Genomic DNA, 57,671 nt, shown 5'->3' with positions numbered 1-57,671 from the left:
TGGGATCTTAACTGCCTATATTATTTATATAAAAATAAAAAAGACCGGCAAATACCGATCTTTCTTTAATTCAATTCTTATTCAATTATTCAAAATTTTTCAATAATATCCAACCTGTTTTCACGGTATTCTGCTTACTGGCAGGATCCTGGAAACTTACCTGATACCAATAAGAGGAAGTCGGTAATTTTTTTCCCTGGAAAAGACCATCCCAATACGGTCTTATTTTCTCAGCCTTATAGATTTCTCTTCCGTAACGGTCTGAAATCGTAGCTTTAAAATCTTTATAATCGCTCACTCCTCTGAAATCAATAATATCGTTTACATTATCCCCATTTGGAGTAATGACATTCTTCATGACAAAGGTGAAGAATTCAAGGAAACCAACACAGCTTGTATTTTTAACTCTCACCCGAATAGAGATGATCGTGTTTTTCGGCACGTTTGAGAATACATTTGAAGCCTGCCATGTAATTCCGTTATCTACAGAATATTCTAATATTCCATTACTTGGATTGCTTGCTGAGATAATCATGGTTCCGTTTTCATTATAATCTACATTCACTATTTCAGGAATGATCGCTTTAATAACCTGTGTTGTAAATACTTTACTGCAAACCCCGTTACTGATTTCCACGGTATATGTTCCCGGAGTATTGACGGTAATGGTTCTGGTGGTTGCATTATTGCTCCAAGAATACACATAATTAGGACCTGCACCTGCATCTAAAGTTATCTGATCTCCTGTGCATATAAGACCGCCGGTAAGATTGGATGTGATTGCAGGAACCACCTCAACCGTTACAGTAGCCGGAACTAAAGATTTACATCCCTGTACACCGATTGCGTATACTGTGTAAGTCGTCGTTTGCGTAGGTGATACTGTACGGATAGGTCCAGTTCCTGTAAAATTGCTCCACTGATAAGTATTCCCACCCGAAGCTGTTAATGTAACTGATTCACCTGCACATATTTTTAATTTTGATGAAGCTAATTGCGCAATAGGCGTTGCTTCTTTTTTAAGTGTCAGTGTAACCAGTTTACTACAAAAACCGCCGTTAGAAACCACAACATATAAAACCTGGCCGTCTGTACCGTTATAACTCGTTGGTGTTGTTATAAAATTAGCATTCTGAGCCACTGCATCTGCCTGTACGGCGTAATAGCGGAATACAGCACCTGTTGTTGTGCTTATTGAAGGTTGTGCGGAAGTAAGATTAAAATTTGTATTTCCCGGAGTGGTACATAACTGCAAAGTAGCATTCTGTGCTACAGGAGATGTACCTCCCACAATTGTAATCGTTGCTGAGCCCGGACAATTATTTCCGGGAACCGAAACCTTCACTTCATACACTCCCGGCTGTGTAGCCGTGTAGGTAATATTGGTCGCTCCCGGAATCGCAACTCCATCCTTATACCATTGAAACGTCATTCCCGTAACCACGGATACCTGAGCTTTTAATATTTGCGGAGTATTATCACACACATTAAGCGTTGCAGGCAATGCAACACCATTTCCATCAACGATTTTGATTCCTATATCAAAAGATCCTCCCTCAATAAAAACCGCACTGTCATATGATGAATCGGTAGCATCTGCCAAAACCATTTTAAAGTGATAAGACGTACCCGGAACTACTGTAGCAATAGCAGTTAAAGGGACTGTTCTTCCTTCATAATTGGTTACAATATTCGTTGAGTTATTATAGCCTGCAAAAAAACTTTCATTAATGGCCGGACAACCTCCAATACCGGGAATCAGCGGATGAATGTTTGTCATACTTACAGGTCCTGCTCCGGCTGGAAGAATAGCTACATTTACATAAGGTCCTCCTGCGGTAGGTCTGATTAATAATGCAAAAGCATCTGAATAACTACAAGGAAAAGAACCGGTATATTCTTCAGAAGCAAAGATATAGTTAAATTTAACCTGAGTAGAATTTGGAACAAAATCAAATTCCAGCATGGCAGCATCGTTCAGTGTTGTGGTAGGAGATGTCGCAGCGACAAGATCCGGATCACTTCCGGTAGAGATGGTAGAACTTGCAAAAGTAGCTGTATTTCCGCCTGCTTTTGCCATCCCTGTAGATAAGATAATCCCGTCATTGAACGGAAAAGCAGTAGTCCCTTTATTAAAATATCCCCAAAACCTGTTGTCATTTGTAACCAGATGATTCGGAGTCACTGTTACATTGCTTACGTTCGGAACCGAACAGGTAGATCCTCCATTAATCAAAATATCTTTTACCAATTGTTCCGGAGTGTAAGTAGAAGCCGGATACGGTGCAACATTAATGTCTATAAACGCGCCCGCTTTGCTGTTTTCAGCAGAAATCTTATTTTTCGGAGGCTTTCTTTCTTTAATCTGAGAGAAAGCAGATCCTGAAATCAAAAGCAATACCAAAAAGAAAAAGTAATTTTTCAATCTATAACTTAACATTTTATTCTTTGTTTTTCCAAAAATAACAAAAATAAATTTAAAGTCTTGTTTTTTTAATAATTGTTTTCGACGTTTAATGATCAAATTTTAGTCTTTTCGTAGCTGATCAATCATATACTGCAATTCTGAAATCTTATCTTTAAGGGCTTTGATCTCGTTTTTATTAGAATTCACATTGCTCTTGAGAATTACATTCTTTGCTCTTTCATTATGATCTTCGTCATCTTCATCATCGTTAATCTCTTCAATATCTTCCTGAATATCTTCAATATCTTCTGTAATTTCTTCAATATCTTCGGTGATCTCTTCAATATCTTCCTGAATATCTTCAATATCCTCACTAATCTCCTCAATATCTTCCTGAATATCTTCAATTTTTTCATGGCTTTTATTGACTGACATCTGGATAAATATTGCCAGATAAATCGCTTCCAGAGAAACTACCGTGGTTAATATGAGAAGCATCTTATCAAATTCTACGATGTTAAGAGCCGGTAAAAGAAAAGAAATGGCAAAAAATAAGGTATGGGCAATGAGTGAAGGGATAGAACCAATCCACCAAGTAATTCCGTTTGCGATTTTCTCCAAAAATTCTGTTTTTTCGTCTGGTGTTTTCATTTCTTTTTTTACAATAGTTCTTTTGTTACGCCTAATCCAAATAATGCGAAATCATATTTAGCAGGATCATTTTTATCAAATTTTCTGACGGCTTCATCTAATTCTACAACCGCTTTCCAATCATTTTGTGTTCGGGAGATCAATCCTAATGTACGTGAAATATTTCCGGTATGCACGTCCAGAGGAATCGACAGATGTTTCTGATCAATCGTTTCCCATATCCCAAAATCTACCCCACGTTGATCATTCCTCACCATCCAGCGGAGAAACATAATGATTCTTTTGGAGGAAGAATTTTTATAGGGTGAGCTTACATGTTTGTGGCTTCGGTGTTTTTCTGCCTGTAAGAAGCTGGTGCGGAATCTTTCAATGGAGTGATAAAAATTGGTTTCAGCATTATTGATTTTAAATAGATTTTCAAGGCTCTCATTGTCTTTATAAATCCTGTTGAACTGTCTGATAAAATACGCAAAATCTTCACCGTTAAAAGTTCTGTGAATACTTTTGCTTTCAATTGATTTTAAATCGTTATCAGTATGGTTTAGCACAAAATCATAAGGTGAATTTCCCATCATATCGAGCATTTTATCTGCCGATTTGATGATGGCCTTCCGGTTTCCCCACGAAATAGTCGCTGCCAAAAAACCTGCAATTTCGATATCCTGCTTTACAGAGAATCGGTGCGGAATCTGTATGGGATCATCCTGAATAAATTCAGCATTATTGTATACATCAGCTTTTTCATTCAGAAAATCTCTTAATTCTTCAAAATTCAGCATACCTTTAAATTTTCACTACTTCTAAAGCTTTGGGTAAAAATGTGTTCGGAAAAACCGTTCTGGCTTCATCGGTAAATACCGTCAAATCACTATATCTATTAGAAAAATGCCCTAAAATAAGTTTTCCGGCCTCTGCTTTTTTTGCGATCACAGCTGCCTCCATTGCGGTGGTATGACCGGTATAATCTGCCATTTCTTTCAGATCATGCAAAAAGGTAGACTCATGATACAGAACCGTTACATTCTTAATAATGGGAATCACACTTTCCAAATACCGTGTATCGCTACAGAATGCATAGGAGACTGCAGGAGCAGGATCTGTCGTAAGAATTTCATTTTTAAGAACATAGCCATCTTTCAGCTCAAAATCCCTTCCTGCTTTCAGGTGGTGATAATCACAGGTTTCAATCTCATCATATTTGGAAATTTCTTTCATATTGAGATGCCTTTCCTTTGGTTTTTCTTTAAAAAGATACCCGTTACAGTAAATTCTGTGATCTAAAGGTATGGTATATACTTCTACCCTGTTGTCTTCATAGATTTTTTCAGACTCATTTTTATCAAGCTCATGATATACCACTTCAAAACCCCGATGTGTTTCGGTAATGGTAAAGATAGTTTCCAGCATTTTTTTGATTCCTTTCGGGCCGTATACATGCAGTGGCATTTCTCTCCCTAAAAGCCTGAAAGAGGCGATCAGTCCCGGTAAACCGAAACAGTGGTCACCATGAAGATGAGAGATAAAAATATGATTGATTTTTGAAAATCTCGCTTTTGCTTTTCTGAGCTGTACCTGCGTTCCTTCTCCGCAATCGATCAGGAAAGAGCGTTCCTCCATTTCAAGAAGCTGAGATGTGGGAGATGTATTGACGGTAGGTATCGCTGAATTAAAGCCTAATATCGTTAAATAAGTACTCAAATCTAAAATTTATTGTGGTAAATGTACGACAGAAAATCGAAACACGGATTCTATTAAAAAAGTCAGATACATTAAGAACTGGCTCTTTACAAAAACTTTAAAATATTGGAGCGTAAATTATTATTTTGATTTAAAAAGAAACTTCAAAAACAGATCTATAGCCTGTTTCCGGTGGCTGATTTTATTTTTATTCTCCGGATCCATCTCGGCAAATGTATAATCATAACCTTGCGGAACAAAGATAGGATCATACCCGAAACCTTTAAAGCCTTTATTTTCTGTCAGCAAATTACCATGAACCTTACCTTCAAAATATTGGGGACCGTTTTCATCATAATAGCACAAAACGGTAATGAAATAAGCTTTCCTGTTTTCAATACCGGTCATTTCTTCAAGAACTTTTGCGATATTTTTGGCAAAGTCATGATCTCCCGCGTAACGGGCAGAAAAAATTCCGGGTCTTCCGTCTAAAGATTCAACCGCCAATCCGCTGTCGTCACCCAGACTAGGAATTCCCGTTTTTTCAAAACAGTATTTGGCTTTAATTAAAGCATTGGCATTGAAAGAGTCTCCATCTTCAATGATTTCTTCGTGTATGTTGTAATCAGTCAGGCTTTTAACAGTAAATTCGTTTCCTAAAATCTGCTGAATTTCTTCTTTTTTATGTAGATTATGAGTGGCTACTAATAATTCCATTATGTGTAGATTATTATAATTAATGATTAGAATAAAAAACTATACTTATATTTTATTTAAAGCTCTGAATAATGCACTTTATATTTTTTCATAAAAAGGAAATAAAATAAAGAGAAAAGCAAAATCCCGATTCCTAACATAACCCATTCTGTTACCTTAAAAGCTTCTGAAAAGCTTTCGTTTTTGGTATATAAAATAAGCACTGAAGAGCATAAATTATTAAAACCATGCAAAAGCATCGGCAAAAGAAGAGATTTTGTTTTGTAATAGACCAAACCCAGAACGGTCCCTAATAAGACGGCACCTACAAACTGCCACGGATTTCCGTGTACCAATCCGAAAACAACAGATGCAAATAAGATTGCCTTCCATGGTGCAACTCCTTTATTGATCAAACCCTGCTGAATAATGCCCCTGAAAATAATTTCCTCAAAAATGGGAGCCATGATCACCGCCGTAATAATCATCACTAAAGGATTATCGGTAAGCTGATCCATCAGTTTGGTGAAAAAATCGTAATATTTCCCGAAGAATGGCCCGGTTACAGGTATCTGTGATGTGAAAAATTCCCCGATAAACATCATTCCCAACATCATCGGAAAAATTAAAAGATAAGTATAAAAATTGGTGGGTGAAAAATTAAAATTCAGTTTCTTTTTTGTGGAGGGCCTTACAATAAAAAAATCGAAAAAGGCAATAGCCGTAAGGAATCCCGCAGCATTGGAAAGCATAAAAAACCAGTCTCTATATTGCAGATTTTCTTTACATACAAGCATCCAGAAAACATTGAATAAAGAAACGGCAATGGTTCCCAAAAACAAACCACCCAATAAAACCAATCCTCCGAGCCATGTAAAGGTAAACTTTGGATATCTGCTATGTTCCATTATTTTTAAATTTCGGCAAATATAAATGATTAACCCTAAATATCTTATTCATTTTCTAATAAAGAAACGATTTTCTCCATAGATTCGGCGTATTCTTCATCGGAAGAATTGTAAAATTTGAGGAAATCCAGATCGTCGTTTTGATCATCAATGGTATAAGGAATGGTAAAATCTACCTCTGAAATATATTTTTCCCAGTTTTCAAGCTTCCAGGTATCACGGTCAGAATTCCGGTCTATCATCCTTTTATGGATCATTTCAGGTTCTGTGATGACCCAGATCACGGTCAGTTTTGCATTGCACGCTTTCAGTTTAGCTTTAAGATTCTGAATATATTCTAAGGAACGGATCTCTCTGGTAAAAGGTGCGTTGATTAAAGCTTTATCGTCATACTGCAAAGCTTCCAGGGCAAGATCGACAATGGTAGTATATTCAAAATCCCGGATGTACTTTTCAAAGAAATCTGAACTACGGTTATATTCTTCTCCCGCAGCCAAAAAAATCTGTTTGCTTAAAGGAATTAGGGTGTCTTTATCCAGATAAACAATATGCTTTAGTTTCTCTGATATTTTCTTTGATATATAGGTTTTCCCCGAAGCAGGCGGTGAAGTAACAAGAATGAGCCTTTTGGTTTTCATAATCTGATTTTTACAAATATAAAAGTAAAAAACAGCTTTTTCAATATAATTGAACACTTCATCAATCCCATTTTCATAAAGTTTTCATTTTCCATAAAAAATCACGATTTTTGCAGCTTCAAAATATACTATGTCAGATTTAATCAAAGAAATACAAAGAAGAAAAACTTTCGGGATCATTTCTCACCCCGATGCCGGAAAAACCACCCTTACGGAAAAATTACTTCTTTTCGGGGGTGCTATTCAGGAAGCAGGTGCGGTAAAATCGAACAAAATAAAAAAAGGAGCCACCTCCGACTTTATGGAGATTGAAAGACAGAGAGGGATCTCAGTTGCCACTTCTGTACTGGCTTTTGAATATAAAAACCATAAAATCAATATCCTGGATACTCCGGGTCACAAAGATTTTGCAGAAGACACCTACAGAACGTTGACCGCAGTAGATTCTGTAATCGTTGTCATAGATGTTGCAAAAGGCGTTGAGGAACAGACAGAAAAACTGGTGAAAGTTTGCCGCATGAGAAACATTCCCATGCTGGTTTTCATCAATAAACTGGATCGTGAAGGGAAAGATGCTTTTGATCTTCTGGATGAGGTAGAGCAAAAATTAGGATTAAGAGTGGTTCCGCTTTCTCTGCCGATTGGGATGGGTGCTGATTTTCAGGGCATTTATAACATCTGGGAAAATAACATCCAGTTATTCTTGGAAGAGAAAAAACAGAAAGTAGGTGAAGCCATTACCTTTGATGACATCAATGATCCTACCATCGATGAAATTATCGGAAAAAAACCTGCACAGAATTTAAGAGATGAACTGGAGCTTATACAATCGGTCTATCCTGAATTCAGCCGTGATGAGTATCTGAACGGAGATCTGCAGCCGGTATTTTTCGGTTCGGCCCTAAATAATTTCGGAGTTCGTGAATTGCTGGATGCATTTATTGAAATCGCTCCCAAACCACAGCCTAAAGAAAGCGACACCCGTCTTGTAAAGCCGGAAGAAGATGCATTTACGGGATTCGTGTTTAAAATTCACGCAAACATGGATCCTAAACACAGAGACAGGCTGGCTTTCATTAAAATTGTTTCCGGAACGTTTAAGAGAAATGAAAATTATCTGTTGGTACGGGAAGGTAAAAAGATGAAATTTTCTTCCCCGAATGCTTTTTTTGCGGATAAAAAAGAAGTTGTAGATGAGAGTTTCCCAGGAGATATTGTCGGTCTTCATGATACAGGAAGTTTCAGAATCGGAGATACGTTGACCGGCGGTGAAAAAATAAGTTTCAAAGGAATTCCAAGCTTTTCACCGGAGCATTTCAGATACATCAATAACAATGATCCTTTGAAGGCTAAACAGCTTGCAAAAGGGATTGACCAGCTTATGGATGAAGGTGTTGCGCAGTTATTTACCCTTGAGATGAACAACAGAAAGATTATCGGGACTGTAGGAGCGCTTCAGTATGAAGTAATCCAATATCGTCTTGAACATGAATATGGCGCAAAATGCACGTATGAACCGCTGTCGATGCACAAAGCTTGTTGGGTGGAAGCCGATGAAAAGTCTGAAGAGTTTAAAGAATTTGCAAGATTAAAGCAAAGATTTTTAGCGAGAGATAAATATAATCAACTGGTATTTTTGGCAGATTCGTCATTTACCATTCACATGACGCAGGAAAAATTCCCGAATGTGAAGCTGCACTTTATCAGTGAATTTAAACAGAATTAATTTTTTTTTGAAAATAAGCATTAAAATACGCCGCTCAATATGATATTGAGCGGCGTATTTTTGTGTAAATCACAGATTTAAAATTGTAAAACATACCGATTAATATTTACAAAACACTGATTTTTAATGAAATAAAAATTTACGGGATTCCTACACCGCTTTTACAACAGCTTTCTGAAATCAAGCTCTAATTTTACTTCAACAAAAAAATAAGGTTATGAAAAAACTCATCATGTTAGTCGCTGTATCAAGCACTTTTATCATGTGCAAAAAAGGAGAATTGACTACTTCTCAGGTTGACGAAGCTATTCATGCTGCAGATAGTACTGTTGCAGATGCTGCTGAAAAAGTCAATTCTGTAAATCATACTGCAGAAGCGGTTTTTGATTCTGCCAATATCAAAATAAAAGAATTTGAAGACACGAAAAATTCGGTACAGGAGAAGATAGAATCTGCTTCGAAAAGTGTAGATTCTTTATCAAGCAAAATTGCCTCTACCCGATTGGAATCAATACCTGTAAAAAAGGACTCTGCAGAAAAAACTTCTGAAAGAATAGTTATAAACGTTCCTGCTCCGAAAATTATCAAACAGACGAAAATCGTTTATAAAGATGCGCCGAAAAAACAATTCACCAATAACAACAGCGTGAAAGAAAAAATGCTGAAAACCGGAATTCTGGAACTGAATGTAAATGATGCTGAAACGGCAAAACAGATTGTACACGAAGAGGTAAAAAAATATGACGGCTATATACGCAGTGAAAATATCTCCCTTAACAATAGCGACAACAAGACGGCTTTTTTAAAAGTAAAGGTGCCTATTCAGAAATTTGAATATTTGATGGATGACTTAAGCTACAACATCGGGGAAGTTGAGAATAAAAGCATTGAAATTTCAGGAGTGAATTTTACAGAAAACACCCTGTGCGATCTGGAAATAACTTTATACGGAAAAGCCAATGCGACAGTAAATGAACAACCGAAAAACTTTGGAGACCGTTCTTTTGCAGCAGTATCTTCCGGTTGGAATGTGATTGAATCTGTATTTCTTTTTATCCTTCCGCTTTGGCCGTTATTTTTAATAGCAGGGATTGGATATTACTTTTACAAAAAGAAAAAAGCAGATCATCCCAACACTAATAATTAAAACAAAAGCCTTTCAGATTCCTGAAAGGCTTTTGTTTTATTTCATATTGACTACTTTATCTACAATAAACTTTGTGTTGCCTCTCCAAGGCAGAACTCCTTTATATTCTTTGTAATGAAGGTCGAAATTTTTTCCGCTGTTCGATTCCAGCTGTTTGAAAACTTCAGGATCTTTCACAGAAAATTCAAACTCATAACTGGTAATGCTTCCGGTTTTTCCTCTTCCGAAACCTTCCTGAATGAGCTTGCCTTCATACGTTTTGAATACATATCCTTTATGGATGGCATAATTCAGATATCCGGATTTTACCCCTTCCCCGAAAACGAAGAAAAACTTGTACCAGACAAATACTCCGATCAGCAGTAAAGCTACGCCGATTGTGATCCACAAAGATTTTTTCATAAGTAGTTTTTAACTATTATTTTGCGATGCTTCTTGAGATTACAATTCTCTGGATCTCCGAAGTACCTTCATAGATCTGAGTAATCTTTGCATCACGCATCATTCTTTCTACATGATATTCTCTTACGTAACCATATCCACCGTGAATCTGTACGGCTTCAATAGTCGTATCCATTGCTACCTGAGAAGAATATAATTTTGCCATTGCTCCGCTTTCAGAAATATCTTTTCCTGCATCTTTTTCAACCGCCGCTTTGTAGCAAAGCATTCTTGCTGCCGTAATCTGAGTAGCCATATCTGCCAGTTTGAAAGCAATCGCCTGGTGATTGATAATTTCAGTTTTAAATGCTTTTCTTGTTTTAGCATATTTAAGAGCCAATTCATAAGCTCCTGAAGCAATTCCCAAAGCCTGTGAAGCAATCCCGATTCTACCGCCATTCAAAACCGCCATCGCAAAATTGAATCCGAAACCGTCTTCCCCGATTCTGTTTTCTTTCGGTACTTTTACGTTATTGAACATTAAAGAATGCGTATCGCTTCCTCTGATTCCCAATTTGTCTTCTTTCGGGCCAATTTCAAAACCTTCCCAACCTCTTTCTACGATAAATGCATTGATGCCTTTATGCTTTTTTTCAGGGTCAGTCTGAGCAATAACGATATAATAAGAAGCGGTTCCTCCATTGGTAATCCAGTTTTTGATCCCGTTTAACAGGTAATAATCACCTTTATCTTCCGCCGTTGTTTTCTGAGAAGTGGCGTCAGAACCAGCTTCAGGCTCAGATAATGCGAATGCACCTAAAACCTGACCGCTTGCCAATGGGGTAAGATATTTTATTTTCTGCTCTTCAGAAGCAAATTTTTCAAGACCGGCACACACCAAAGAATTGTTTACAGACATTACAACAGCTGCAGAGGCATCAACTTTTGCGATCTCTTCCATCGCCAGAACGTAAGAAACACTGTCCATTCCCGCTCCGCCGTATTTTGGATCTACCATCATTCCCAAAAGTCCCATTTCTCCCATTTTCTTTACCTGCTCGGTAGGAAATTTCTGATCACGGTCTCTTTCGATTACTTCAGGTAAAAGTTCATTCTGGGCAAAATCTCTTGCTGCCTGCTGAATCATCAGCTGTTCTTCTGATAAATTAAAATCCATAAAAATTAATAATTAGATGGTCGTAAATTTACACTTTTTACTCATATCTGGAAATATAATTGGCACTGAAAATTCTTTGGAGTTTTGCATTAATTTCACAAAAATGCTTATATTTAAGATTCTTTATAAAATTGACCGAAAAATGATGACTATCAAAAGATTATTCGATATACCGCACTACGCTTTAGAACAATATCCTAAAAACGATATGTTTGTGACAAAACATCAGGGTGAATGGCAAAAAACCTCTACCCAGGAATTTATTAATCAGGGAAACAAAATATCAAGAGGACTTCTAAAATTAGGAATCAAGCCCGGTGACAAAATCGCACTGATCACGACCAATACGCGAACGGAATGGGCCATTATGGATCTGGGGCTTTCACAGATCGGGGTGGTTTCTGTACCGGTGTATCCTACGATTTCTCATGAAGATTACGAATTTATCTTTAACAATGCCGAAATCAAATATTGCTTTGTTTCTGATAAGGCATTACTGGATAAAGTTGTCACCATAAAACACCGCGTTGCTTCCTTACAGGGCGTATTCACCTTCGATAATGTGAGTGGCTCGGCCAACTGGAAAGAAGTTCTGGACCTTGGAGAGGACGATTCAACCCAGATTGAGGTGGAAGATCTTTCAAACGCCATTAATGCTGAAGATCTGGCCACCATTATTTATACTTCCGGTACCACGGGTAAACCTAAAGGGGTCATGCTTACCCATACCAATATCGTATCTAATGTCCTGGGTTCTATACCGAGAATCCCGAGAAAGAAAAGCCTGGATTATAAAGATACGCGGGTTTTGAGCTTTTTGCCGATCTGCCATATTTTTGAGAGGATGCTTTTTTACCTTTTCCAATATAATGGTTTCTCCATTTATTTCGCGGAAAGTATTGAAAAAATGGGCGAAAATGTAAAAGAGGTAAAACCTCATTATATGAGTGTAGTACCGCGACTGGTAGAAAAAGTATATGACAAAATTTATAATACAGGATCTTCTGCGGGAGGCCTTAAATCTAAAATATTCTTCTGGGCGCTGAATCTGATTACCCAGAAAAAAGAAGTCAAAAAACCGTCCGGTTTACAGGAAATCATTGCCGACAAGCTTGTATTTAAAAAATGGAGAGAGGGTCTCGGTGGGGAAATTATCACCCTGGTTTCAGGATCTGCAGCTTTATCAACCAGGCTTAATCTCATGTTTCAGAATGCCGGAATTCCTGTTTTGGAAGGCTATGGTTTGACAGAGACCTCCCCGGTAATTTCGGTGAACTCGTTTGATAAGATGAAAGTGGGAACGGTAGGCCATCCTTTGGATAATCTAACCGTGAAAATTCAGGAAGACGGTGAGATTACCGTAAAAGGTTCTTCAGTTTTCAAAGGATACTTTAAAAATGATGAAATGACGAAGGAGGCTTTCACGGAAGACGGATATTTCAAAACTGGAGACATCGGCCATCTCGACAGCGACGGATTCTTACAGATTACAGACCGTAAGAAGGAAATGTTTAAAACTTCCGGCGGTAAATATATTGCTCCGCAGACGATCGAAAACCTGGCCAAAGCGTCTAAATTTATTGAGCAGATCATGGTCGTGGGCGATGGCGAAAAAATGGCCTGTGCTTTTGTACAGCCGGATTTTGAGTTTGCCAAAAACTGGGCGATGCGAAATAACCTCAATATCGGTTCTACTCCGGAAGAAATTGCCAAAAGCCCGGAATTGAAGCAAAGAATCGAAAAAGAAATTGAGGGCATCAATGAACATCTCGGAAACTGGGAAAGAATAAAGAAGATTGAGCTCACTCCTGAAGTCTGGAGCATTGAAACCGGTCTTCTAACGCCAACCATGAAACTGAAAAGAAAAGCGGTTAAAGAGAAGTTTATGGATCTTTATGACAGGATGTATGAACATCATGAATAAATATATGTCTAATTTCAGACATTAAAAAAGCTGCTCCGAATTGGAGCAGCTTTTTTAATATTATAAGATGATGTAATTAAAACTTAATTACATTTTTCATTCTTTCCGTTTCTTCGATTACCAATTCATCATCTACCAGGATTTTTCCTGAATGCTCATCAATGATAATTTTCTTTCTCTGAGCGATTTCCATCTGCTTCTGAGGCGGAATGGTAAAGAAAGATCCTTTCGGAGCACCTCTTTCAAGGCCTACAACCGCTAAACCTGTTGTAGAGTTGGCTCTGATTCTGTTATAAGATGCCAATAATCTTTCGTCGATTTTTGCAGCAAATTCTTTAGACTTTTCAATAAGGTAATCTTCTTCTTTCTGTGTTTCAGAAACCAGATCTTCAAGCTCTTCTTTCTTGAATTTAAGATGGTTTTTTAAATCCTCAATTTTAGTATTAAGCTCGTTTAACGTTTCGTTTTTATGAGCGATTTTAACACCGTATTCTTTAATTCTTTTGTCTGAAAGCTGAATCTCAAGATCCTGATATTCAATTTCTTTTCCTAAAGCTTCAAATTCTTTATTATTTCTTACGTTATCCTGCTGGGATTTGTATTTTTCGATTAAAGCTTTTGCATGGTTGATCACCTCATTTTTGGTATTGATCTGATCGTTCTGTTCTTTAATATCTGCATGAAATTTTTCAGCTCTTTTTTCTAAACCTTCAATCTCAATTTCAAGATCTTCCACTTCGATTGGCAATTCTCCTCTTGTATTCCGGATCTCGTCCAATCTTGAATCAATGATCTGCAAATCGTATAAAGCTCTTAATTTTTCTTCAACTGATATTTCGGTGGTTTTTGCCATATCTATAGGAAATAATTTACTGGGTTTGTTTTTTCACTCGATTTTAAGACTGCAAATGTACTAAATTTTTGTGACAAAATTTCAAATATTTGCTGACTCACCAATTGCTCAGATTCAAAATGCCCGATGTCGCAGATGAGCATTTTAGATTCTGCAAGGAAATAATCATGGTATTTGAGATCGCCTGTAAGATAGGCATCACATTTTTTGGAAACCGCTGCGGGTATTCCGCTGGCTCCGGAACCGCCTAAAACGCCTACTGTTTTAATTTTTTTATGAGTAAGGTCTGAATGTTTGATAATATTTAAATTAAATTTTTCTTTTACAAACTTCAAAAACGCTTTTTCTTCCATTTCCGTTTCCAGTTCGCCATACATGCCCAATCCTGAATATTGATTTTCATTCTCCAGCTGATAAACCTGATATGCAACTTCTTCATACGGATGAGCATCTTTCATTGCAGCAATGATCTGATGTTGTTTATACGATTCGAAAATTACAGATATCATATCTTCATCAGCGTTTTCACGAATATTTTTTTGCCCTGAAAAAGGATCTGAACCTTCTATCGGCCTAAAAGTTCCTTTTCCGTCAATTGTAAAACTGCATTCATCGTAAAAACCAATATTTCCGGCTCCCGCAGAAAAAAGTGCTTCTCTAACTCGTTCAGAATATTCTTTTGGAACAAAAACCGTCAGTTGTTTCAGATTACTCTTCTTTGGCTGAAGAATTTTTAGATTTTTCAACTCTAAAAGAGTACAAATTCCAGCATTAACTCCGAAATAATCATTGTCAAAAGCAGTATGAATCGCATAAATGGCTATTTTGTTCTCAATGGCTTTCAAAACTGCTCTTTCTACATAGTTTTTTCCGGTTAAAGATTTTAAACCCGAAAAAATAATGGGATGAAAGCATACGATCAGGTTACAGTTTTTTTCTATTGCTTCATTTATAACATTTTCGAGAGCATCGTGACACACCAGAATGCCGCTTACATTGCGGTCAGGAATTCCGCACAACAGCCCTACATTATCAAAATCTTCCGCCTGCTGCAAAGGGATACGCTTTTCTATTTCTGAAATTACCTGATGTATTGTCATTTTATTCTGTATGTTTGTTACGAAAATAGTGATAATTTGCTACATTTAAAAAAAATGCCCATTTATGGAAAAAGAGCATAATCTGGTTTCGGGAGACTCTTTGTGGGAAAGGTTTATTTTCCGCATCATTTACCGTTCAGACACCAAACTCGGAAAACTTTTTGATGTTATTTTGCTTTCCCTGATCCTGCTCAGCACAATTATCATTATGCTGGAAAGCGTCCCAGCTCTGGGCAAAAAATTCTATATCTATTTTATTATTTCCGAATGGATCATTTCGCTGTTTTTCTCTGCCGAATATGTAATGCGGATTGCAGTGGTAAAGAATAAAAAGAATTACATTTTCAGTTTTTTCGGAATTATTGATTTTTTGGCTTTAATTCCGTTTTACCTGAGCTTCTTTTTCCCGATCACAAAGTATTTTCTGATTTTCAGAATGCTGAGAATGCTTAGGATTTTCAGAATTTTCAATCTTCTGGATTTTATGAACGACGGCTTTCTGATCGTAAGAGCCTTAAAAAACAGCTCTAGAAAAATCTATATTTTCTTATTATTTCTGATTATTTTTTCTGTGATTGTAGGATCTCTCATGTTTATGGTAGAAGGCGGGAGACCCGGCTTTGAAACCATTCCCCAATCTATTTACTGGGCAGTAGTAACAGTAACCACAGTGGGTTACGGAGATGTATCACCTATTACTCCTACCGGAAAATTTTTTGCGGTTATTCTAATGCTTGCAGGATATTCTATCATCGCGGTTCCTACAGGAATCGTAACGGCGGAAATGAGAAACAAACGCCAGAATAAAGAACTCATCTGTGAAAGGTGCGGAAATGAAGATATTGATGATGACGCGCGATATTGTAAGCAGTGTGGCAAGAAATTAGCTTAGTATTTTTTATCAAATTAATCGTATTAATCAAATAACAAAGAAATCATGGAACCACAAAAGAAAAACACACCCAATATCTGGATCATTATTCTGTTCAGTTTAATCCCATTAATGGTAATCATTTATTTTATATTAGTCACGTTTTTCCCTGGTATATTCTCCGGTATGACTACAGGAGATATTCAGACGGTGTCACCAAATAAGTAAGTTTATGTTTATATAGATATGCATAAAAAAATGGGCAACCTTAAGAAGGCTGCCCATTTTTTAGGGTTATTTTTTAATTATTTTAATCGTTTGCCGTGTATTATCTTTCTGCCATAATGATAAAAGATATACTCCAGCTTTGAGATCCTGCAAATGAATCACCGAGGAAGGATTCTCAATCGTTTTTACCAGCTTTCCGGACATATCGGTAATCGTTGCCGACTGAATATTTTCTGCTTCTGAAATATTCAGGACATCCGTAAATGGGTTTGGATATGCCTTAACATTGGTTTTATACATTCCATTTTCAGATGTTCCCAATGTTCCTGTAGAAATCGTAATGGTAAAGTTATCTTCCAATTCATCAGAAGAGCCGCTGTACTGTCCTACATTCACATAATAAACTGTACCTGAAACCGTCGGCAAAGACAATGCTTCCGCTTCACCGTCTCCTCCGTCATCAATTGTAGATACGCAGGAAAGTGCGCCGCAAGTACCATTGTAAACCCCGACTTGAGGGTCAAAATTACTTCCTGAAGGCATAGAGACATTAATATTGAACACACTTCCGTTTCCGGTAAATTTAAACCAGGTTCCGTCATTCATATCATTCGAACATCCTGTGATAAATCCTGCATTATTTGTTGACCCACCTGCATCGGACTGCGTATAGGTATAAGGAAAAACGGTTGCCGCTAAAGCTCCGGAACAGGCATCATTCGCCGGTGGAGGAGGAATTTTACCGATGCAAATAGTAAAACTCTGATTGCTTCCCGTCCCATCATAACTATACACTCTTACATAATAAGTAGTTCCTATTGTAAGTCCTGAAATGACTGCTGATGAAGGATCGGAACATAAAACATTTACCAAACTTCCACATGTACCGCTGAAAACCTGAAAATACATGTCTTCATTCTCATCACTCCCTACAGAAACTATTGAATTTAAAGAAATTTTATGAGAAGTGGCTGTTGCAATAAATTTATACCAAACATCATCATCAGGATTTCCATAACATGGATTTGGAGAAATCCCTGAATCTGTTGCATCCAAAGTATATCCGGCCGTAACCATACCACAATTTAAGTCCGGATTTACCGTTAAAGTGACTGCATTGGCACATTCATTATTAAGTGGTGGTGCAGGTTTCGTTTTAAACATTGTATTCGAGCAGCCCTGTGATTCTCCACTTGTTCCTACGGCAGTTACTTTCAGATAATACATGGTATTTAATCCTAATGCCTGAGAAAGTGTAAAACTGGTTGTTGCCACAGATTGCTGATTCAGAATATCTGTTCCGCCCGGCGTTGTTCCTATGGAAACTTTATATCCTGTTGCACCAGGAACAGCAAGCCAAGAGATGTTTGGCGTTGTAGAAACAAAGTCGGAATTGTTTGCTGGAGATATTACACCTGGACAAGCAATAGTGGCACTCGGAGCTAATCCCAGAAAGGTTACTTCAGATTTTTCGTTGCTTAATACTCCATTCGGTGGTGAAGCAGGGTTAGGATTGGTATTGTCACTTTTATAGTAGATAACAGAGTTGGGTGTTGAATTATAAACATAAAATATATCTTCAAAACTGTTCTCATCATATCCCGAAGAATTTTCCTCAGCTGCTAAAACCAGATTCCCAACATTATTATAAGGAAAAGGTGTTGGAAAGGTAATCTGTACTACCCCATTATTATTGGTCACATTTCCAGAGAAGACCTGAGTCATCTGTGAAAGCGGAACCCAGTCTGCTGTTGAAGTAAAACTTGTTTTAGAAGTAGTTCCCAGATATACTACCCAATTTGCAGAATTGGTAATGTCTGATGAAGGGGGAAGATAAAATTTAAGCCCGGTAATATTTCCTGCAGCGTTGGCATTTATTTCCTGCTTTGTAAAAATCTGCTGAACGTAAGAATATCCGTAATAAGTACTGATGGGCGCTGTACCTGTATCAGTACTTCCTGCCCCCAAAGTAATCTGTGCATGGAGCGTCATGCAAAATATCATTAAACATGAGAGTAGAATTTTTTTCATATGGAAGTTTTGAATATTAATACTAAATTAAAACAATATTTCGATTATGGTGTACATTTTTTAATAACAATTGTTTTAGAATCAATTATTTGAAAACAGGGCATCTTTATTTGAATATAATCTGAAGCCAGCGAATAATTTATTAAAATTATTACTCCAAAAATAATAGAGACTAAAATACATTAGTCTCTATTAATAATTATAGGTCGGAATATTATTTTTTTATTGCTTTGATCGTTTGTTTAGAACCGTTTTTCATAGATAATGTTACAAAATATAATCCCGATTTCAAATCTTCTAAATGAAGAGATACAGTAGGGTTTTCAATCGTTTTCACTAATCTTCCGGCCACATCACTCACAGAAACTGATTTTACCTCGGCAATATCTGAAACATACAGTACATCATTAAAAGGATTTGGATATACTTTTACATTATTTTTAGTGACACCTGCTTCAGAAGTTGAAAGTGCAATCTGCTCAACGGTAAAATTGTCGATAAAGAAGTCATAATCTTCCGTATCATCCACTGTTCCATCAGATCCGTAAAAGGCAAATATTGTATTTGCGCCTGTATACGAAGTCAGGTCTAAAGAAAACTGAGCAGACACATTAGATGGAGCGTTGGCCGCAGTCCATGATTGTAATACCGTCCAAGTATTTCCTCCGTCATTAGAAACTACAAACTGCAAAATATCGTCTGATCCCATTGCAGAAGATGCTGTACCCGCATATTCAGTAAGTCCGTAATCAAATTTTACACGATATCCTCCTCCGGACAAGTTAAACGGAACTGTCTTTAACCATCCTTCTCTATCGGTATTATAAAGATTAATTTTTACAGCACCTTCAAAGCCCGAATTTAAGAATCCTGCTCCATACCAATATTCAGTAGTTCCTGTCGGAGCGGTAGTAGTAGGAGATCCTCCAGATTCCTGCGACCAGCATGCCGGTGGAAATGTTGTAAAATCATTCGTATAAGAAGGAACTATCACCGCACATAGAGTAGTAAAATTTGCGGAAAGAGACCATTGACTTTTTTCAGTAGCTGTACATGCAGATCTCATCCATACAAAATATTCTGTTGCCGGCTGCAGATTCGGAATAACCTTTGAAACTACAGTAGACAATGCAGTTCCTGTAGCTACTGTGGTAGAAGATGGAGCGGTATTGGATGTGGAAATATAATATTCATATCCTACACCGATAGTACTTGGAGGTGCAGTCCAGGAAATATTTGCTGACGATGAAGTCACTGCGCTTACCGTTAAACCGCTTGGTGCTAAGCAGCTCGGTGCGGCACCAATATTTACCGTATAATCATGAGCTTCTCCGTATCCAAAAATATTGCATGGTTCGGGCTGGCTGGAATAGCGGTCTCCTACTCTCATCCTATAGGTTGCAGGTACAACATTAGCAGGAATCGATATAGTTGCTAGAGTCGTATTTACTCCGTTCACATAATCGCTGCTTCCCTCTGCCACCAACTCCGGAGCGGCATCATCGAAAGTTCCGTCATTGTTAAAATCAATCCAGATCCTGATATTTTGGCTTCCAAAATTGTGTGTCACAGAAAACGGATAATTGAGTCCCGCATTAAGGCTGATTATCTGCGTCGTGTAATCTCCGTAAGAAGCTGTTGAACATCCCGTATTCAAATGACTGAATGTAGCACTTGGGATTTCAAAACTGTCAATCTGATCACCGTCGTTACATCCCTGTTCAAATTCTGGCACACAATACGTTTGTGAAAAGCCTGCAAAACCAAAGGCTAAAAAGCCTACTAATAGAATTTTTTTCATGTAATAATTTTTGATTTGATAATGTAGGTGCTAATTTAACAATAATATGGTATCTAATGAAGTTTATATTTAATTTATTGAAAAAAAATAGAGGCTAATAAATTAGCCTCTATTAAAATAGTTTGTATTAAAAAATATTACTTTTTAATTGCTTTTATAGTTTGTTTTGCACCATCTTTTAGGTTTAATGTTACAAAATATAATCCCGATTTTAAATCTTCAAGATGAAGAACCGAACTAGGATTATCAATTGATTTCACTAATCTTCCTGAAACATCGCTTACAGAAACAGATTTTACATTTGCAATATCTGAAATATTCAACACATTTGTAAACGGATTAGGATATGCTTTAACATTGTTTTTAATGGTTGCAGCTTCAGAAGTAGCTAACGTTACCGCATCATAAGCAGAAACTTTAAATGATCCATCTGTTCCCGTTCCTGAAGAATATCTCCAAACGCTCACCAATAACGTAGCTCCTGGAGTCTGCCCGGTTAATGAAACCAATGAGAAATTTCCATCCGCCGAACTATCATCATCACATGCTATTGAAGTTAAAGATCCGCAAGTTCCGCCAAATACATTGATAACAGAATCTGTATAAGTAGAAGATGCTACTGAATTGGTTTCAATTTTTACATTTCCTGAAGCCGGTACTACTACAGAGAACCAAACATTGTTTGTTGCACTTGTTTGACATGACTGAGCTGTTCCGTCTGCTGATGAACCTGCATTGGTAACCGTCATTGCGCCAGAAGCAAAATCTGTCCCTACTGTTAATGCCATAGGTGCTGAACAGTTATCATTCGCTGGTGGAGCTACCGAAGAGGTCGTGAATGATCTTACTGTACATCCTGTACCAGAATTTGTAGTAGTATTATATGCAGTAATGGTATAATAATACATTGTATTCAACATTAATGGAGTACCAGTATATGAATATGTAGTAACATTCCCCATATCTACATTGTTCAGAACATTTGTTCCACCGGAAGTAGTTCCTAAAGAGATTTTATATCCAGTTGCACCTGTAACGGCTGACCAAGAAAATACCGGCATAGTAGAAACTCCTGTTGCCGATGCTGCCGGAGCAGTGACACTAGGACATGGCATTGCGGCCGTAGTAAATGATGTCTCAGTACAGCCCGTAGCATTACCAATGGCATTTTTAGGAATGATTTTAATATAATACTGGGTAGAATAGTTCAAAGGTGTTGCTGTAGGTATCGTATAGGTTGTTACGTTTCCGACATCAACTCCATTCATTACATTGGTTCCTCCCGGCGTTGTTCCTATGTTGATCAAATAACTGCTTGCACCACCTGTGGCAACAGCCCATGAAATTGCAGGGGTAATAGAAACTCCCGTTGCCGCATTCGCAGGGCTAGAAATAGTAGTACAGCTTGGCGGAGTCGTTGCCGTTTGCGCTAATTGTACATCATCAAATCCCATATAATAATCTCCTGGACTTGTGTAAAGAGATTTAAATCTTAACTTAAAATTCGCTCCTGTTGCAATAGTTCCTGCAGGAATGGTCCCGGAAACGGTAGTACATGCAATACTTCCATTAACTGCAGTTGTAAGTGTAACCGGAGCAAGGATGTCTGTCCAGGTTGTGCCGCCATCTACAGAATAATCAGCTGCCACAGAACCTTTTACTGTTACAGTAGCATCGTATGATTTTGCAAGATACTTAAAAGAATAAGTCATTGCAGTACCATTAGATGCTGTAGAACTATAAACAAGATACCATGCAGGAACTGACGAATATAGATTTTTGTACACTCCTTTTGTACCTGCACATGGCGTACCCGCAGACGAGCCAAATGACACACCTGTCGTTGTTGTTAAGGTAGCATTCGAGAAGCTTGTCCAACCTGTTGGAAGAGCACTTCCTTCAAAGCTCTCGCTTACTACAATTTGCGCTGATGCTCCCACTCCGAAAGCCATCATACACAGTAATAAAAGTTTTTTCATATTTGTAAAATTTAAATTAGGTCACAAAATTAAAAAAATTTAAATTAAAAATAACACTTTAAATAAATTTATTACCATTAATAAGTTTTAATGCATTTTTTTTACATAAAAATAAAACAATTATTTAATTTTTTATTTAACATAATATATAAATAAAAAATACTGTACAGTGATTGCCAGATATTTACAAAAATTTTAAAAAAATCACTTGTGAATGAAAAAACTACTTAACATAAAAAAATTTCATAATAATTTATTATTTCAAAAAAAATAGCGGCCGTTACAGCCGCTATCCATTTAAATATAAAATTGTTTACTTACTTTTTGATTGCCTTGATCGTTTGTTGAGAACCATCTTTCATATTCAATGTCACTAAATACAGTCCTGATTTTAATTCTTCTAAATGAAGTGCTGAAGATGGGCTGTCAATCGTTTTTACCAATCTTCCTGAGACATCGCTTACAGATACCGATTTTACTTTGGCCACATCTGAAATATTCAATACATCAGAAAATGGGTTTGGATATGCTTTAATGTTATTTTTAGCAACAGCAGATTCAGAAGTTGCCAACACAGACGCATCATATGCGGAAAGCTGGAACTGACCATCTAAGTTTGAACTGTTGTTCGTATATCTCCAAACGCTCACATACAAGGTTGCTCCCGGTGTTTGACCTGTTAAAGAAATTTTTGAGAAATTATCGTCTCCGGTATCATCATCACATGCAATATCTGTAAATGTTCCTCCACAAGTTCCTCCATGTACTGAAAGCACGGTGTCGGTAAGTGGAGATCCTGTTACTCCTTTTGTTTCAATGGTAAGTGTTCCGCTTGCAGGTACAACTACTGAATACCATACGTTATTCCCTCTAAATGACTGACACGTGGTCGTACCATCTGTAAATGCGCTTACGGTAGTACCGGTAATAGGTGTAAATACTGGCGCTACTGTCAACGCAACGGCTCCTGAACATACATCGTTTGCTGGCGGCGGCGGAGGAGTTCCTACACAAATATTAAAGCTGTTGCTGTATCCTGCTCCATTGCTGTTGTATGCTCTTACATAGTAAGTCTGGCCCACTGTTAAGCCTGTTACTGATGTTACATTAGTTGTTCCACAGGCAACGCTTGTAAGCGTACCACATGTTCCGCTTAGCACCTGTGTATATAAACTTGTTGATGAACTAGTTCCCGTTGAAACAACATTTGATAAAGTTATCGTCTGATTGGCATTGGTAGCTACAAATTTGTACCAAACATCATCATCAGCTGTTCCTGTACAAGTTGTAACCGCTACACCTGAATCGGTTGCTCCCACGGTAGTACCTGCAGTGGATGCGGCACATGAAAGATCCGGATTTACAGTAAGCGCAACAGCAGCTGCACAGTCATCATTTAATGGCTTGGTGGCAAATGTATACGCAGTCCATGCGCTTTGGTCGACAGTCGTACAATGAGATCTTACCCAAACATAATAAGGGGTACCGGCAGAAAGTCCGGATAGTGCCTGAGAAGTTCCGGCAATGCTCACATAATTTGGTGTTGTCGTAGAAGTAGGCGCAGTGCTGCTGGTGCTGTAATACAGGTCATATCCACCTGCAGGAACGCTTGTTGAAGCTGTCCATGTAATATTTGCCCCAGAACTTGTAATACCCGTTGCTGCTAAAGCAGTTGGGCCTACGCATGACGGAGCTGCTCCCTGACTGATCGTGATATCATCAAAGTACACATAATTATCTGATGTACTTAATCCTGATTTTGCTTCAAATCTTATGAAAACATTTCCAGCAGCAGGCAATCCTGAAATCGTAGCCGTTTTTGCAGCACAAGCAGCAGAAACAACGTGCGTAGTATTATCAATAGTATACGCCGTTGTCCATGGGCCGCTTGCAGATGTTGCCCAATCTAGTTTTATAACCCCAAAATCTGCTGCTGTTGCAGCAGTAGTATTACTAGAATATTGAGTTACCTTATAAGAGAAATTCACAGTAAGATTCCCCCCATTTGTACCTGTTAAAGCAGGTGAAACTAAGAAAGATGAAGCATTATAATAATTATTCGCTCTAACGCTTCCGGTTCCGGTACATGGTGTTGTCGTAGATCTGCTGAACGATCCCGATCCGCTCGTGGTCCAGGATCCTAATCCTGTAGGCTCCCAACCATAGGTGTAGGAGATTTGCGCCGATGACATCACACCCAATGTCATCATACACGCTAATAAAATTTTCTTCATAAAACTTAAATTAAAATTATGTACTAATTTATAAAATATTAACTATATAATTACACAATATTAATTTAATATCAAATTATTTTAAAATGATTATAGATATAATTTAATTATTAAATGGAAAGTAAAAAAATAAGAGAATATAATTGAGTTTTAAACAAAAAATAGCGGCCAGTTACGGCCGCTATAGTTTCAATATAAAAGTTAATTACTTTTTGATTGCTTTGATCATTTGTTTAGAACCATCGTTCATATTAAGAATAACTATATACAGACCAGATTTTAATTCTCCTAATTGAAGAGCAGAACTTGGTTTTTCTATAGTTTTAACTAATCTTCCGACAATATCAACAACTGATACCGATTTTACATTCTTCACATCTGAGATATTCAACACATCAGCAAATGGATTTGGGTATGCTTTTATACCTTTTACATTAGATACCCCTTCGCTCGTACCAAGTACAGCAGCTATTTCTGCATATGCTAAGTAACCTGTATAACTCGCAGTTGCCAGTGCAGTGGTAGACTGTGTGGTATTTGGTGTACCGGCAGTATATGTACCTGTAGTACCAAATAAGCTGTCATATACTCCACTTGCAGTTGGTGCAATTACTGGGAAATTAATATTTGTAATTGCATTATCTCCTAATCTCACATTAATTGTTGAGAAAGTACCCGATACCAAAGGAGCTTCCCATCTTCTTGCAGATAAATTTTGGATGGTAGAAGATCCTGTTCCTGAGTTGGTATCAAATGCTTCTGCTGTCATATTAGTTACCGCAGTAGTTGCCGGTGCTAATGAAATTGGCGCATACGCTGCTTTACCTACAGGATATACTACATAATTTGTATTCGCATTACCAGAAGCAATTGTTCTTGCAAAAGGCCCTACAATATAAGCAGTAGCACTACCTCCTGACAATGTACCTGCTGATGCTGCTGTACCTAAAGTCAACAAATTAGTTGAAGTCGTATTCACTTTTCCTGCTGTAAGTGTTAAAGTTCCACTTACGGATAGCGGCACGCTAAGTGTTACCCCTCCCGAACTTGTATTATTTACAGTAAAACTAGTTAAGCTAGCTGTAGAAGAAGTTGTTGAATTTCTAAATAACCCAGTTCCTGAAATTGTCTGGGGAGTAGTTGCTGCCGAAGCAGAGGCATTTGTCCAAGTAGCAAGATTCAGTGTACTAGTACTTGATAGCGTACCATTATTAGTGATATTGCCCGCTAAATAGGTAGTTGAAGCTAATCTATATTCTCCTTGATTAATCACCAAATTACCTAAAATACCGATACTGCTCGTAGTACTCACAAAACGGTTGGTTCCAGTGGCTGCATCTACCGTTACATTTCCTAAGCTGTAATATCCAGAACCTGGAAATAAATACACACCAAAACCGCTTGTGTTACCACCTGCTGTGGTAGAAATGCCATCACCAAACTTAACGGTGTGAGTAGTACTTGCTACTGCTCCACCAGAAGGTACACTTACACTTAGTGCATAGTCGCTTGTGCTAGTACCTGCATGAGGGTCTACTATTGTTAGTACACCACCTGTAAGGTTAATATTAGATGCAGCTGTAGCTGTAACTCTAACTAATGGCGTTCCTGTAGCAACACTGTTAGCTGTTGTTCCATCGCTACCATCCACATTAATACTACCGCCACTCTGGTTGAAAGTAGAGCCTGAATTGTTCATTAAATTTCCATTAATATTCAATACTCCACCGGATACAGTTAATGTTCCGTTGTTCGTAAGGAAATTGTTATTTAATGTACAACCTACTGTTAAATCTCCTGAAGCATTTACTAATGTTCCTCCAGCATTGATCGTAAGGTTTTTAGAAATATTGTTTGCTGAGTTTACTGTTACCGTAGTACCTGATGCAATTTGTACTAAATCTGTACATGATGGTACAGCACCTTTATTCCAAGTTGCAGTACTATTCCAGTTTCCGCTTACTACAGATACATAAGGAATATCCGCAGCTGCAATACCCAAATAATAGGTATCAGACAAATTAGCCAATGGAACAACTGTTCTCTGCGCATTCACATAAGTTGTTCCTGTTTGATGTGTTCCCAAAGCAGGAGCTGAAGCTAAAGTTATTCTGCTGTTTCCAGTATTGGCAGGATAGATATTCTGACCGTTTATCGCCATGCTATAAGTAGGCGTTCCTGTAATTCCTGATTGAGAAACAACCCAATTGGATTTTGCTTGCGTATCTACGGCATACGTTCCGTCTACAATACTTACAGCATTTGTTCCCGCAACATCATTGTATTTCACTGCAATCTTTCCACCAGTAGCAGCAGCAGCTGTCTGGTTTAGGTAAAGATTTCTTGCAGCAAAAGCCGTTGATGTTCCTGTAGCAAAAGGATAAACTCCGTTTCCTGTTCCAGAAGGAGTCGTACTTGCTGTAATGGTTGCTCCTCCTGTTGTTGTAGGCCACCATCTTGCAAAAGTGCTACCTGTACTGAACCCACCTGCAGAATAAGATAAAGTTCCGTTAGTAGTCGCTGAAGTTCCTAAAACAAAAGTATTTGCACCTGTGTTTACAAATCCTGTTGTCAAAGTTAATGTTCCTGATACAGTACCTGTATTTGCTCCGTTCAACAAAGAATTTGCGTCTGCAAATGTTACCCCTGTTGAAGAACTATTATTAATCGTTACTGAAGTAAAATTAGCAGTAGAACTTGCTGTAACAATATTATTTCTAAATACACCAGTTCCTGAAACAGTCTGAGGTGTAGTAGAAGCTGAAGAAGTTCCATTTTTGAAGTTTTGGAAACTCAAAGTGGAAGCAGTATGCGTAAATGTACCATTATTGATAAAATTACCTGCAATGCTTATTCCAGATGTTGGCATTCTAAATTCTCCATTTGCATTAATAGTTAACGTATTAATACCAATCGTTGTTGCAGAATTTGATACATATCTATTTGTACCTGAAGCTCCGTCTATTATTACATTGTCAAAATATATTTTGCTTCCTGCATTGTTCCAGATAAATCCTCCTGCTGCTGAAGCGGTTGCAGTCGTTCCTCCTGCATCCGTAGAAGATCCGTTACCAAACTTCAAAGTCCAGCCTGTTGTAGTATCAATAGCAGTTCCACCAGTGTAGGAGAATGCGTATGAAGTCGTACTATTCGCTGCGTGAGGATCTACTACCGTCATGGTTCCACCAGTAAGTGTCACGTTTCCAGTAGCTATATTCACTATATTTGTACCTGAAGCCACACTTGTCGCTATTGCTCCTGCATCGTTTCCGTCCACATTTATATTTCCACCCGTTTGAGCAAAAGTAGAACCCGATGTATTATTAATGTTACCATTAACTACTAAAGTTCCTCCGGACATTGATAAAGTACCGTTGTTATTAACAAAATTATTTTTATTAATACAACCTACTGTCATTGATCCTCCTGTTTGAGATAAAGTACCGCCTGCGTTAATAATTACATTACTTGGTGTCGCTGTTGTAGAAGCACCTACAGTTACGGTATGACCTGATAAAATAGCTGCATTTGAGCAACTTGGCACTATACCTCCTACCCATGTACTTGTACTTTCCCAAGGACCTGATTGCGCAGACTCTATAGGAGCTTCTGCTGCAATAGTTCCCAAAGTATATGTTGCTGCTACATTCGCTGCAGGAACACTTATTCTTTCTCCCATAGGTTGACTGGTACCTGCCTGTGCTGTACCAATTAAAGCACCATTATTCAAAACAATAACATTAGCAGAAGTTGCAGTATATGTTCCTTGTCCTTGAATAGCAAAAGTGTGTGTAGCAGAAGAAGCATACCCCGCCAAAGCAGTAACTACCCAATTGGCATTAGTTTGTCTGTCATAAGTTAAAGAACTTTCAGTTACCGGAGTAATGGCAGAAGTTCCTGTTCCACCGTTAAATTTAACTGCCAACTGACCTGCTGTAGTTAGTGCTGCAGTAGCTCTGTGAAAGTGATCAGCTAAAAATCCAATTGTAGGATTTCCCATCACGAAAGGATAGGTACCTGCACCTGCTGTAGGTATAGTTGCTGCGGCTATTGTCGTTCCTGAGCCTGTTGTACCATACCATCTGCTAAATGTAGAACCTGAACCGAAACCTCCCCCTGTATAACTTAATGTACCAACGGATGATCCACTAATTCCTAATACAAATGTATTAGAACCTGTATTTACTACACCGTTTGTAAAAGTTAAGGTACTGGAAACTGTTCCTGTATTTGATCCGCTCAATAACGAATTCGCATTAGAGAAATTGACTCCTCCAACACTTGAGTTATTAATTACTAAATTTGTAAAATTAGCAGTAGGCGAAGCGGTTAAATTTCTGAAAACACCGTTCCCTGAAACAGTTTGAGCATTCGTTGGTGCAGTAACCGTTAAGGTTGTAGATGTAGCAGAAGTAGCATCTGCAAAAAATACCGTCCCTAAACTTGTAAAGGTACCATTATTAATAATGTTTCCCGTAAAATAGCTTGCTCCAGTTGTAGCGCTTGTACCGGAGTTTCTGAATTCCGCACCAGAGTTGATCGTTAAATCTCCATTAATAACAGAGTTATAATACGTTCCACTCATAGAAAGAAATCTATTTGTTCCTCCGGTAACAGTCTCTAAAACGACATTCTTAAATTTAAAAATACCTGTTCCATTCCAACTGTAGAAGGTAAAACCATTCGCTCCTCCGTTATCTGTTGAAACTCCATCTCCAAATTTAAACGTATGCGTTCCAGTAGCTGAAATTGATCCTGCTGTAGGAGCTGTTACCTGAAATGTATTTGTCGTCGTATAATGTGGATCGACAATAGTAAAGGTCCCTCCTGTAAGGTTAACATCCGTGTTAGCTGTAGGAGCAAAATTTACTATAATCGTACCTGAAGGCACACTCCCAGTTGCAGATCCGGCATTGTTTCCGTCTACGGAAATTGTTCCTCCGCTTTGGTTTAGTTTACCTCCTGTTCCTAGGTTAAAATTACCGTTTACGACAACACTTCCCCCCGAAACGTTCAGAGTTCCGCCAACAGCACTCAAAGTTGAATCAAATGTTCCCGCCTTACTTACTGTAAGCGTATTTGCAGCAACCGTTAAACTTCCGGAATTAAGGGTAAGCTGTCCGACAGAAGCATTCCCGGGGAGGGTCATTGCAGCATTATTTTGTATAATAAAATAGTCTGCATTGCTAATGCTGGTTGGCGAGGTTCCCGTACCGTCTGTAGCAGTTCCCCAACTGCTGACAGCCGTAAAATCCGTAGCCGAGGCTTTGGAATAATACGTGGTTTGTGCTTTCATTGTAGCAAAACTGCCAATCAACAAAAGCCAAAGATAAGCTTTTTTCATACTTAGTTAAAATTAAAATTAGGGGGTAAAATTAACAAATTATTCCGTAAAGTGTCAAAATAATTCTATTTTTTTTAATTAAATGATAATAAAATAAGAAATACGTTGAATTATGAGTAAACAACCGTGTAGAATTTTTAGAATCGATATTACAGAATAATTAATAGATATGAATTTAAAATAAATAATAGTTAACATAAATTAATTATTGCTACAATAATTAATAATATATTAATATTATATTAACTATAAAATATCATATAAGAAAAATAAAAAACAGCCTTTCGAGCTGCTTTTTATTTGTAAAAAAAATCAATTCAAATAAAATTCATATTTATTGAGAAGCTGTATTTCTTTGATTAAATCTCCGTTCAGATCTACCGAATATTTCATGGATTGCAATTCGATATGAGAATCTTCTTCCGGATTTTTAATAAAGAGTTTAAATTTCTGATCCCCTTTATTTTGATCAAGAACATTTTTGAAAAAGTCTAAATCTTCTTTTCGGAAATCCATAATGTCCATCACGAGAGAAATACTTTTGGCAAATTTTTCAAAGGCTTCCTGAAGCTCAATGACCTCTACAACATTTACGAAAACTCGGCCATCTTTTACCTGCGCAAATTTGATCTTTAAAATCACAAAACGCTGTACTTCCAGCTTTTCTTTCAAACGCATATAATCGCGGTCACCCAGCCGGAAGGAATACGATCCCGAATAATCTTCAAGAGTTAAAAACGCTACTTTTTCGCCACTTTTAAAACCATCCTGCACACGATATTCGGTGATTAAACCCGCTACCGTAAATTCTTTTCCTGCCCCGCCGTTTTCTCTTTCTTTCTGAAGGGTTTTCCAGTCTTTCTTTTTTTCTTCAAAAAGTTCCGGTGGTTTATTTGCAAAAGCCTGCTCTTTGTAAGCATCCACTTCATCCAGATTCAGAAATCCGAAAGTTCCTTTTGGCTCTGCCTTTTTGGTGGTTTCTTCGATGATTTCTTCTTCTCCTGCGATCACGTCATCAGAAATAATTTCGGCAATATCTGCGGTTTCATCCTGGGCATCAACTTCTAAAATAGGAGCTTCATCAATGGTAATTTTTACTTCGTCTTCTTTTTCGAGAACGGCTTTTTTCGAAAGCTGGCCCTGCATAAACTGGAAATGATATTTAAATTCATCCAGCGGGTGTGCGGAGAGGTAAAACCCGATGATTTCTTTTTCTTTATTCAGCTTATGCATATTCGGCCATTCCGGGCAAGGCGCCAGTTTTGGCTGTTCTATCTGAACTTCATCTGCAAAATCTGCAAAGAGGGAATTTTCCATTTCATTTTTGCTTTCCTGGAAACTCTGTCCGTACCGTATCAGTCTTTCCAGATTGGTTCTTCCTGCCATATCAATATCAAAATACTGGCCTCTATGATACATGCTGAATTCATCAAAAGCTCCTGCCAATACCAAACTTTCAGCCACTCTTTTATTCATTTGAGAAGGTAAAATCCTTTCAAAAAAATCATAGATGTTCTTAAACCTTCCGTTGGCTCTTTCTTTGGTAATCGCTTCACTCGGACCTTCACCAATTCCTTTAATCGCACCCAGACCAAAACGGATCTGGCCTTTCTCGTTCACCGAGAATTTGTACTGGGATTCATTTACATCCGGACCCAAAACATCAACCCCAATACTTTTACAGTCTTCCATAAACATTGTGATAGAATCGGTATTATTAATGTTGTTGCTCATGACACTGGCCATATATTCCGCAGGGTAATTGGCTTTTAAATAAGCAGTCTGATACGCAATTAACGCATAACAGGTAGAGTGCGATTTGTTGAATGCATATTCTGCAAAGGCTTTCCAGTCGTTCCAGATTTTTTCGAGTTTTTCTTCGTTCAGATTATTTTTTCTTCCTCCTTCAATGAATTTAGGATACATTTTGTTCAGAACATCAATCTGTTTTTTACCCATCGCTTTTCTCAAGGTATCGGCTTCACCTTTGGTGAAATTCGCCAGTTTTTGGGACAATAGCATTACCTGCTCCTGATAAACGGTAATTCCGTAGGTTTCCTTTAAATATTCTTCGGTTTCATCGAGGTCGTAGATGATTTCTTCAATCCCGTGTTTTCTGTTGATAAAATTAGGGATATATTTAATCGGGCCCGGTCTGTAAAGGGCATTCATGGCAATAAGATCCGCAAAAACCGTTGGCTTAAGTTCTCGCATGTATTTCTGCATTCCCGGACTTTCATACTGGAAAATCCCCACTGTTCTCCCTTCTTTAAATAACTGATAGGTTTTCGTATCATCCAGCGGAATCTGATCCGGGTCAATATCTACGTTATGTCTTTGCTTGATTAATTTTAAAGCATCTTTAATAATCGTTAAGGTTCTCAGTCCCAGAAAATCCATCTTCAGAAGCCCTGCGCTTTCCGCAACAGAATTGTCAAACTGGGACACCAAAATATCGGCATCTTTCGCCGCAATTGTCACGGGAACCAGATTACTCACATCTTCCGGAGTAATAATCACTCCACAGGCATGAATACCGGTATTTCTAATGCATCCTTCCATCTTTTTTGCACTTCCCAGAACATCATGCCGCGGATCTTCAGCATTTCCTAAAACCAACCTCATTTCGTCTACCAGCATTTGATCTTCCGGTCTCAGTTTATCATATTTAGCCAGCGCTTTCGCAATATTCATTCCGGGGGTGGAAGGAATCAGTTTCGCAATATTATTGGTTTCAGGAATGGAAAGATCTAAAACTCTCCCTGCATCTTTAATTGCTGATTTCCCTCCCAGAACTGAGTACGTAATAATCTGCGCGACCTGATTTTGCCCATATTTATCAATCACCCATTTTATTACACGGTCTCTTCCTTCATCATCAAAATCTATATCAATATCGGGCATTGAAACCCTTTCCGGATTCAGGAATCTCTCAAAAAGGAGGTCATATTTAATAGGATCTACATTGGTGATCCCGATACAGTAAGCGACTGCAGAACCGGCTGCAGAACCTCTTCCCGGACCGACCCAGACTCCCATGTTTCGGGCTTCATTACAAAAATCCTGTACAATCAGGAAGTAACCGGGATATCCTGTATTGGCAATAACATCCAATTCGAAATCAAGACGTTCCTTAATTTCGTCGGTAATTATTTCATATCTTTTTTTGGCGCCTTCATAGGTTAAATGTTTCAGATAAGCCATTTCGCCCCGTTTTCCGCCATCTGCATGGTCTTCAGCATGAATAAATTCTTCAGGAATATCAAATTTCGGCAGCAAAACATCTCTTTTTAAAGTATAGGGACTGAATTTGGCAAAAAACTCATCATACGCTTCAAAAGCATCGGGATACGCCAGAAAAGCTTCTTTAATCTCATCAGAATTTTTAATATAATATTCTCCTGTTGCCAAACCTCTTCTCTTTCCAAACCCTTTTCCTACAGGGGTCGACAATTTTTCCCCATCTTTGATACAGCTTACGATATCCTGAATATTAGAATCTTCTTTTTCAGTATAATAGGTTTCGTTCTGAGCTAAAATTTTAACCTGATATTTATCTGCAAAATGAAGTAAAACATCATTTAAATGTTCTTCTTCAGGAAGCTGGTGATTTTGGATCTGAACATAAAAATCATCTTCAAAAGTATCTTTCCACCATTTGAAAAGCTCTTCCCCTTTCTGTTCCCCCGTATTCAAAATTGCATCAGGAATATCTCCGGTAATTCCTGAAGTCAAAGCAATTAACCCGTCTTTATATTCGGCAATCAATTCCCGGCTGATCCTTGGAACGCCAAAATAAAAACCTTTTAAAAAGCCGATACTTGAAAGTTTAGCTAAATTTTTATAACCGTTAAAATCCTTCGCCAATAAAACGACCTGCGTTCTTCTGTCGGGATCATCTTTGGTAAACTGTTTCTGCTCATACCGGTCTGAAATGTAAAACTCACAACCCACAACCGGAATTAAAGGTTCTGATACAGGTTCTGTTTCATTAAACTCTGTTCCATTTTCTTCGGCTTCCTGTTTTTTCGCTAAAAAATCTTTATGTTTTTTTAAACGGTCCGCATTGGCCGATTCTACTGCAGAAACAAACTTAAAAGCACCCATCATATTGCCCAGATCCACCATCCCGACTGCCGGAAACTGATCGTCTGTAGCTTTTTTAATTAAATCTGAGATGCTGGAAGTCGCGGTAAGTGTTGAAAATACACTGTGATTGTCAAAATTGAAATACTTTCCAAGATCGATTTCCTCAATACTGCCAAAATCCTGCTGTTTTTTCTTGTTGTTAAAATCTGCAACCTGTCTCCTGATTACAATACCAAAAGGCTGTATCGGATCGGGATGCAAAGCTTTAAAATAGGCCAGCTGATCTTCAGAAATTTTTAAAACCTCAGCCGGGATAATCCCGATTCTCATCATCTCAAAGAAAACCTGAGCCGTTGCATTTACGTCGGCAGCTGCATTGTGTGCCTCATCAAATTTGTTTCCGTAGAGTTTTTCATAAAGTTCTTCCAGTTTAGGGGATTTAAACTTGCCTCCCCTTCCACCGCCGAGCTGGCAAAAATCGGTACCCAGGATCATGGTATCGGCTTTTGGTTTTTCCTGAAGATGGTCCTTTATATTTTTCCTGAAAAATTCTGCACCAACGATATTGTAATCAAACTCTACATTATGCCCGGAAACTACGCTTACCTTTTCCAAAACTTTAGAAAATTCTTCCAGAACTTCCTGCAGATCACGGCCTTCTTCATGCGCAATTTTTGTAGTAATCCCATGGATTCTTGCCGCGTTAAAGGGAATGTCATACCCTTCCGGTTTTATGATATAATCCTGATTTTCAATCAAATTACCTGCATTATCATGCAATTGCCATGCGATCTGAACCATTCTTGGCCAGTTGTCTGAATCGGAAAGCGGAGCATTGAAATTTTTCGGTAAACCGGTGGTTTCTGTGTCAAAAACTAAATACATGAATTTTTCTAACTTTAATGAGAAAATAGTACGTAAAGTTACGGCAATTTTATCATTTTCCGATCATTTTACCTGCCGAAATAATGTTTAAATGACGATAAAACTCTCCTATCAATTGTTCGCATTTATTTTTACAAATACAAAATATGCTTATCTTTGTACTCTATGGAAAATACACTTCACGAAAAAGTTTCTCAGGATATTTTACTAAAGGCCTACAACCATATGATGCTTGCAAAAGCAATGGCAGACATCTATGAGGAAAACAGGAATGTCTGTAAATATGTACACAGTACTTCGAGAGGCCATGAAGCCATTCAGCTGGCTACAGCCTATCAGCTTACAAAAGAAGACTGGGTTTCTCCGTATTACAGAGATGAAAGTATTTTGTTGGGAATTGGTTTTGAACCGTATCAGTTGATGCTGCAGTTGCTGGCAAAAGCTGATGATCCTTTTTCGGGAGGAAGATCGTATTATTCTCACCCTTCGAGCAGAAATCCGGCCATGCCGAAGATTATTCATCAGAGCTCAGCGACAGGTATGCAGACGATTCCTACGACGGGTGTTGCTCAAGGAATTAAATATATTCAGGATTTTAATTTAGAGCAATTTGAAAATAATCCTGTTGTAGTTTGCAGCTTGGGAGATAATTCTGTAACAGAAGGTGAAGTGAGTGAAGCATTGCAATTTGCGGCTTTACATCAGTTGCCGATTATTTTTCTGGTTCAGGATAATGAATGGGGTATTTCTGTAACTAAAGATGAAGCCAGAACGTGCGATGCTTACGATTTTGTAGGAGGATTTACTGGTCTAGGCAGAATGAGAGTAGACGGAACCGATTTTGTTCAAAGCTTTGAAGTGATGAAAAAAGCGGTGGATTTTGTCAGAGAAGAAAGAAAACCACTTGTCGTTTGCGCGAAAACTGTTTTAATAGGACATCACACTTCAGGAGTGCGAAGAGAATTTTACAGAGATGAAGATGATTTAACGAAACACCGGGCAAAAGATCCGGGGGAAATCCTTAGAAACCAATTGCTGGAATCCGGTACGGATGAAGAATTGCTGAAACAAATTACCAAAAAAGCGAGATTACAAGCCGAAGAAGCTTTTGACAGAGCTCAAAAAGCGGAAGATCCGAAGCCGGAAACAGTAATGCAGCATATTTTCGCACCAACCCCAATAACAGAAGAAGTGGGAACCCGCGAACCGGAAGGCGGTGAAAAAATCGTGATGGTAGATGCAGCCATTCACGCGATTCAGGAGATTATGTGGAAGCATCCGGAAGCTTTGCTTTACGGACAGGATGTGGGAGAAAGAATCGGCGGGGTTTTCCGTGAGACCGTGACTTTAGGAAAAAAGTTCGGGAGCAAAAGAGTTTTTAATACAGCCATTCAGGAAGCTTATATAATTGGTTCTACCACAGGAATGAGTGCGGTAGGTTTGAAACCGATTGTGGAGGTTCAGTTTGCCGATTATATTTATCCCGGAATCAATCAGCTGATTACTGAAATTTCGAAATCAAACTATTTAAGCAACGGGAAATTCCCTGTAAGCAATATCATCAGAGTTCCGATCGGCGCTTACGGCGGCGGCGGACCATACCACAGCGGAAGTGTGGAAAGTATTTTGGCGAATATTAAAGGGATTAAAATCGCGTATCCAAGTAATGCGGCCGATTTTAAAGGTCTTTTAAAAGCAGCCTATTATGATCCGAATCCGGTGGTGATGCTTGAACATAAAGGGTTATACTGGAGTAAGGTTCCCGGAACAGAAGATGCCAAAACGATTGAACCCGCGGAAGATTATATCTTACCGTTCGGAAAAGGAAAAATCATCATTGAAGCGGATCAGAATGAAGTGGAAAAAGGCAGAAGCCTGGTTGTTATAACCTACGGAATGGGGGTTTACTGGGCAAAAGAAGCGGTAAAAAGCTTTAATGGTAAAGTGGAAGTGATTGATTTGAGAACCCTTATTCCTCTGGATGAAGAATTGGTTTTTGAACGAGTAAAAGCACACGGAAAATGTATTGTTTTAACGGAAGAACAGCTCAATAATTCTTTCGCTGAAGCATTTGCGCACCGTATTTCTAAAAACTGCTTCAGATATCTTGATGCTCCTGTAGAAACAATGGGATCATTGGATACTCCGGCTGTTCCGATTAATCTGGTTCTGGAAAAAGAGATGCTTCCGAATGCTGAGAAATTGGCGGCCAAGATTGAAGAAATGTTGAAATATTAATGTAATTCAGATAAAATTAAAAACCTCTATATTTCTAGAGGTTTTTTTTATAATACTGTTTTTAATTAATTTTTATGAAAATGCTTCGGGAAAGCATCTTGCGGTTTCATTCTGAAAACATTGAGCAAGACCCAGGATTTTAGAAAACCGTAACCATAGGAAAACATCTGAATATAAGTTGAAATTACCGCCATTCCTGCAATCGCTATATTTTTTGTAACTATCGCCGCGTGAATCAAAACCATGAAAGTATATAATCCGTAAAAGGCTAAAATAATTCCCCTGTTTAAAACAAAATATTCGATAAAGCCCAAAACATATCCCAGAAAAAATAAGGTGGGAAAGGCAAAAGAAATTTTTACATATTTTGGATGTCTCTGATTCAGAATAGGTCTTGCGCAGCCGAACTGATACACCTGTTTTGAAAATTTGCCAAAATCGACACGGCGTTTATGATACACTGCAGTCGTATCGAAAAATGCAGTCGTAAAACCGTTTTCCCAGAGTGTCATCGAAAGATCCGGATCTTCCCCGATTCTCATTTCAGAAAAACCACCTACTTTTTCAAAAACCTCTTTTTTTACCCCCATATTAAAGCTTCTGGGCTGAAATTTTGAAACCGCTTTTTTATTTCCCCTTATTCCACCGGTAGTAAAAACGGAGGTCATCGAATAAGAAATCGCTTTCTGCATCAGATTAAACCCTTTATGCGCTTTATCTGCGCCTCCAAAAGCATCGCACGGAATGGTGAGAATGCCTTGTTTAACATTTTCAATATAGTCTTTCTCGACAATCACGTCGCTGTCTACAAAAACAAGCCAGTCATTCGCCGCTCTTTTTGCCCCGTAATTTCTCGACAAACCAGGCCCAGAATTATTTTTCCTGAAGTATTTTATATTGAAAATCCCGTCAAAGTTTTTGATTGTCGGTTTCAGATCAATCAATGAGCCATCATCAACAATAATGATTTCAAAATCCTTATCAGTCTGAAAAGCCAATGAGTTTAAAAGCTCAAAAAGCTCGTCTCTTCGGTTAAATATGGCAACAACGATGGAAATGGATGGGTTCAAGTTGAAATTTTTTCAAAATTAAAGATTCATAAAACAACCTGCAAACAGTTTGCTATAAATTAAGAATGAAGATTTCTTTTGATAAAAAAAATAAGTTTGTACATAACAACCCTTCCAGCGTTTTAAACGCTGGAAGGGTTTATAAGAGAAAAATAAGAGTTCAGATAAAACCAGAACAAAATAATCTGGTTTGTATGAATATTATATGATATTCTTAATCAAGATAATTATTAAAACTTCTGACATTACTATTTATCCTTGAGATATTTGAAGGTTTAAGACTTATTCCTGTCTGATTGGATAGTGCACCCGCCGGATTGTCTAAAAAGTTTTCTTGCCTGATAAAAAATTGAATATTTTGTAGCCGCTGAATCTTTCATTACTACCATTGGCTTTTCTACTTTCTTCAAACTTACCATTGAAAAGTGAACCGTATCTGATTGATCATATACTTCCAAAATCAATCCCGGCAAGCCTTTAAAAATATAAGGACCGTCAGGAATAGGAACAGATTCTGCAAACCACGCTGCATAATTTCTGTTTTTGTATTTTATTGTGGCTTTTTTGCATAGATAAGATCCTATCATTTTGGTCTCCTCTTCTATCTTCCAGTGAAGTACATCTTCTAAAGGATAAGAAAAACGGTTTTTTACCAATTCTTTATAAACAGTCTGCTTACCATTGTCAAAAAAAACTTCAGACTTAAAGTTCACTATTGGGACATTTCTCATATCCAGAATCACCTTTCCGTCAATAGAGTTTGCAAGGCTCTTCTCTCCTATTTCCATTGCAATAGAATCGCTGTACGCTTTTTTAGTACTCTTAAACAAAGACTTATTTCCATTAATGAGTAATGATAAATCTTCTTCAATAGTATTTTTTTTAGATAGAGTATCCGGAAAACTTTTAATTCTGTAGATCACCTCATATTGTGATTTTAAATCATTTGTTTGAGAGTATAAAATACTGCCAAATATTATCAAGAATAATGTACAAAGTTTCATGTAAATATTTAATTATTTTTAGGAACTGCAATATATTTAATTAACAATCCCTACCTAATACATTCAAAACGAAAATTATTCAAAATTATTCGCATCAATTAGAATAATTTGAATTTTTTTTTTGAAATATTTAATTGAAAACAAGCAGGATTATATCTTAATCTTAAAAAAAGAAATAGCTGAGCTAAAAGCAAAACTTGCCGGGTTAGAAAAAAAATAGAACTTCAATGAAGTTCTATTTTTTTTTGAATATTATTTTATATCCATTTAAAACCTAACAGGTTTTTGAAACCTGTTAGGTTTATATGCAATGAAATATCGAGTACTAAATATTTTCAATCTTATGCAGCTTCTTCGTTCCCTCATACATTTCATACTGCAAAAATCTGGTTTCCAGTTTGCCGTTGAAAAGTTTGATTTTTCTTGAAGGGCGCAACCCGATTTTCTTCACCGCTTCCAGATCCGAAGAAATCAGCCAGGCCAAAGTGTTCGGATAATTTGTTTTAAAAGTATCTCCTATTTTCTTGTAAAAATCATCGTCATTGATCGAAATCCGCTCGTCATAAGGCGGGTTAAATACCATCAGTAATGGGAACAGATCTTTTTTGGTCTCGAAGAAATCTTCTCTCCGTACTTCGATGATATCTTCCATTTCTGCAGATTCTACATTGGTTCTTGCAGCATCCAGCATTCTGCCGTCGATGTCATAGCCTACAATTTTACCATGAAATTCTCTGATTCTTTCGATTCTGAATTCTTTGATTTTATTGAATAATGCCTCATCATAATTTTTCCAGTTCTGGAAGGCAAATCTTCTCCTGAAAATCTGCGCCGGAAGATCCATTGCAATCATCGCGGCTTCAATAAGAATGGTTCCCGAACCGCACATCGGGTCAAGGAAATTTCCTTTTCCGTCCCAACCGGCTAACTGGAGCATTCCGCTTGCCAACACTTCATTAATGGGAGCTTCACCCTGCTCTTTTCGGTACCCTCTTTTAAATAAGGCATCTCCTGAAGAATCCAGGGAAATGGTCACCAATTCCCGGTCAATATGAAGGTGAAATTTGATATCCGGAGATTTTGTTTCAATGTTGGGCCTTTTGCCATATCGGTTTTGAAAAAAATCGACAATGGCGTCTTTCATTTTAAAAGTCATGAACTGAGAATGGCTGAATCTCTCAGAATTTACCGTAGAATCTATGGCAAATGTCTGATCCACACTCATAAAATCATCCCATTCAAACTTAAAAAGCCTTTCGTAGAATTTTGTTTCGTTGTATGCTTTAAATTCATCAATCGGAACCAGAATTTTTAAAGCCGTTCTTGCAGAATAGTTGATTTTATAAAGAAAACCCAAATCTCCTTCACAATTCACGGCACGGTTTTTAACTTCTACGTTTTTTCCGCCCAGCTTCTTGATTTCTTCTGCTAAAACAGGCTCTAATCCGAAGAATGTTTTTATCTGAATTTTAATATTTTCTGTATCCATTTTGCAAAGATAGCAGATTAAAAGATTATAGATAATAGACATGTAAAAAAGCTTATAAAATCTATAGTCTATAATCTCGTCGGCTCTCTTCTTTTTTCTTATTTTTGCATTATGGAATGGTTTGAATCTTGGTTTGATACCCCTTATTATCATTTGCTCTACAATAACAGAGATTATACGGAGGCAGAAAATTTTATTACAAAGCTTACACAAGTGCTTGAGCTTCCGCAGTCTTCAAAGATTATTGACCTTGCCTGCGGAAAAGGAAGACATTCGGTTTTTCTCAATACATTAGGCTATAAAGTTCTGGGCCTGGATCTTTCTCACCAAAGCATTGATTTTGACAAACAGTTTGAGAATGAAAACCTGCAGTTTAAAGTTCATGATATGAGAAACCCGATCGATTCTGAGCCTGTAGATGCGGTTTTTAACCTTTTCACAAGCTTTGGGTATTTTGATAATGAGCAAGATGATCAGAATGTTTTCAAATCGGTTTATGATGTACTGAAAACGGATGGTTATTTTGTGCTGGATTATCTGAACGAAGAATATGTACGAAGAGTAATTGTACCCGAAAGCACCATTCACAGAGAAGGTATTGATTTTCAGATTGCCAAAAAAATTGAAGGAAGACACATCATTAAAGATATCCGGTTTGAAGATCAGGGAAAGTCCTATCATTTTTTTGAAAAAGTAAAGCTTCATACGTTGGAAACCATAAAAAGCTACGCTGAAGATTGTGGTTTTGAAAGGATAAAAATATGGGGAGATTATCAGCTGAATGATTTTGAAAAAGATACTTCGCCACGTTGCATCAATTTATTTAAGAAAAAATAATGATTGTTATTTTACTGATTTTAAGCGTAATAGCCGGAGTTTTTCTCGGAAAATATTTTGGCAAAAAAGAAGCGTTCGCAAAAAATCTGCTGATTTTAAGTGCCGGTTTTTTGATTACCATCTGTTTAAATGAAGTTTTTCCGCAGGTATATGCTTCTGAAACAAGCAGCAACCTTGGAATTTTTGTGATTGGCGGTGTACTTCTGCAGATGATCCTCGAAGCACTTACCAAAGGTTTTGAGCACGGCCATTTTCATCACCATAACGAAAGCAGCAATATTTTGCCGATGGCTTTAATGGTAGGGCTTTTTATTCATGCTTTTATTGAGGGGATTCCTTTGGCAAATGAAAAAGAAGTTTTGTCACCTTATCTTTTAGGAATTTTATTCCACAACCTTCCGATTTCTTTTATTTTAGGAGCATTTTTATTTAACAGAAGCGGGGCAAAAACCTCCTATCCTTCTTTACTGATTATTGCTTTATTTGCTTTGGCTTCTCCGATGGGCATGATGCTCGGAAATTATTTCAATCCGAATTTACAGCCTTATTTCTTAGCGGTTGTCGGCGGAATTTTCTTACACATCTCATCGGTGATTATTTTTGAAAGCAATAAAAATCATAATATCAATTGGTCAAAAATCGGTTTGGTCATTATAGGGGTTTCATTAGCTTTGGTGATGCATCTTTTTCATACGCATCCCGGAAGTCATCATTAAATAATTTATCATCTATAAAAAAAAATGCTCCGAATAATTTCGGAGCATTTTTATATATGCAAATTTATATATGTAAAAGTTTAAAAATTAGAATTTCCAGCCAAATGTAAGGAAGAAATTGTTTCTGATATTTTTAACTTCTGAAACTGCATAAGAATCACTTTCAATAATCCTTGTTGGAGAATAGTATGCGGAATCAACATTATTAGCAGAATCAATATACCCTCTCAAAAATGGATTGGCATACTTTGAAGTCATATTCTGATAAGCCGCATCAATATAGAATGATTTGAAATCATAGCCGATCCCGAATGACACTAAGTTTTTATCGCTTAAAATAAGATTGTCATATGACTGATCAGAAGCATTTCCGTCATTGGTAAACCTGCTCACCGTTAATGCATCAAAAGGATTTGAAGTATAAGAGTATCCTCCTCTGAATCTCAGTTGTTTTACTCTGTATTCTGCACCTAATCTTACTTCAGATAAATTTTTATAATCATCTCTGAAAAAATCATTCAGTTCTGATTCTGCTGCGCCATATACTTTATATTTCGGTTTGGTAAGTCCTAAACTGTAATCTACATTTAAAGAAAAGTTTTTACTGGCCACAAAAGCAGCACTTACCATTGCTTTAAGCGGAGAGCTGAATTTTCTGTTTTCTACAGCAAGATCGTCACCATATACAGGATCGTTATAAAAATTATAACTTCTGTCGATATCCCAGAACGTTGGTGTTTCTAAAGCCGCACCCAATCTGAAATTACGGTTAACTTTTCCGATAACCCCTAATGAAGCCGAAAAACCAGATGATCTTTCGTAAAAAGGAGTATTTTGTTTACTGAAAAGTTCAGCAGATCCGTTTTGAAGTGAATTAAATTGTGCTGTATCTGACTGATCCATAGACACATTAAACAAATTGATCCCTGCACCAATATAAAAATTATGGTTGTAGTTTGCTCCTACACCGATACTTGTTTTGGATAATGTTCCATATCGGTCATAGGCATGCCTTGCAAGAGAAGAGCTGTTGTTTGCATCAAAATCATAAATCAGATTACTGTTTCCCGGAGATTCTACATAATTATCAAGAGACTGGTTAGAAAAATTAATCCCTACATTGATAAACTTCCATGCAGATTCTGTCATCAGCTGAAAAGTCATTACGCCCCCTACATTTCCAAGATCGCCCTGATTGTTTCTGTATGCAACAGATGATCCTGCAAAAGCACTGGTATTTTTATTATTCGTCAAATTTAGAGTTCCTGAAGCTTCACCGGAAATAGCCACTCCCAATCCTGCAGGATTGGTAAGAAGTGAATTGGCATCACCTCCTAAAGCACCGTTTGATCCGGCCATTGAATTAAATTTAGCCGAACCTCCAAATTGTGAGTTCGAATAAACATCAATGGTATTTCTAATAACCGAAACATCCTGAGCCTGCGCAAAGAAAGCCGCAGAAATACTCATTATTACTAAAGATTTTTTTAACATTATTATTAAATAGTTATTGAGTTTAAAAAATTATCTTCCGCCAGATCTGAAACCACCGCCACCGCCGGATCTCATACCGCCTCCACCTCCGGAAGAGCCACCGGATCTGAAGCCTCCTCCTCCGCTGCCAGAGTTAAAACCGCCGGATCTGAAACCACCGTTATCACTTGGTCTTGGTTGAGATTGCTGTTGGTTATAATTAGGTCTTGGTTGTTGATAATTAGGATTTCTCGTTCCTCCCGGTTGATTTCTAAAACCACCGTTCATACTTCCTTGTCCTTGTCTGAATCCTCCATTGACAGTTCCTTGTCTGAAGCCGCCATTTGAAACGGAGTTTCTAAATCCTCCATTGCTGTTTCTGGTACCAGCTCCGTTACTGTTTCTGAAACCGGAACCGTTTCCGTATTTATTAATGCCTACCGTATTGTTTGTAAATCCTCTGCCGTTTGCACCGCTTCTTCTGTATACGGGTCTGTAGTAATTACCCCAATATCCGCCACCATATCCCCAGTAAGGATTGTATCCTCCCCAATATGGATAGTAACCTCCCCAATAATAAGGTGAATTCCAGCCGTAATTCCATCCATAGCTCCAGTACGGACTGAATCCGCCCCATCCCCAGGAATTCCCCCAGCCGAATGACATGCTCATTCCCCAGCCGGAACCCATTCCCCAATATGGGCTGTAGCCTCCGTACCAACCCCAAGGTGATCCCCAGGAATTGTCGTAATAATTGGTTTGGTTCCCTGCAAAATTCCCCCAGTCGGAATCTGTTGCATTGTTTAAATTAACATCGTTCCAGGAGTTGTATCTGTTATTTTGTTCAGCAGAGTTGGCTTGTGCATTTTCTATAACGTTAGAGTCATCATAGTAATCATAATATTCTCCTACTCTGTTTCCCTGATCATTATTAATAATAACGCCTTCTGGAAGGGTATCTTTGTTAGGATCATAATAAACCCCGTCTGTCTCACTGTAACCCCCTACCTGTGCGCCGCAAGACATTAGCAATAAGCCGCTTGAGATCGCCAGAATCCCTTTGGATCTGAGCACGCCAAGTAAATTTTTATGTATATTTTTTTTCATGATAATGTAAAAATTTTTAATTTAAATTATATTTGCAGTCTGTACCAAAAATATACCAAGTTCATTGGTATAAAATCTATCAAAAATAGATTTTTATTTTTAGATAACAATAGTTTAGAAAAGTTAAAAAAATTAGAAAAAATAATGGCAAAATTAACCTCAAGAAGTGAAGATTACAGCAAATGGTATAACGAGCTCGTTGTAAAAGCTGATTTAGCTGAAAATTCCGGAGTACGAGGATCGATGGTTATTAAACCTTACGGATATGCAATTTGGGAAAAAATGCGTGATGAGATGGATAGAAGATTCAAGGAAACCGGTCATGTGAATGCTTATTTCCCATTATTCGTTCCCAAGAGTTTATTTGAAGCTGAAGAAAAAAATGCTGAAGGCTTTGCCAAAGAATGTGCTATTGTAACGCATTACCGTTTAAAAAACGATCCTGATAACCCCGGGAAACTGATGGTTGATCCCGATGCGAAACTGGAAGAAGAATTAATTGTACGCCCTACCTCTGAAGCCATTATCTGGAATACCTACAAAGGCTGGATCCAATCATATAGAGATTTACCTATTCTGATTAATCAATGGGCAAACGTTGTCCGTTGGGAGATGAGAACCCGTTTATTTTTAAGAACGTCAGAATTTTTGTGGCAGGAAGGCCATACTGCCCACGCTACAAAAGATGAAGCCGTGGAAGAGGCTGAAAAAATGAACAATGTCTATTCAGATTTTGCAGAAACATTCATGGCGATGCCTGTTGTGATGGGATTAAAAAGTCCGTCAGAAAGATTTGCCGGTGCTGATGAAACCTATTGTATTGAAGCCTTGATGCAGGACGGTAAAGCTTTACAGGCAGGAACATCCCACTTTTTGGGGCAAAATTTCGCAAAGGCATTTGATGTAAAATTCACCAATAAAGAAGGAAAGATAGAATATGCATGGGCAACTTCATGGGGAACTTCTACCCGATTGATGGGAGCTTTGATTATGACACATTCTGATGATTTCGGATTGGTACTGCCTCCGACATTAGCTCCGATTCAGGTCGTTATTGTTCCTATTTTTAAAGGAGAAGAACAGTTGAGCCAAATCAGTGAGGTCGCTTTAGAAATTCAAGCGAAATTAAAAGCCAAGGGAATTTCGGTAAAATTTGATGACGATACCCAAAATAAACCGGGATGGAAATTTGCGGAATACGAATTAAAAGGAGTTCCTTTGAGAATTGCGATGGGACCAAGAGATTTAGAAAATAAGTCTGTAGAGATCGCAAGAAGAGACAATCTTACCAAAGAAATACGGCCTTTGGAAGGGCTTGATTCTTATATCGAAGAGCTATTGCAGACCATCCAGAAAGATATGTATACGAAAGCATTTAACTTTAGAAAAGAAAATATCACAAAAGTGGATTCTTACGAAGAGTTTAAAAAGGTTCTGGAAGAAAAAGGCGGTTTTATCTATGCGCACTGGGATGGAACGGCAGAAGAAGAAGAGCAGATTAAAAACGAGACCAAAGCAACAATACGATGCATCCCTCTGGATGATGATTTTGAGGACGGCATTTCAATGATTTCAGGTCAACCTTCAAAAAGAAGAGTCTTATTCGCTAAAGCATACTAAAAAATATAATACATTAATTTTAAACCTTTGTCGTAGCAGGCAGAGGTTTTTTTATGATCATAAATAATTTCTGAATTCTTGAATTTTAGAAAAATTTTGACAAAATACCAATGAATAACAAATAAAAATAATATTTGGACTGTTTTTTGTTTAAATTAAATAACATTAATCTCAAAATATAATTATTATGTCACTAAACGTTATCGATTTAATTAAAGGACAGCTAGGTCCTGCTTTAACAACGCAGGCTGCATCACAGCTTGGAGAAAGCGAAACGGGAATTTCAAAAGCAATCAGCGGAATTTTGCCCGCCGTTGTGGGAGGCTTAGCCAATAATGCTGATAACCCTGTTGTTATAGATGCCATTTCAAACGCATCATCAAACGGTATGTTGGGAAACCTCATGGGAATTGATTCTAACAATTCTTTAGTTTCAGGACTTCTGTATTCAATATTCGGAGATAAAATAGGAGGTTTAGTCAATTCTATAGCTACTTATGCCGGGATCAGCAACAACTCGTCTTCTTCACTTTTAAATATGGTTACAGGAGCCACAGTCGGCTCGATCGGAAAATATGCAGCTGATAATAATTTAGACAGATCGGGAATTTCTGGTTTATTAAATGAGCAGAAAGGTGTAGTATCTACATTGCTTCCCGCAGGCCTTTCTTTAGCTTCATTAAATATGGGAGACTGGGACAAGGGATACAAATTTGATAATGATAATGACACCATCAAACCTGTAACACATGAGGAACCAAAAATTGAAGTAACGAGAAGTACCGCCGCAGGAGGAACTTTCCCGGAAAGAACCACAGAAAGCGGATCGATCTGGAAATGGCTATTGCCACTTTTACTGTTAATTGCAGCAGCATATTTTATCTGGAAGCAGTTTGAGAAAAAAGAAACGACTACGACCACCACTGTTGCAAATGATTCTACCAATACGGCCAATGATACCGCTACAATCTTAAAAGAAATGCCTGCAGCCACTACTGCAAAAACAGATGAGGATATTGATCTGAATGGTACAACTTTAAAAGGATACAAAGGAGGAATGGAAGATCAGATGATCACTTTCCTGAAATCCGGAAATTATAAAAATGCTGCAGATGACGCCGCTTTGAAAGACGGGTGGTATAATTTTGACCACGTCAATTTCAAAATGGGAAGTTCTTCAGAATTAGAAGCAGGTTCTCAAGGACAGTTAGAAAATTTAGTTGCTATTTTAAAAGCGTATCCCGATACTAAAATTAAAATCGGAGGATATACCGATAAAGTAGGAAATGAAGCAGATAATGTGAAACTTTCTACAGAAAGAGCAACTTATATTAAAGACTGGCTTGCTAAACAAGGTGTAGAAAACCAAATTTTAGGGGCAGAAGGATATGGAAGCAAATTTGCTGAAGTAGATGCATCAGCTTCTGATGCCGAAAGAGCAGCAGACAGAAAAATGGCAGTACGATTTGCAAAATAATCTGAATACATATATACCTGATCCCGAAATTATTTTTCGGGATTTTTTTGTAAACTTCTTTTCTTTTTCATTTATTTAATTAAATTTGTTAGCCATTTCTAACATTTATGAATCTTAATACAAAACCAGCCTGGCGAAAAGATAAAACTTCAAACTCATTGTCTGAAGTATATTCGTCTATTAAAATTCCTAAAAACGGCAGTTTCTGGAGAAAATACCTGGCTTTTGCAGGACCAGGATTAATGATCGCCGTAGGATATATGGATCCCGGAAACTGGGCCACCGATATTGCAGGGGGTGCACAATTCGGATATACGCTTCTTTCCGTGATTTTAATTTCCAATATTTTTGCCATGGTTTTACAGCATTTATCTGTAAAACTAGGGGTTGTCACCGAAAGAGATCTTGCACAGGCTTGCCGGGATCATTTTAAACCTGCAACCAATTTTATGCTGTGGATTTTTTGCGAAATTGCCATTGCAGCCTGTGATCTGGCAGAAGTCATCGGATCTGCTATTGCCTTAAATTTGCTTTTCCATATCCCGCTTACCTGGGGAATAGTGATTACAACTGCAGATGTACTGTTTATTCTTTTGTTGCAGGCAAAAGGTTTCCGGTGGATTGAAAGTATTGTCGGCGGACTAATATTAATCATTCTTGCCTGTTTCGGATACGAAATTATTATTTCAAAACCTGAGATTAATGCCCTTTTGGGAGGATTGGTTCCTCAAAAAGAAATCATTACCAATAAAGCCATGCTTTATATCGGGATCGGGATTTTAGGAGCTACCGTGATGCCCCACAATTTATATCTGCACAGCAGTATTGTACAGACCAGGGATTATAACCGTGATACACAAGGAAAAAAAGAAGCTATAAAATTTGCTACCTTAGACAGTACCGTTTCTTTATTACTGGCATTTTTTATCAATGCAGCCATTTTGATCTTAGCCGCAGCGACCTTTCATACCACAGGAAATAAACATGTTGCAGACATCAATGATGCTTATAAAATGTTGACCCCGATTCTGGGTGCGTCAATGGCAAGTATTGCTTTTGCTATTGCATTACTGGCTTCCGGACAGAATTCTACCCTTACGGGAACGCTTGCCGGACAGATTGTAATGGAAGGCTTCTTAAATATTAAATTAAAACCATGGCTGAGAAGACTAATTACAAGGTTAATTGCTGTAATTCCCGCATTGATCGTCGCGATCCTGTATGGCGAAGAAGGAACGACAGATTTATTGGTATTAAGTCAGGTCATTTTATCTATGCAGCTGAGTTTTGCAGTAGTACCATTGGTTATTTTCACTAACGATAAGGCTAAGATGGGAGAATTTGCGAACAAAACATTTTTAAAAATCTCGGTTTGGGCCATTTCATTGGTTATCATTGTTCTGAACCTCTATTTATTATACCAGACTTTTTTCGGAAAATAAATTAGCTGATTATTACTAAATTAAATATATCCACAATAAATATTTTGGATATATTTTTATTTCTGACTAAATGTCCTGATTTTTTCTTTGGCAGAATCTTTGACAAACAACAATGTAAAAGTTATTGAAATTATGGAAAATCAGGATATCAACGAAGAAAATATCAATATACAGGAAGAAGGAAATACACAAAGCGAGCCGTTAACTCAGGAAAATGTGACAGAAACTCCTACTGCGGAAGAACTTTTGGCAGTAGAAAAAGACCGTTACATCAGATTATACGCAGAGTTCGAAAACTATAAAAAAAGAACTTCAAAAGAGAAGATGGAGTTTTTCACGTATGCCAATCAGGATATGATGGTTTCTATGTTAGGCGTTTTGGATGATTTTGAAAGAGCGATTAAAGAGATTGCTAAAAACGGAAATGCCGCTGATCTTCAAGGTGTAGAGTTAATTTACAACAAATTTAAAAATAAATTGACCGAAAAAGGCTTAAAACCTATGGAAGTAAAAGCCGGGGACAGTTTCAACGTAGATTTCCATGAGGCCATTACTCAAATCCCTTCGCCTTCGGAAGATCTGAAAGGAAAAATCGTAGATGTTGTAGAAACAGGATATACTTTAGGGGATAAAGTAATTCGTTTTGCAAAAGTAGTAACGGGAAACTAAATTCATTAATGATCAATGATGAGTGATTAGCGATGGCCAATTTCACTGGTGATATTAAAAACATCAATAACCACTTATCAATCATCAAGTATAATATATCATGTCAAAAAGAGATTATTACGACGTTCTTGAGATCAGCAAATCTGCATCTGCCGACGAAATAAAGAAAGCATACCGAAAAATGGCGATCAAATATCACCCGGATAAAAACCCAGGAGATAAAGAAGCCGAAGATAAGTTTAAAGAAGCTGCGGAAGCATACGAAGTTCTGAGCGATGACCAGAAGCGTGCAAGATACGATCAGTACGGTCACGCAGGAGTTGGCGGAAACGGAGGCTTCGGAGGAGGCGGTTTCGGCGGCGGGATGAACATGGAAGACATTTTCAGCCAGTTCGGAGATATTTTCGGTGGCGGCGGTTTCGGAGGATTTGGCGGCGGTGGCGGTCAGCAACAGGTGAAAGGTTCAAATTTAAGAATCAGAATCAAGCTGAATCTTGAAGAAATGGTGAATGGAACTCAAAAAACCCTTAAAGTAAAAAAAATGAAGATGGCAGAAGGTGCCACTTCGAAAACCTGCCCTACCTGTAACGGATCGGGAGTTCAGCTGAAAGTGATGAACACGATGTTTGGGCAAATGCAGACGCAAACTACATGCGGTACCTGTCAGGGAATCGGGAAAGTTGCCGATAAAATTCCGGCAGGCGCCAATGCTCAGGGTTTAATAAAAGATGAAGAAGAAATTACCATTAACATTCCGGCAGGCGCAAGAGACGGTATTCAGCTAAATGTGAGAGGAAAAGGAAATGATGCACCTTTTGGTGGTATTCCGGGAGATTTATTGGTGATTGTAGAGGAAGAAATTGATACAACCATCAAGAGAGAAGGCGATAACCTTCACCAGGAACTGTACGTTTCTTTTGCTGAAGCTGCTCTGGGAACTAAAAAAGAAATTCCTACCGTAGGCGGAAAGGTAAAAATAACGGTAGATGCAGGAACGCAATCCGGAAAAATCCTGAGATTAGCAGGGAAAGGCCTTCCAAGTATTGACAGCTATGGAAAAGGCGATATGTTTATCCATATCAATGTCTGGACACCTCAGACGCTTAATAAAGAACAAAAAGATTTCTTCGAAAAACAGATGGCAAGCGGCGATATGGTTGCCGAACCATCCGGAAAAGAGAAGACGTTCTTCGACAAGGTGAAAGATTTATTCAATTAATATTTGAGAGGCTTTTTTAAGTCTCTTTTTTTACCTAAATTTATTTTCGTTTTTTTACTTTTGCATTTATTAAAGTAAAGAGTCTTTGAAAGCATTCCAAAGGCAACGACGTATAAGAAAAAAAATTATTTCACATGAACTATAAGCTTCAACTGCGTATGCAAGAGTCTAATCCGAATCTTGTATATAACACCATCATTTTTGATACTTTTAAAGTAAATATTGTTGAAAGATACTATGGCTCTGTTCCAAAATTATGTGATGTTTCATTTAGGGTAAGAACCCTGGATGATGTAATTATAAAAAAGAAAGACGGAAACGTGAGAATACGAATCACGGGTGAAGATCTGGACATTTATGTAAGGTTATTAAAGGTTTTAGGATCTTATAATTATAGAAATCACCTGATAAAAAGAGATGAGGCAGATCAGGATTTTGTACATTTTATTTTGAGAATGGTCATTATGAATTATCAGTTCAATTAGAACTAGATAGTTATATCCAGAAAAATAGAATACCTGTTACAGCAGGTATTTTATTTTTTTACTGATATAAACCAACGCAAAACTTACCGGCAGCAAAATCCCTAAAAAAATCAAGACTTTGAAAGATGTAATGTTTTCATAAAAATCAGATTTCATAATCAGCGGATGAACTACATAGATCGCTGTGGAAAGGTTTGCCAGGAATTTTGAACTGGTTTTAATGTATTTATTTTTAAAGTATAAAAACAATAACGGACAGGCAAATAATAATGAGATCAGGATATCTGTACTTTCAGAGCCTATATTTTTATAATTAAAATATGCTTCTGCTATAACACACAAAACAGCCAGTACAGTCAATAAAGGGCCATATTTCAATGATGCTATTTCTGCTTTTTGACGGTTGATCAAAAAACCAACGGTTAAAAAAGGAAAGCACACAAAAAGAAAATTCCGGTAAAGAAAATAGATATTCAAAACTGAATCTGTTTCATCTTTGAAATAATGCAGATTTCCCAAAATCTGTATCGCATATCCCGTTAAAAATAACAATACCGCTAAACAAATAAGTTTGATAGTGCTCTGATTTCTCAGGAAATAAAGAACAATGCCTGAAAAAAAAGTTCCGATGAGATACCATAAATGATGATATCCAAAAAGAATAGTCAGTAAAATATGATCTTCATCTTTCCAGTAATAAATATAAATGATCATCCAGATCGCATACAGTACCAATGTTCTTAAAAGCCATTTTCTGAGTTTGGAAATCTGATCAACATAAAAAAAATAATACCCCGTAATAATTAAAAAAATGGGAACAGCCAATCTGAAAAGCCCGTTAACCGAAAGGTAATTGACAAGAGGGTAAGAATTTTTCAAAAGCTGCATGTGTAGAAAAACTACAAAAAAAGCCAGAACGATTTTTAATACATCTATTGATAAATTCCTCATTATCTACCATTATAATTCCGGCAAAAATAGTTATTTTGCAGAATTAATTAATTAAATAATTTACATAAAAAATCCTGCTCAAGAAGAAACAGGATTTTCAGTACATAATTGCAGTAATGAAATTATTTTTTTGTCACCAAAGAATATATTTTTTTACTTCCTGTAAAAAGTATAACTCCCAATAAACCTCCTGTTAATCCGAATAATATCTGTTTTAGAAGTCCCGGCCAAGACGGCAATATATGGTGAAGGTAATCAATCCGGTGTGCAAAAATCTCACCTGCGACCATGATAAGCGCAACCGTTCCGATTACTCCTAAAGCTTTGATGATCCACGGTAATGCATCTACCAGAAACTGGCCCAATTTGGAGAAGAAACCTTTACCGTTGCTTTTTTTGATTAATTTAAAACCTGCGTCATCCATTCTTACAATAAGGGCAACAATTCCGTAAACCCCGACCGTTGCAATAAATGCTACTAAACTCGTTACAAGAATCTGGGTAATAAAAGGATGGCTTTCTTCTAAAACCGTTCCTAAAGCGATGATTACAATTTCAATGGAAAGGATAAAATCTGTAGTGATTGCCGCTCTGATCTTAGATTTTTCAGATTCTTCCGAATCTTCATCTTCTGTGGTTTCAATAACCTCACTTTCTTCTTTTTTTCGATGAAATAAAAATTCAATTATTTTTTCTACTCCTTCAAAAGCAAGGTACAGCCCTCCTAAAATAAGAATATAATTGATAGCAGGCTGATAAAGCCAGTTCAGCAGAAAAACAATCGGAAGAATAATCAGTTTATTAATGAACGAACCTTTGGTAATCGCCCAAAGAACAGGAATCTCGCGGGAAGAAACAAAACCGGTAGCTTTTTCTGCATTTACCGCCAAATCGTCTCCCAAAATCCCTGCTGTTTTTTGGGTCGCGATTTTACTTGTAACTGCCACATCATCCATCAAAGATGCAATATCATCTAAAATTGCAAAAAAACCAGAAGCCATACTCTTACATTTTACCCTGTAAAAATAATGTTTTAATTTGGTTTATAAAATTCGATTGACCATATTGAGGTATAAATACGTGATACCATTCCTGATTAAGAACTAAAAATCTAATTATTGCTGAGAAAATTTTTTCTCAAACAGAAAATTTTTTATTGAAAACAGCATGATGTCATTTACTTACAAGATTCAATTTTTATTACCTTTACTGTATGAAAAAACTCATTCTCAGATATCATTTTTTTGCTTTAGGCTGTATGGGTTTTATTTTAAATTCATGTAATTCAAAATTCCGGGTGTGGGTGGGAAATAATGATCAGAAAATATACAACCTGAAATATGGTGAACATAAAAGGCAAAAAATGGATGTCTTTCTTCCGGCAGAGTATGCTCAGAATACACCGGTTGTATTAATGCTCCACGGTGGCGCATGGAAGTACGGGCGAAAAGAGCATATGATCCAGATTCAGAAAATGCTTTTTAAAAATAATATTCCCAGCATTAATATGAATTACAGGCTGGTTTCCAAACACATTACTTACAAAGATCAGCTTGAAGACATCAATTCTGTCATTGAAAAATTTAATACCCTGTCTGAAAAAGCAGAATTGCTTCCCGATAATTATATCATTTTAGGAGAAAGTGCAGGAGGACATTTGGCATTGCTCTATGGCTACAGGAATCCGGATAAGATCAAGAAAATCATTTCTCTGAGCGGCCCTACAGATTTTTATTCTCCGGAATATCTGCATTCGTTTTATTCAAAATATACCTCCGGAACGGTACAGAAAATGGTCGGAACAAAATTTAACCGGAAAAATTTATCACCAGAATTTCAGAAAGCAAGCCCGATTGCAAATATTACTCAGGTTCCTACCTTGTTATTTCAGGGAAATACCGATTTTTTAGTGAATCAGAAACAGGGTCTGGCTCTAGATTCTGCCCTTACAAAAATGAATGTACCGCACAAACTGGTCTTTATGAAAAATACAGGCCATGCTCCACGGTTTTTCAGTAAAAAGAAAAGAGACCGCATCATTTATCCCAATATTCTTGAATGGATAAAAAAATAACCCGCTTAAGAGCAGGCTATTGATATTTTCTTTTTTATTTTTCTTTGTCAATCAGCTCATCAAGCGCATCATCTTCCTGAACAGGATTTTCTTTTGGGGTGCCAAAAATAAATTTAAGGATCACCGGTAATGTAGTAACCAAAACGATCACAATAATGATATATTCCAGTTTTGTTTTCAGGTCGATCCCAAACTGATCCTGAAATAATTTATCTAAATAATGCCCTGCAAAAATAAGAATGAAGGACCATAAAAACGCACCGATGATATTATCGCGTAAAAATTCTTTTTTATTCATCTTTACGATTCCCGCTACAATGGGTGTAAACGTTCGTACGACCGGTAAAAATCTTGCCATAATAACGGCAAGCGCACCATTTCTTTCAAAAAACTCATGAGCCTGATAAAGATATTTCTTTTTAAAAAGCATGGTATCTTTCTTTTTATACAAAGCAGGACCTGCTTTTAGCCCGAAATAATATCCCACCTCATTTCCGATAATTGCCGCCACTGCGACTGCAGTAGATAAAATGGTGGTATCCAGAAAATCACTTCCCGTAGAACCAAAGGTTTCAGCAATGATTTTAACCGCATAAATTCCCGACACAAAAAGCAAAGAATCTCCGGGCAGGAAAAAGCCCACGAACAAACCTGTTTCAGCAAAAATGATGAACAGAATAAGCCAAAAACCACCGTTATCTATATAAAATTCGGGGTTCAGCAAATCTTTCCAGCTATTGAAATCTTCCATACGTTTTGATAAGTAACAAAAATAAGCTTAATAAAATTCAGATGGAAATTTATTATTATATTTTAACTAAAATTCATGAGAATATTTATAAATCCAAATCATCAGAAACTGCCGTTCCGTCTGCCATGAGATAGGCTTTCAGAAACGGGGTAAGGTTTCCGTTCATCACCGCATCCACATCAGATGTTTCGTAGCCGGAACGTACATCTTTTACCAGCTTGTAAGGGTGCATTACATAATTCCTGATCTGGCTTCCCCACTCTATTTTCATTTTGCCGGCTTCGATTTCGTTCCGGGCTTTCAAGCGCTCTTCCAATTCCATCTCATACAATCTGGATTTTAAAAGCTGCATGGCTTTTTCCTTATTTTGAAGCTGTGAACGGGATTCTGAGTTTTCAATGATAATGCCTGTCGGTGCGTGACGGAGACGAACCGCGGTTTCGACCTTATTCACATTCTGGCCTCCTGCTCCGGAGCTTCGCATGGTTTCGAAAGAAATATCTGCAGGGTTGATGTTGATCTCAATCGTATCATCCACCAAAGGATAAACGTACACCGAAACGAAGCTTGTATGACGTTTTGCATTACTGTCGAAAGGCGAAATCCTTACCAACCGGTGAACGCCGTTTTCTCCTTTCAGATATCCGAAAGCGTATTCTCCTTCTATTTCTAAGGTGACCGTTTTTACACCGGCAACCTCACCTTCCTGATAATTGAGCTCTTTAATCTTATACCCCTGCTTTTCTGCCCACATTGTGTACATTCTCATAAGCATTGCAGCCCAGTCACAACTTTCTGTGCCTCCTGCACCTGCTGTAATCTGGATAACCGCCGAAAGCTCATCCCCTTCATTGGAAAGCATATTTTTGAACTCCAGATTCTCGATTTTTTCGATAAGCTTAGGAAAAGTTTCATCCAGTTCCTGTTCAGAATCGGGATCCTCTTTTGCAAATTCTATCAACACCTGAAGATCTTCAAACTGCATATTGATTTCTTCATATTCTTCTACCCACTTTTTTTTGGAACGAAGCTGCTTCAGAAAAACTTCCGCGGTTTTAGGATTATCCCAAAACTCCGGAGCGGCGGTTTTTTCATCGTCATTAGAAATTTCTATCTTCTTTTTATCGATCTGAAGATATTTATGAAGGTCTTCAATTCTGGATTGAGCGTCTTTTATATGGTCGTTGTTGATCACGAAATGTTTCTTTTTACAAAAATACGGATATTTGTTTTAAGATTTATATCTGGGAGAAGACTGGCTTACATTATCTTTTCAATGAGAGTAAAACTTAGTTTTTCTTCATTTCTTCATCATCATCATCATTGTGCTGAAAACCAATTTCTCTTCGGGGTTGCTCTACTGCCTTATAAGATTCAAGCTCAGCTTTCAAACTGTGGATTCTCATCTGGAAATCATCAAAATTATTAATGATAAGGTCATTGAGAAACTGAGCAACCTGATCGAGATATTCTTTGGTGAGTTTTGCCGCCGCATCCCGTAATGCCCCGTTGAGAATTTTCTGATCAATGATTACATGTTCATTTCTGGTTTTGAGGTACAGATTTTTGATTCTTTTTTTCAGGCTTTGTGTAAAATCAATCAGCATGGTATTGCTGAACACTTTCATCTTAGAGGCAGTATCTTTCCAGAAAGGAATTTTATCGGCATTATTATTCTTAAGGATTTTAAAAAGTAAAGAATCATTGTCAAGATTCTTCAGCATAGAATAAAGGATGATTTCCGCACGTTCTGAAGCATTGGGAGGAAAAACGGGAATCATAACATCAAATCTTCCGGGGGCAAGAATCTCTTCATCTATCTCTGAAACCGAATTAGCAGAACCTACCATCAGAACATTTTCTTTTTCAAATCTCCCGATATGGTGCAGAATAATCTCTTGCGTTTCAAGATTACAGGAAGCAATATCGGTTTCTGCTTTTCTTTGTATCATGATTTCATCAAAATCTTCCATAAAAAGAAGTATTTTGTTTTCTTTCATTATCGTGGCGAGAAAATCGTCAAAATTGGTCTTATTTCCGTCAACAAATGAAGTTCCGAGATAATGTTTTTTAATTTCTTTAAACTGATACCCGATAATTTCAGCAATTTTGTGTGCCCAGAAAATTTTTCCGCTTCCGGGAGGGCCGTATAAAATAATTCCTGCCGGTTTGCTGATGCCCCAGTCTTTAATCTGCTGCCCGTTTAAAAAAGGTTCCAATGCTTCGGAAATATAAAAGAAAAGGTCTCTATAGCCTATAAAATCTCTTTGCTGCAAACTGGTTTTCTGATCAAAGTAATTAT

The 57,671-nt window shown here is 37.5% G+C and carries 42 protein-coding genes (1 of these 42 cut by a window edge); 15 read left to right on the top strand and 27 right to left on the bottom strand.

Going from position 1 to position 57,671, the window contains the following annotated elements; translation table 11 throughout:
* Window positions 1–85: 85 nt before the first annotated feature.
* The 7 genes from N0B16_RS02400 to N0B16_RS02370 all read right to left on the bottom strand — a co-directional run bounded on the left by N0B16_RS02400 (window position 86) and on the right by N0B16_RS02370 (window position 6,977).
* Entirely contained in the window at window positions 86–2,425 is a 2,340-nt protein-coding gene (locus N0B16_RS02400) for a choice-of-anchor L domain-containing protein (protein WP_262989121.1), read from the bottom strand.
* Window positions 2,426–2,527: 102 nt separating this feature from the next.
* Complete coding sequence (locus N0B16_RS02395; protein ID WP_262989120.1) at window positions 2,528–3,058, bottom strand: DUF1003 domain-containing protein; 531 nt, start codon at window positions 3,056–3,058, stop codon at window positions 2,528–2,530.
* Window positions 3,059–3,066: 8 nt separating this feature from the next.
* Window positions 3,067–3,837: a TIGR02757 family protein gene (locus N0B16_RS02390; RefSeq protein WP_438265260.1), complete on the bottom strand. Its 771-nt coding sequence runs from the start codon at window positions 3,835–3,837 to the stop codon at window positions 3,067–3,069.
* Window positions 3,838–3,841: 4 nt separating this feature from the next.
* A complete protein-coding gene (locus tag N0B16_RS02385; protein ID WP_262989119.1) occupies window positions 3,842–4,756 on the bottom strand; it encodes a ribonuclease Z in 915 nt (304 codons plus the stop codon).
* 120 nt (window positions 4,757–4,876) lie between these two features.
* Window positions 4,877–5,452 (bottom strand): RdgB/HAM1 family non-canonical purine NTP pyrophosphatase, encoded by a 576-nt coding sequence (gene rdgB, locus N0B16_RS02380; RefSeq protein ID WP_262989118.1) that lies wholly within the window; start codon window positions 5,450–5,452, stop codon window positions 4,877–4,879.
* 56 nt (window positions 5,453–5,508) lie between these two features.
* A complete protein-coding gene (locus N0B16_RS02375) occupies window positions 5,509–6,339 on the bottom strand; it encodes a CPBP family intramembrane glutamic endopeptidase (protein WP_262989117.1) in 831 nt (276 codons plus the stop codon).
* 44 nt (window positions 6,340–6,383) lie between these two features.
* Complete coding sequence (locus tag N0B16_RS02370; RefSeq protein ID WP_262989116.1) at window positions 6,384–6,977, bottom strand: P-loop nucleotide/nucleoside kinase family protein; 594 nt, start codon at window positions 6,975–6,977, stop codon at window positions 6,384–6,386.
* Window positions 6,978–7,107: 130 nt separating this feature from the next.
* On the opposite strand from N0B16_RS02370, the gene N0B16_RS02365 reads away from it, so the two are divergent.
* Window positions 7,108–8,703 carry a peptide chain release factor 3 gene (locus N0B16_RS02365; protein WP_262989115.1) on the top strand — a complete coding sequence of 532 codons (1,596 nt, stop codon included), beginning with the start codon at window positions 7,108–7,110 and terminating at the stop codon, window positions 8,701–8,703.
* 217 nt (window positions 8,704–8,920) lie between these two features.
* Window positions 8,921–9,850, top strand: coding sequence for a DUF4349 domain-containing protein (locus tag N0B16_RS02360; RefSeq protein ID WP_262989114.1), 930 nt, complete (start codon window positions 8,921–8,923; stop codon window positions 9,848–9,850).
* 36 nt (window positions 9,851–9,886) lie between these two features.
* Here the strand turns inward: N0B16_RS02360 and N0B16_RS02355 are convergent, their stop codons facing one another.
* Both N0B16_RS02355 and N0B16_RS02350 read right to left on the bottom strand, forming a co-directional pair.
* A complete protein-coding gene (locus N0B16_RS02355) occupies window positions 9,887–10,252 on the bottom strand; it encodes a hypothetical protein (RefSeq protein ID WP_262989113.1) in 366 nt (121 codons plus the stop codon).
* 16 nt (window positions 10,253–10,268) lie between these two features.
* Window positions 10,269–11,408 (bottom strand): acyl-CoA dehydrogenase, encoded by a 1,140-nt coding sequence (locus N0B16_RS02350; protein ID WP_262989111.1) that lies wholly within the window; start codon window positions 11,406–11,408, stop codon window positions 10,269–10,271.
* A 145-nt stretch (window positions 11,409–11,553) separates the two neighbouring features.
* Here N0B16_RS02350 and N0B16_RS02345 point away from each other — a divergent pair, with 145 nt between their 5' ends.
* Complete coding sequence (locus N0B16_RS02345; RefSeq protein WP_262989962.1) at window positions 11,554–13,332, top strand: AMP-dependent synthetase/ligase; 1,779 nt, start codon at window positions 11,554–11,556, stop codon at window positions 13,330–13,332.
* Window positions 13,333–13,408: 76 nt separating this feature from the next.
* Here the strand turns inward: N0B16_RS02345 and N0B16_RS02340 are convergent, their stop codons facing one another.
* Both N0B16_RS02340 and N0B16_RS02335 read right to left on the bottom strand, forming a co-directional pair.
* Complete coding sequence (locus N0B16_RS02340; protein ID WP_262989110.1) at window positions 13,409–14,185, bottom strand: zinc ribbon domain-containing protein; 777 nt, start codon at window positions 14,183–14,185, stop codon at window positions 13,409–13,411.
* A gap of 2 nt (window positions 14,186–14,187) precedes the next feature.
* Window positions 14,188–15,285, bottom strand: a complete 1,098-nt coding sequence (locus N0B16_RS02335; protein ID WP_262989109.1) for a Nif3-like dinuclear metal center hexameric protein — start codon at window positions 15,283–15,285, stop codon at window positions 14,188–14,190.
* Between the two features lie 64 nt (window positions 15,286–15,349).
* Here N0B16_RS02335 and N0B16_RS02330 point away from each other — a divergent pair, with 64 nt between their 5' ends.
* Window positions 15,350–16,177 (top strand): ion transporter, encoded by an 828-nt coding sequence (locus tag N0B16_RS02330; RefSeq protein ID WP_262989108.1) that lies wholly within the window; start codon window positions 15,350–15,352, stop codon window positions 16,175–16,177.
* Window positions 16,178–16,222: 45 nt separating this feature from the next.
* Entirely contained in the window at window positions 16,223–16,384 is a 162-nt protein-coding gene (locus N0B16_RS02325) for a hypothetical protein (protein WP_262989107.1), read from the top strand.
* Between the two features lie 66 nt (window positions 16,385–16,450).
* Here the strand turns inward: N0B16_RS02325 and N0B16_RS02320 are convergent, their stop codons facing one another.
* From N0B16_RS02320 to dnaE, 6 genes are all read right to left on the bottom strand, one after another.
* The gene (locus N0B16_RS02320; protein WP_262989106.1) at window positions 16,451–18,415 is read right to left on the bottom strand and encodes a T9SS type A sorting domain-containing protein; all 1,965 of its coding nucleotides are present in this window, start codon (window positions 18,413–18,415) and stop codon (window positions 16,451–16,453) included.
* Window positions 18,416–18,629: 214 nt separating this feature from the next.
* Complete coding sequence (locus tag N0B16_RS02315; protein WP_262989105.1) at window positions 18,630–20,216, bottom strand: GEVED domain-containing protein; 1,587 nt, start codon at window positions 20,214–20,216, stop codon at window positions 18,630–18,632.
* Between the two features lie 137 nt (window positions 20,217–20,353).
* Entirely contained in the window at window positions 20,354–22,195 is a 1,842-nt protein-coding gene (locus tag N0B16_RS02310; RefSeq protein WP_262989104.1) for a T9SS type A sorting domain-containing protein, read from the bottom strand.
* 317 nt (window positions 22,196–22,512) lie between these two features.
* Window positions 22,513–24,429: a T9SS type A sorting domain-containing protein gene (locus tag N0B16_RS02305; protein WP_262989103.1), complete on the bottom strand. Its 1,917-nt coding sequence runs from the start codon at window positions 24,427–24,429 to the stop codon at window positions 22,513–22,515.
* 205 nt (window positions 24,430–24,634) lie between these two features.
* Window positions 24,635–29,773: a T9SS type A sorting domain-containing protein gene (locus N0B16_RS02300; protein WP_262989102.1), complete on the bottom strand. Its 5,139-nt coding sequence runs from the start codon at window positions 29,771–29,773 to the stop codon at window positions 24,635–24,637.
* A 312-nt stretch (window positions 29,774–30,085) separates the two neighbouring features.
* Window positions 30,086–34,747 carry a DNA polymerase III subunit alpha gene (gene dnaE, locus N0B16_RS02295; RefSeq protein ID WP_262989101.1) on the bottom strand — a complete coding sequence of 1,554 codons (4,662 nt, stop codon included), beginning with the start codon at window positions 34,745–34,747 and terminating at the stop codon, window positions 30,086–30,088.
* A 165-nt stretch (window positions 34,748–34,912) separates the two neighbouring features.
* Between dnaE and N0B16_RS02290 the strand changes: the two genes are divergently transcribed.
* A complete protein-coding gene (locus tag N0B16_RS02290; RefSeq protein ID WP_262989100.1) occupies window positions 34,913–36,985 on the top strand; it encodes an alpha-ketoacid dehydrogenase subunit alpha/beta in 2,073 nt (690 codons plus the stop codon).
* 65 nt (window positions 36,986–37,050) lie between these two features.
* Here N0B16_RS02290 and N0B16_RS02285 read toward each other — a convergent pair whose 3' ends face one another.
* From N0B16_RS02285 to N0B16_RS02275, 3 genes are all read right to left on the bottom strand, one after another.
* A complete protein-coding gene (locus tag N0B16_RS02285; RefSeq protein WP_262989099.1) occupies window positions 37,051–38,055 on the bottom strand; it encodes a glycosyltransferase family 2 protein in 1,005 nt (334 codons plus the stop codon).
* Between the two features lie 275 nt (window positions 38,056–38,330).
* Window positions 38,331–39,059, bottom strand: coding sequence for a GLPGLI family protein (locus N0B16_RS02280; protein ID WP_262989098.1), 729 nt, complete (start codon window positions 39,057–39,059; stop codon window positions 38,331–38,333).
* 325 nt (window positions 39,060–39,384) lie between these two features.
* On the bottom strand, window positions 39,385–40,548 hold the full coding sequence (locus tag N0B16_RS02275) for a THUMP domain-containing class I SAM-dependent RNA methyltransferase (protein WP_262989097.1): 1,164 nt from the start codon (window positions 40,546–40,548) through the stop codon (window positions 39,385–39,387).
* 111 nt (window positions 40,549–40,659) lie between these two features.
* On the opposite strand from N0B16_RS02275, the gene N0B16_RS02270 reads away from it, so the two are divergent.
* Window positions 40,660–41,385: a class I SAM-dependent methyltransferase gene (locus N0B16_RS02270; protein WP_262989096.1), complete on the top strand. Its 726-nt coding sequence runs from the start codon at window positions 40,660–40,662 to the stop codon at window positions 41,383–41,385.
* Entirely contained in the window at window positions 41,385–42,101 is a 717-nt protein-coding gene (locus tag N0B16_RS02265) for a ZIP family metal transporter (protein WP_262989095.1), read from the top strand. The genes N0B16_RS02270 and N0B16_RS02265 overlap by 1 nt, the downstream gene beginning before the upstream one ends.
* 87 nt (window positions 42,102–42,188) lie before the next feature.
* Here N0B16_RS02265 and N0B16_RS02260 read toward each other — a convergent pair whose 3' ends face one another.
* Complete coding sequence (locus N0B16_RS02260) at window positions 42,189–43,571, bottom strand: OmpP1/FadL family transporter (RefSeq protein ID WP_262989094.1); 1,383 nt, start codon at window positions 43,569–43,571, stop codon at window positions 42,189–42,191.
* A 54-nt stretch (window positions 43,572–43,625) separates the two neighbouring features.
* Window positions 43,626–44,681, bottom strand: coding sequence for a prolyl-tRNA synthetase (locus tag N0B16_RS02255; RefSeq protein WP_262989093.1), 1,056 nt, complete (start codon window positions 44,679–44,681; stop codon window positions 43,626–43,628).
* A 144-nt stretch (window positions 44,682–44,825) separates the two neighbouring features.
* Here N0B16_RS02255 and proS point away from each other — a divergent pair, with 144 nt between their 5' ends.
* The 6 genes from proS (at window position 44,826) to N0B16_RS02225 (ending at window position 51,593) form a co-directional block, all read left to right on the top strand.
* Window positions 44,826–46,301, top strand: a complete 1,476-nt coding sequence (proS, locus tag N0B16_RS02250; protein ID WP_262989092.1) for a proline--tRNA ligase — start codon at window positions 44,826–44,828, stop codon at window positions 46,299–46,301.
* A 187-nt stretch (window positions 46,302–46,488) separates the two neighbouring features.
* Window positions 46,489–47,778 carry an OmpA family protein gene (locus N0B16_RS02245; RefSeq protein WP_262989091.1) on the top strand — a complete coding sequence of 430 codons (1,290 nt, stop codon included), beginning with the start codon at window positions 46,489–46,491 and terminating at the stop codon, window positions 47,776–47,778.
* Between the two features lie 107 nt (window positions 47,779–47,885).
* The gene (locus tag N0B16_RS02240) at window positions 47,886–49,220 is read left to right on the top strand and encodes an Nramp family divalent metal transporter (protein ID WP_262989090.1); all 1,335 of its coding nucleotides are present in this window, start codon (window positions 47,886–47,888) and stop codon (window positions 49,218–49,220) included.
* A gap of 132 nt (window positions 49,221–49,352) precedes the next feature.
* Window positions 49,353–49,889, top strand: coding sequence for a nucleotide exchange factor GrpE (locus N0B16_RS02235; RefSeq protein WP_262989089.1), 537 nt, complete (start codon window positions 49,353–49,355; stop codon window positions 49,887–49,889).
* A gap of 100 nt (window positions 49,890–49,989) precedes the next feature.
* Window positions 49,990–51,108, top strand: coding sequence for a molecular chaperone DnaJ (gene dnaJ, locus N0B16_RS02230; protein WP_262989088.1), 1,119 nt, complete (start codon window positions 49,990–49,992; stop codon window positions 51,106–51,108).
* Between the two features lie 134 nt (window positions 51,109–51,242).
* Window positions 51,243–51,593, top strand: coding sequence for a prevent-host-death protein (locus tag N0B16_RS02225; RefSeq protein WP_262989087.1), 351 nt, complete (start codon window positions 51,243–51,245; stop codon window positions 51,591–51,593).
* A gap of 36 nt (window positions 51,594–51,629) precedes the next feature.
* On the opposite strand, the gene N0B16_RS02220 is transcribed toward N0B16_RS02225, so the two are convergent.
* Entirely contained in the window at window positions 51,630–52,544 is a 915-nt protein-coding gene (locus N0B16_RS02220; protein WP_262989086.1) for an acyltransferase family protein, read from the bottom strand.
* 122 nt (window positions 52,545–52,666) lie between these two features.
* The gene (locus N0B16_RS02215; protein ID WP_262989085.1) at window positions 52,667–53,545 is read right to left on the bottom strand and encodes a DUF808 family protein; all 879 of its coding nucleotides are present in this window, start codon (window positions 53,543–53,545) and stop codon (window positions 52,667–52,669) included.
* Window positions 53,546–53,757: 212 nt separating this feature from the next.
* Between N0B16_RS02215 and N0B16_RS02210 the strand changes: the two genes are divergently transcribed.
* The gene (locus N0B16_RS02210) at window positions 53,758–54,618 is read left to right on the top strand and encodes an alpha/beta hydrolase (RefSeq protein ID WP_262989084.1); all 861 of its coding nucleotides are present in this window, start codon (window positions 53,758–53,760) and stop codon (window positions 54,616–54,618) included.
* 34 nt (window positions 54,619–54,652) lie between these two features.
* On the opposite strand, the gene N0B16_RS02205 is transcribed toward N0B16_RS02210, so the two are convergent.
* From N0B16_RS02205 to N0B16_RS02195, 3 genes are all read right to left on the bottom strand, one after another.
* On the bottom strand, window positions 54,653–55,369 hold the full coding sequence (locus N0B16_RS02205; protein WP_262989083.1) for a DedA family protein: 717 nt from the start codon (window positions 55,367–55,369) through the stop codon (window positions 54,653–54,655).
* A gap of 85 nt (window positions 55,370–55,454) precedes the next feature.
* Window positions 55,455–56,564: a peptide chain release factor 2 gene (prfB, locus tag N0B16_RS02200; RefSeq protein WP_262989082.1), complete on the bottom strand. Its 1,110-nt coding sequence runs from the start codon at window positions 56,562–56,564 to the stop codon at window positions 55,455–55,457.
* A 94-nt stretch (window positions 56,565–56,658) separates the two neighbouring features.
* Window positions 56,659–57,671, bottom strand: the 3' portion of a protein-coding gene (locus tag N0B16_RS02195) for an ATP-binding protein (protein ID WP_262989081.1). Its footprint extends 352 nt past the window's final position; 1,013 of the gene's 1,365 nt are visible here — the last part of the coding sequence; the start codon falls outside the window, past its right edge; its stop codon occupies window positions 56,659–56,661.

The sequence above is a fragment of the Chryseobacterium gilvum genome (assembly GCF_025628965.1).
GTDB lineage: Bacteria > Bacteroidota > Bacteroidia > Flavobacteriales > Weeksellaceae > Chryseobacterium > Chryseobacterium gilvum.
The sequence above is the reverse complement of the archived record's forward strand: the minus strand, read 5'-3'. Positions and strand labels throughout refer to the sequence as shown.

Excerpts from the sequence above, each read along its gene's own strand:
- N0B16_RS02345 (WP_262989962.1), top strand. The coding sequence starts at position 11,554 with ATGACTATCAAAAGATTATTCGATATACCGCACTACGCTTTAGAACAA.
- rdgB (WP_262989118.1), bottom strand. The coding sequence starts at position 5,452 with ATGGAATTATTAGTAGCCACTCATAATCTACATAAAAAAGAAGAAATT.
- N0B16_RS02375 (WP_262989117.1), bottom strand. The coding sequence starts at position 6,339 with ATGGAACATAGCAGATATCCAAAGTTTACCTTTACATGGCTCGGAGGA.
- N0B16_RS02330 (WP_262989108.1), top strand. The coding sequence starts at position 15,350 with ATGGAAAAAGAGCATAATCTGGTTTCGGGAGACTCTTTGTGGGAAAGG.
- N0B16_RS02260 (WP_262989094.1), bottom strand. The coding sequence starts at position 43,571 with ATGAGTATTTCTGCGGCTTTCTTTGCGCAGGCTCAGGATGTTTCGGTT.
- N0B16_RS02265 (WP_262989095.1), top strand. The coding sequence starts at position 41,385 with ATGATTGTTATTTTACTGATTTTAAGCGTAATAGCCGGAGTTTTTCTC.
- N0B16_RS02365 (WP_262989115.1), top strand. The coding sequence starts at position 7,108 with ATGTCAGATTTAATCAAAGAAATACAAAGAAGAAAAACTTTCGGGATC.
- N0B16_RS02255 (WP_262989093.1), bottom strand. The coding sequence starts at position 44,681 with ATGAAAAAAAATATACATAAAAATTTACTTGGCGTGCTCAGATCCAAA.
- N0B16_RS02290 (WP_262989100.1), top strand. The coding sequence starts at position 34,913 with ATGGAAAATACACTTCACGAAAAAGTTTCTCAGGATATTTTACTAAAG.
- N0B16_RS02390 (WP_438265260.1), bottom strand. The coding sequence starts at position 3,837 with ATGCTGAATTTTGAAGAATTAAGAGATTTTCTGAATGAAAAAGCTGAT.
- N0B16_RS02350 (WP_262989111.1), bottom strand. The coding sequence starts at position 11,408 with ATGGATTTTAATTTATCAGAAGAACAGCTGATGATTCAGCAGGCAGCA.
- N0B16_RS02305 (WP_262989103.1), bottom strand. The coding sequence starts at position 24,429 with ATGAAGAAAATTTTATTAGCGTGTATGATGACATTGGGTGTGATGTCA.
- N0B16_RS02325 (WP_262989107.1), top strand. The coding sequence starts at position 16,223 with ATGGAACCACAAAAGAAAAACACACCCAATATCTGGATCATTATTCTG.
- N0B16_RS02245 (WP_262989091.1), top strand. The coding sequence starts at position 46,489 with ATGTCACTAAACGTTATCGATTTAATTAAAGGACAGCTAGGTCCTGCT.
- N0B16_RS02270 (WP_262989096.1), top strand. The coding sequence starts at position 40,660 with ATGGAATGGTTTGAATCTTGGTTTGATACCCCTTATTATCATTTGCTC.
- N0B16_RS02235 (WP_262989089.1), top strand. The coding sequence starts at position 49,353 with ATGGAAAATCAGGATATCAACGAAGAAAATATCAATATACAGGAAGAA.
- dnaJ (WP_262989088.1), top strand. The coding sequence starts at position 49,990 with ATGTCAAAAAGAGATTATTACGACGTTCTTGAGATCAGCAAATCTGCA.
- N0B16_RS02275 (WP_262989097.1), bottom strand. The coding sequence starts at position 40,548 with ATGGATACAGAAAATATTAAAATTCAGATAAAAACATTCTTCGGATTA.
- N0B16_RS02310 (WP_262989104.1), bottom strand. The coding sequence starts at position 22,195 with ATGAAAAAACTTTTATTACTGTGTATGATGGCTTTCGGAGTGGGAGCA.
- N0B16_RS02240 (WP_262989090.1), top strand. The coding sequence starts at position 47,886 with ATGAATCTTAATACAAAACCAGCCTGGCGAAAAGATAAAACTTCAAAC.
- N0B16_RS02315 (WP_262989105.1), bottom strand. The coding sequence starts at position 20,216 with ATGAAAAAAATTCTATTAGTAGGCTTTTTAGCCTTTGGTTTTGCAGGC.
- N0B16_RS02300 (WP_262989102.1), bottom strand. The coding sequence starts at position 29,773 with ATGAAAAAAGCTTATCTTTGGCTTTTGTTGATTGGCAGTTTTGCTACA.
- N0B16_RS02280 (WP_262989098.1), bottom strand. The coding sequence starts at position 39,059 with ATGAAACTTTGTACATTATTCTTGATAATATTTGGCAGTATTTTATAC.
- proS (WP_262989092.1), top strand. The coding sequence starts at position 44,826 with ATGGCAAAATTAACCTCAAGAAGTGAAGATTACAGCAAATGGTATAAC.
- N0B16_RS02370 (WP_262989116.1), bottom strand. The coding sequence starts at position 6,977 with ATGAAAACCAAAAGGCTCATTCTTGTTACTTCACCGCCTGCTTCGGGG.
- N0B16_RS02205 (WP_262989083.1), bottom strand. The coding sequence starts at position 55,369 with ATGGAAGATTTCAATAGCTGGAAAGATTTGCTGAACCCCGAATTTTAT.
- N0B16_RS02360 (WP_262989114.1), top strand. The coding sequence starts at position 8,921 with ATGAAAAAACTCATCATGTTAGTCGCTGTATCAAGCACTTTTATCATG.
- N0B16_RS02340 (WP_262989110.1), bottom strand. The coding sequence starts at position 14,185 with ATGGCAAAAACCACCGAAATATCAGTTGAAGAAAAATTAAGAGCTTTA.
- N0B16_RS02355 (WP_262989113.1), bottom strand. The coding sequence starts at position 10,252 with ATGAAAAAATCTTTGTGGATCACAATCGGCGTAGCTTTACTGCTGATC.
- N0B16_RS02210 (WP_262989084.1), top strand. The coding sequence starts at position 53,758 with ATGAAAAAACTCATTCTCAGATATCATTTTTTTGCTTTAGGCTGTATG.
- dnaE (WP_262989101.1), bottom strand. The coding sequence starts at position 34,747 with ATGTATTTAGTTTTTGACACAGAAACCACCGGTTTACCGAAAAATTTC.
- N0B16_RS02320 (WP_262989106.1), bottom strand. The coding sequence starts at position 18,415 with ATGAAAAAAATTCTACTCTCATGTTTAATGATATTTTGCATGACGCTC.
- N0B16_RS02225 (WP_262989087.1), top strand. The coding sequence starts at position 51,243 with ATGAACTATAAGCTTCAACTGCGTATGCAAGAGTCTAATCCGAATCTT.
- N0B16_RS02335 (WP_262989109.1), bottom strand. The coding sequence starts at position 15,285 with ATGACAATACATCAGGTAATTTCAGAAATAGAAAAGCGTATCCCTTTG.
- N0B16_RS02395 (WP_262989120.1), bottom strand. The coding sequence starts at position 3,058 with ATGAAAACACCAGACGAAAAAACAGAATTTTTGGAGAAAATCGCAAAC.
- N0B16_RS02220 (WP_262989086.1), bottom strand. The coding sequence starts at position 52,544 with ATGAGGAATTTATCAATAGATGTATTAAAAATCGTTCTGGCTTTTTTT.
- N0B16_RS02215 (WP_262989085.1), bottom strand. The coding sequence starts at position 53,545 with ATGGCTTCTGGTTTTTTTGCAATTTTAGATGATATTGCATCTTTGATG.